The sequence below is a fragment of the Pseudarthrobacter adonitolis genome, assembly GCF_055412845.1.
Map to the genome: position 1 here is coordinate 230,687 of NZ_JBVAYW010000003.1, position 55,612 is coordinate 286,298.

57 protein-coding genes, 1 tRNA gene, 1 other RNA gene and 1 riboswitch (2 of these 60 cut by a window edge) are annotated in these 55,612 nt (G+C 64.2%); of the genes, 32 read left to right on the top strand and 27 right to left on the bottom strand.

Annotated elements, in window-relative coordinates; translation table 11 throughout:
• The 6 genes from ACZYZ4_RS05750 to ACZYZ4_RS05775 all read left to right on the top strand — a co-directional run.
• Positions 1–340 carry the 3' portion of an FMN-binding protein gene (locus tag ACZYZ4_RS05750; protein WP_463858976.1) on the top strand. 134 nt of this gene lie to the left of the window's left edge, so only the last 340 of its 474 coding nucleotides appear in the window; its start codon lies off the left edge, out of view; it ends in the stop codon at positions 338–340.
• Between the two features lie 3 nt (positions 341–343).
• Positions 344–1,210 (top strand): FAD:protein FMN transferase, encoded by an 867-nt coding sequence (locus tag ACZYZ4_RS05755; RefSeq protein WP_463858978.1) that lies wholly within the window; start codon positions 344–346, stop codon positions 1,208–1,210.
• Positions 1,207–2,769, top strand: a complete 1,563-nt coding sequence (locus tag ACZYZ4_RS05760) for a ferredoxin--NADP reductase (RefSeq protein ID WP_463858980.1) — start codon at positions 1,207–1,209, stop codon at positions 2,767–2,769. The genes ACZYZ4_RS05755 and ACZYZ4_RS05760 overlap by 4 nt, the downstream gene beginning before the upstream one ends.
• A gap of 78 nt (positions 2,770–2,847) precedes the next feature.
• Positions 2,848–2,920, top strand: a tRNA-Arg gene (locus ACZYZ4_RS05765).
• A 374-nt stretch (positions 2,921–3,294) separates the two neighbouring features.
• Positions 3,295–4,353, top strand: a complete 1,059-nt coding sequence (locus ACZYZ4_RS05770) for a M4 family metallopeptidase (protein WP_463858982.1) — start codon at positions 3,295–3,297, stop codon at positions 4,351–4,353.
• A 60-nt stretch (positions 4,354–4,413) separates the two neighbouring features.
• Positions 4,414–4,755 carry a protealysin inhibitor emfourin gene (locus ACZYZ4_RS05775; RefSeq protein WP_463858984.1) on the top strand — a complete coding sequence of 114 codons (342 nt, stop codon included), beginning with the start codon at positions 4,414–4,416 and terminating at the stop codon, positions 4,753–4,755.
• A 31-nt stretch (positions 4,756–4,786) separates the two neighbouring features.
• Here ACZYZ4_RS05775 and ACZYZ4_RS05780 read toward each other — a convergent pair whose 3' ends face one another.
• The gene (locus ACZYZ4_RS05780; protein WP_463858985.1) at positions 4,787–5,755 is read right to left on the bottom strand and encodes a GlxA family transcriptional regulator; all 969 of its coding nucleotides are present in this window, start codon (positions 5,753–5,755) and stop codon (positions 4,787–4,789) included.
• An 81-nt stretch (positions 5,756–5,836) separates the two neighbouring features.
• Between ACZYZ4_RS05780 and ACZYZ4_RS05785 the strand changes: the two genes are divergently transcribed.
• Both ACZYZ4_RS05785 and hrpA read left to right on the top strand, forming a co-directional pair.
• A complete protein-coding gene (locus tag ACZYZ4_RS05785; RefSeq protein WP_463858987.1) occupies positions 5,837–6,004 on the top strand; it encodes a hypothetical protein in 168 nt (55 codons plus the stop codon).
• A 182-nt stretch (positions 6,005–6,186) separates the two neighbouring features.
• Entirely contained in the window at positions 6,187–10,131 is a 3,945-nt protein-coding gene (hrpA, locus tag ACZYZ4_RS05790; protein WP_463858989.1) for an ATP-dependent RNA helicase HrpA, read from the top strand.
• 64 nt (positions 10,132–10,195) lie between these two features.
• Here hrpA and ACZYZ4_RS05795 read toward each other — a convergent pair whose 3' ends face one another.
• From ACZYZ4_RS05795 to ACZYZ4_RS05805, 3 genes are read right to left on the bottom strand one after another with little or no spacing between them, the layout of a single operon-like run.
• Positions 10,196–10,624 carry an HIT family protein gene (locus ACZYZ4_RS05795; RefSeq protein ID WP_463858990.1) on the bottom strand — a complete coding sequence of 143 codons (429 nt, stop codon included), beginning with the start codon at positions 10,622–10,624 and terminating at the stop codon, positions 10,196–10,198.
• A complete protein-coding gene (locus ACZYZ4_RS05800) occupies positions 10,621–11,823 on the bottom strand; it encodes an NAD(P)-dependent alcohol dehydrogenase (RefSeq protein WP_463858992.1) in 1,203 nt (400 codons plus the stop codon). The genes ACZYZ4_RS05795 and ACZYZ4_RS05800 overlap by 4 nt, the downstream gene beginning before the upstream one ends.
• Entirely contained in the window at positions 11,820–12,707 is an 888-nt protein-coding gene (locus tag ACZYZ4_RS05805) for a sulfurtransferase (RefSeq protein WP_463858994.1), read from the bottom strand. The genes ACZYZ4_RS05800 and ACZYZ4_RS05805 overlap by 4 nt, the downstream gene beginning before the upstream one ends.
• Positions 12,708–12,807: 100 nt before the next feature.
• Between ACZYZ4_RS05805 and ACZYZ4_RS05810 the strand changes: the two genes are divergently transcribed.
• Positions 12,808–13,887: a PLP-dependent cysteine synthase family protein gene (locus tag ACZYZ4_RS05810; RefSeq protein WP_463858996.1), complete on the top strand. Its 1,080-nt coding sequence runs from the start codon at positions 12,808–12,810 to the stop codon at positions 13,885–13,887.
• A 4-nt stretch (positions 13,888–13,891) separates the two neighbouring features.
• Here ACZYZ4_RS05810 and ACZYZ4_RS05815 read toward each other — a convergent pair whose 3' ends face one another.
• Positions 13,892–14,548, bottom strand: a complete 657-nt coding sequence (locus ACZYZ4_RS05815) for an MBL fold metallo-hydrolase (protein WP_463858998.1) — start codon at positions 14,546–14,548, stop codon at positions 13,892–13,894.
• Positions 14,549–14,658: 110 nt separating this feature from the next.
• Here ACZYZ4_RS05815 and ACZYZ4_RS05820 point away from each other — a divergent pair, with 110 nt between their 5' ends.
• The gene (locus ACZYZ4_RS05820) at positions 14,659–15,141 is read left to right on the top strand and encodes a Fur family transcriptional regulator (protein WP_463859099.1); all 483 of its coding nucleotides are present in this window, start codon (positions 14,659–14,661) and stop codon (positions 15,139–15,141) included.
• 41 nt (positions 15,142–15,182) lie between these two features.
• On the opposite strand, the gene ACZYZ4_RS05825 is transcribed toward ACZYZ4_RS05820, so the two are convergent.
• From ACZYZ4_RS05825 to ACZYZ4_RS05845, 5 genes are all read right to left on the bottom strand, one after another.
• Complete coding sequence (locus ACZYZ4_RS05825; protein WP_463859000.1) at positions 15,183–16,058, bottom strand: metal ABC transporter permease; 876 nt, start codon at positions 16,056–16,058, stop codon at positions 15,183–15,185.
• Positions 16,058–16,873 (bottom strand): metal ABC transporter ATP-binding protein, encoded by an 816-nt coding sequence (locus ACZYZ4_RS05830; protein ID WP_463859001.1) that lies wholly within the window; start codon positions 16,871–16,873, stop codon positions 16,058–16,060. The genes ACZYZ4_RS05825 and ACZYZ4_RS05830 overlap by 1 nt, the downstream gene beginning before the upstream one ends.
• Complete coding sequence (locus ACZYZ4_RS05835; protein ID WP_463859003.1) at positions 16,870–17,874, bottom strand: metal ABC transporter solute-binding protein, Zn/Mn family; 1,005 nt, start codon at positions 17,872–17,874, stop codon at positions 16,870–16,872. The genes ACZYZ4_RS05830 and ACZYZ4_RS05835 overlap by 4 nt, the downstream gene beginning before the upstream one ends.
• Before the next feature lie 90 nt (positions 17,875–17,964).
• Entirely contained in the window at positions 17,965–19,035 is a 1,071-nt protein-coding gene (locus tag ACZYZ4_RS05840) for a hemolysin family protein (RefSeq protein ID WP_463859005.1), read from the bottom strand.
• Positions 19,032–20,366: a hemolysin family protein gene (locus tag ACZYZ4_RS05845; RefSeq protein WP_463859007.1), complete on the bottom strand. Its 1,335-nt coding sequence runs from the start codon at positions 20,364–20,366 to the stop codon at positions 19,032–19,034. The genes ACZYZ4_RS05840 and ACZYZ4_RS05845 overlap by 4 nt, the downstream gene beginning before the upstream one ends.
• Before the next feature lie 531 nt (positions 20,367–20,897).
• Here ACZYZ4_RS05845 and ACZYZ4_RS05850 point away from each other — a divergent pair.
• From ACZYZ4_RS05850 to ACZYZ4_RS05870, 5 genes are all read left to right on the top strand, one after another.
• Positions 20,898–24,698, top strand: a complete 3,801-nt coding sequence (locus ACZYZ4_RS05850) for a multifunctional oxoglutarate decarboxylase/oxoglutarate dehydrogenase thiamine pyrophosphate-binding subunit/dihydrolipoyllysine-residue succinyltransferase subunit (protein ID WP_463859009.1) — start codon at positions 20,898–20,900, stop codon at positions 24,696–24,698.
• Positions 24,699–24,818: 120 nt separating this feature from the next.
• Positions 24,819–25,418, top strand: coding sequence for a GDSL-type esterase/lipase family protein (locus ACZYZ4_RS05855; protein WP_463859011.1), 600 nt, complete (start codon positions 24,819–24,821; stop codon positions 25,416–25,418).
• Positions 25,419–25,516: 98 nt separating this feature from the next.
• Entirely contained in the window at positions 25,517–26,359 is an 843-nt protein-coding gene (locus tag ACZYZ4_RS05860) for a DUF4097 family beta strand repeat-containing protein (RefSeq protein ID WP_463859013.1), read from the top strand.
• Positions 26,359–26,970 (top strand): PadR family transcriptional regulator, encoded by a 612-nt coding sequence (locus tag ACZYZ4_RS05865; protein WP_463859015.1) that lies wholly within the window; start codon positions 26,359–26,361, stop codon positions 26,968–26,970. Before ACZYZ4_RS05860 ends, ACZYZ4_RS05865 begins: the two co-directional genes overlap by 1 nt.
• Before the next feature lie 144 nt (positions 26,971–27,114).
• The gene (locus ACZYZ4_RS05870) at positions 27,115–27,189 is read left to right on the top strand and encodes a 50S ribosomal protein bL37 (protein ID WP_104061284.1); all 75 of its coding nucleotides are present in this window, start codon (positions 27,115–27,117) and stop codon (positions 27,187–27,189) included.
• Positions 27,190–27,353: 164 nt separating this feature from the next.
• Here the strand turns inward: ACZYZ4_RS05870 and rsrA are convergent, their stop codons facing one another.
• On the bottom strand, positions 27,354–27,614 hold the full coding sequence (gene rsrA, locus ACZYZ4_RS05875; protein ID WP_463859016.1) for a mycothiol system anti-sigma-R factor: 261 nt from the start codon (positions 27,612–27,614) through the stop codon (positions 27,354–27,356).
• On the bottom strand, positions 27,611–28,393 hold the full coding sequence (locus ACZYZ4_RS05880) for a sigma-70 family RNA polymerase sigma factor (protein WP_463859018.1): 783 nt from the start codon (positions 28,391–28,393) through the stop codon (positions 27,611–27,613). The genes rsrA and ACZYZ4_RS05880 overlap by 4 nt, the downstream gene beginning before the upstream one ends.
• A 316-nt stretch (positions 28,394–28,709) precedes the next feature.
• Here ACZYZ4_RS05880 and ACZYZ4_RS05885 point away from each other — a divergent pair, with 316 nt between their 5' ends.
• From ACZYZ4_RS05885 to ACZYZ4_RS05935, 11 genes are all read left to right on the top strand, one after another.
• Positions 28,710–29,246: a DoxX family protein gene (locus ACZYZ4_RS05885; protein ID WP_463859020.1), complete on the top strand. Its 537-nt coding sequence runs from the start codon at positions 28,710–28,712 to the stop codon at positions 29,244–29,246.
• A 6-nt stretch (positions 29,247–29,252) separates the two neighbouring features.
• A complete protein-coding gene (aroA, locus tag ACZYZ4_RS05890) occupies positions 29,253–30,653 on the top strand; it encodes a 3-phosphoshikimate 1-carboxyvinyltransferase (RefSeq protein ID WP_463859022.1) in 1,401 nt (466 codons plus the stop codon).
• Positions 30,637–31,752: a ribosome small subunit-dependent GTPase A gene (gene rsgA, locus ACZYZ4_RS05895; RefSeq protein WP_463859024.1), complete on the top strand. Its 1,116-nt coding sequence runs from the start codon at positions 30,637–30,639 to the stop codon at positions 31,750–31,752. Before aroA ends, rsgA begins: the two co-directional genes overlap by 17 nt.
• Before the next feature lie 54 nt (positions 31,753–31,806).
• On the top strand, positions 31,807–32,619 hold the full coding sequence (hisN, locus tag ACZYZ4_RS05900; RefSeq protein WP_463859026.1) for a histidinol-phosphatase: 813 nt from the start codon (positions 31,807–31,809) through the stop codon (positions 32,617–32,619).
• Positions 32,620–32,776: 157 nt separating this feature from the next.
• Positions 32,777–32,890, top strand: a riboswitch (SAM riboswitch).
• A 35-nt stretch (positions 32,891–32,925) separates the two neighbouring features.
• Positions 32,926–34,347: an aminotransferase class V-fold PLP-dependent enzyme gene (locus ACZYZ4_RS05905; protein ID WP_463859028.1), complete on the top strand. Its 1,422-nt coding sequence runs from the start codon at positions 32,926–32,928 to the stop codon at positions 34,345–34,347.
• Positions 34,348–34,464: 117 nt separating this feature from the next.
• Positions 34,465–35,223: a class I SAM-dependent methyltransferase gene (locus ACZYZ4_RS05910; RefSeq protein WP_463859030.1), complete on the top strand. Its 759-nt coding sequence runs from the start codon at positions 34,465–34,467 to the stop codon at positions 35,221–35,223.
• Positions 35,224–35,254: 31 nt separating this feature from the next.
• A complete protein-coding gene (locus ACZYZ4_RS05915) occupies positions 35,255–35,968 on the top strand; it encodes a metal-dependent transcriptional regulator (protein WP_463859032.1) in 714 nt (237 codons plus the stop codon).
• Entirely contained in the window at positions 35,968–36,384 is a 417-nt protein-coding gene (locus ACZYZ4_RS05920) for a fluoride efflux transporter FluC (protein WP_463859034.1), read from the top strand. The genes ACZYZ4_RS05915 and ACZYZ4_RS05920 overlap by 1 nt, the downstream gene beginning before the upstream one ends.
• Entirely contained in the window at positions 36,381–36,779 is a 399-nt protein-coding gene (locus ACZYZ4_RS05925) for a fluoride efflux transporter FluC (RefSeq protein WP_463859036.1), read from the top strand. The genes ACZYZ4_RS05920 and ACZYZ4_RS05925 overlap by 4 nt, the downstream gene beginning before the upstream one ends.
• Before the next feature lie 42 nt (positions 36,780–36,821).
• The gene (locus ACZYZ4_RS05930; protein ID WP_463859038.1) at positions 36,822–37,190 is read left to right on the top strand and encodes a hypothetical protein; all 369 of its coding nucleotides are present in this window, start codon (positions 36,822–36,824) and stop codon (positions 37,188–37,190) included.
• Positions 37,191–37,271: 81 nt separating this feature from the next.
• On the top strand, positions 37,272–37,409 hold the full coding sequence (locus ACZYZ4_RS05935; RefSeq protein ID WP_463859040.1) for a hypothetical protein: 138 nt from the start codon (positions 37,272–37,274) through the stop codon (positions 37,407–37,409).
• A 4-nt stretch (positions 37,410–37,413) separates the two neighbouring features.
• Here ACZYZ4_RS05935 and ACZYZ4_RS05940 read toward each other — a convergent pair whose 3' ends face one another.
• Positions 37,414–38,394: a S1C family serine protease gene (locus ACZYZ4_RS05940; RefSeq protein ID WP_463859042.1), complete on the bottom strand. Its 981-nt coding sequence runs from the start codon at positions 38,392–38,394 to the stop codon at positions 37,414–37,416.
• Positions 38,395–38,664: 270 nt separating this feature from the next.
• Between ACZYZ4_RS05940 and ACZYZ4_RS05945 the strand changes: the two genes are divergently transcribed.
• Both ACZYZ4_RS05945 and ACZYZ4_RS05950 read left to right on the top strand, forming a co-directional pair.
• The gene (locus ACZYZ4_RS05945) at positions 38,665–39,372 is read left to right on the top strand and encodes an acyltransferase family protein (protein ID WP_463859044.1); all 708 of its coding nucleotides are present in this window, start codon (positions 38,665–38,667) and stop codon (positions 39,370–39,372) included.
• A gap of 17 nt (positions 39,373–39,389) precedes the next feature.
• Positions 39,390–39,581, top strand: a complete 192-nt coding sequence (locus tag ACZYZ4_RS05950) for a hypothetical protein (protein ID WP_463859046.1) — start codon at positions 39,390–39,392, stop codon at positions 39,579–39,581.
• A gap of 280 nt (positions 39,582–39,861) precedes the next feature.
• Here ACZYZ4_RS05950 and ssrA read toward each other — a convergent pair.
• The 14 genes from ssrA to galE all read right to left on the bottom strand — a co-directional run bounded on the left by ssrA (position 39,862) and on the right by galE (position 51,273).
• Positions 39,862–40,230: a transfer-messenger RNA gene (gene ssrA, locus ACZYZ4_RS05955) on the bottom strand.
• A gap of 87 nt (positions 40,231–40,317) precedes the next feature.
• Positions 40,318–40,788: an SsrA-binding protein SmpB gene (gene smpB, locus ACZYZ4_RS05960; protein ID WP_056343258.1), complete on the bottom strand. Its 471-nt coding sequence runs from the start codon at positions 40,786–40,788 to the stop codon at positions 40,318–40,320.
• A gap of 87 nt (positions 40,789–40,875) precedes the next feature.
• Positions 40,876–42,303 (bottom strand): peptidoglycan DD-metalloendopeptidase family protein, encoded by a 1,428-nt coding sequence (locus tag ACZYZ4_RS05965; RefSeq protein WP_463859048.1) that lies wholly within the window; start codon positions 42,301–42,303, stop codon positions 40,876–40,878.
• A gap of 27 nt (positions 42,304–42,330) precedes the next feature.
• Positions 42,331–43,245, bottom strand: a complete 915-nt coding sequence (gene ftsX / locus ACZYZ4_RS05970) for a permease-like cell division protein FtsX (protein WP_463859050.1) — start codon at positions 43,243–43,245, stop codon at positions 42,331–42,333.
• Entirely contained in the window at positions 43,242–44,036 is a 795-nt protein-coding gene (ftsE, locus tag ACZYZ4_RS05975) for a cell division ATP-binding protein FtsE (protein WP_463859052.1), read from the bottom strand. Before ftsE ends, ftsX begins: the two co-directional genes overlap by 4 nt.
• A gap of 174 nt (positions 44,037–44,210) precedes the next feature.
• Complete coding sequence (gene prfB, locus ACZYZ4_RS05980; protein ID WP_252567204.1) at positions 44,211–45,326, bottom strand: peptide chain release factor 2; 1,116 nt, start codon at positions 45,324–45,326, stop codon at positions 44,211–44,213.
• Between the two features lie 53 nt (positions 45,327–45,379).
• A complete protein-coding gene (locus tag ACZYZ4_RS05985; RefSeq protein WP_463859054.1) occupies positions 45,380–45,835 on the bottom strand; it encodes a pilus assembly protein TadG-related protein in 456 nt (151 codons plus the stop codon).
• Positions 45,835–46,227 carry a hypothetical protein gene (locus ACZYZ4_RS05990; RefSeq protein ID WP_463859056.1) on the bottom strand — a complete coding sequence of 131 codons (393 nt, stop codon included), beginning with the start codon at positions 46,225–46,227 and terminating at the stop codon, positions 45,835–45,837. Before ACZYZ4_RS05990 ends, ACZYZ4_RS05985 begins: the two co-directional genes overlap by 1 nt.
• A gap of 73 nt (positions 46,228–46,300) precedes the next feature.
• Complete coding sequence (locus ACZYZ4_RS05995; RefSeq protein ID WP_463859057.1) at positions 46,301–46,744, bottom strand: TadE/TadG family type IV pilus assembly protein; 444 nt, start codon at positions 46,742–46,744, stop codon at positions 46,301–46,303.
• A gap of 3 nt (positions 46,745–46,747) precedes the next feature.
• The gene (locus tag ACZYZ4_RS06000) at positions 46,748–46,948 is read right to left on the bottom strand and encodes a hypothetical protein (protein WP_463859100.1); all 201 of its coding nucleotides are present in this window, start codon (positions 46,946–46,948) and stop codon (positions 46,748–46,750) included.
• 135 nt (positions 46,949–47,083) lie between these two features.
• Complete coding sequence (locus ACZYZ4_RS06005; RefSeq protein WP_463859059.1) at positions 47,084–48,025, bottom strand: type II secretion system F family protein; 942 nt, start codon at positions 48,023–48,025, stop codon at positions 47,084–47,086.
• The gene (locus ACZYZ4_RS06010; protein WP_463859061.1) at positions 48,022–48,876 is read right to left on the bottom strand and encodes a type II secretion system F family protein; all 855 of its coding nucleotides are present in this window, start codon (positions 48,874–48,876) and stop codon (positions 48,022–48,024) included. Before ACZYZ4_RS06010 ends, ACZYZ4_RS06005 begins: the two co-directional genes overlap by 4 nt.
• Positions 48,876–50,099 carry a TadA family conjugal transfer-associated ATPase gene (locus ACZYZ4_RS06015; protein WP_463859063.1) on the bottom strand — a complete coding sequence of 408 codons (1,224 nt, stop codon included), beginning with the start codon at positions 50,097–50,099 and terminating at the stop codon, positions 48,876–48,878. Before ACZYZ4_RS06015 ends, ACZYZ4_RS06010 begins: the two co-directional genes overlap by 1 nt.
• 154 nt (positions 50,100–50,253) lie before the next feature.
• Complete coding sequence (gene galE / locus ACZYZ4_RS06020; protein ID WP_463859102.1) at positions 50,254–51,273, bottom strand: UDP-glucose 4-epimerase GalE; 1,020 nt, start codon at positions 51,271–51,273, stop codon at positions 50,254–50,256.
• Positions 51,274–51,974: 701 nt separating this feature from the next.
• Between galE and ACZYZ4_RS06025 the strand changes: the two genes are divergently transcribed.
• The 4 genes in view from ACZYZ4_RS06025 to ACZYZ4_RS06040 are tightly spaced (at most 50 nt apart) and all read left to right on the top strand, a layout consistent with a single transcriptional unit that may run on beyond the window.
• Positions 51,975–53,312 (top strand): GH25 family lysozyme, encoded by a 1,338-nt coding sequence (locus ACZYZ4_RS06025; protein ID WP_463859065.1) that lies wholly within the window; start codon positions 51,975–51,977, stop codon positions 53,310–53,312.
• A gap of 50 nt (positions 53,313–53,362) precedes the next feature.
• Complete coding sequence (locus tag ACZYZ4_RS06030) at positions 53,363–54,595, top strand: lipopolysaccharide biosynthesis protein (RefSeq protein WP_463859067.1); 1,233 nt, start codon at positions 53,363–53,365, stop codon at positions 54,593–54,595.
• 25 nt (positions 54,596–54,620) lie between these two features.
• The gene (locus ACZYZ4_RS06035) at positions 54,621–55,286 is read left to right on the top strand and encodes a glycosyltransferase family 2 protein (RefSeq protein ID WP_463859069.1); all 666 of its coding nucleotides are present in this window, start codon (positions 54,621–54,623) and stop codon (positions 55,284–55,286) included.
• 3 nt (positions 55,287–55,289) lie between these two features.
• Positions 55,290–55,612 carry the 5' portion of a DUF2304 domain-containing protein gene (locus tag ACZYZ4_RS06040; protein WP_463859071.1) on the top strand. Its footprint extends 100 nt past the window's final position, so only the first 323 of its 423 coding nucleotides appear in the window; its start codon is at positions 55,290–55,292; its stop codon lies beyond the right edge, outside the window.

The following is a 55,612-nucleotide window of genomic DNA, read 5'->3' on the forward strand; positions in this document are numbered from 1 at the left end:
CACCGCCCCTTCCGGCACGGCATCGTCGCCGGCCAGCAGCGGCTCCCTCTATCAGGACGGCACCTACAGTGCTGACGGCACATATGTCTCCCCCAACGGGACCGAAACCGTCGGGGTTGAGCTGACGCTCGCCTCGGGCACGGCCACGGCCGTGAACATCACCCAGCACCCCTCGAACCCGAACACGCGGAAATTCCAGGGCGAATTCGCCGGCGGGATCGCGGCGCAGGTTGTGGGCAAAAGCATCGACGAGCTCAACGTCTCCAAGGTGGCCGGGTCCTCGCTCACCAGCGGCGGCTTCAACCAGGCCCTGGACAAGATCAAGGCCGAGGCCCAGTAGGCCGTGCCGGACCCGGAGGGCTTCCGCTTCGACGGGATCGGCACCCGTTGGGAAATCTCCACGCCCCGTCCGCTCGATGCCAGTGTCCGCGCCCGGCTGCTCGCCGTGGTGGAGCGGTACGACGGCGACTGGTCCCGGTTCCGGTCAGATTCGACAGTCGGTGCCATGGCCCACGAGCCCGGGCGGTATGAGCTGCCGGCGGAAGCCGCGGACCTTGGCCAGCTGTACCGCTCCTTGTACGACATCACCGGCGGAGCGATGACGCCCCTGATCGGCGGTAGCCTGGAGCGCCTCGGGTACGACGCCACATATTCCCTGCGGCCTGCAGGGTCCGCGCTTCCGGCACCGCCCTGGGAGGACGTCCTGACGTGGGACGGCAATGTGCTGACCACCTCCGCTCCCCTGGTCCTGGACATCGGTGCCGCCGGGAAAGGGCAGCTGGTGGACCTTCTCGCTATTGAGTTGCGCTCCTGTGGCGTGGACTCATACGTGATTGATGCCAGCGGCGACCTGCTTCACCGCGGTCCTGATCCGGTGTCCGTGGCATTGGAGCACCCCTACGATCCGGCGAGGGCCATCGGGACCGTGCCGCTAGCCAGCGGGGCCTTGTGCGCGTCAGCTTCCAACCGACGGGCGTGGGGCGACGGCCTGCACCATGTACTCGATGGCACCACCGGGCTGCCCGTCAGCACGGCGGTAGCCACGTGGACCATGGCGGAAAGCACTATGATTGCTGACGCTCTGGCCACGGCCCTGTTCTTTGTTCCCGGCAGCGAGCTGGAACGGAGCTTCGACTTTACCTGGCTGACGGTTTTTTCTGACGGAAGAGCTGCCTATTCAACCGGATTTGAAGGGACACTGTTCACATGAGCTCCGTTGGTGCCCCTAAGGCAGCCGCCGTTTCGCCCGCCGGCCGGCTGGACACGCTGTTGGGCAAGTACACGATGTACCGGCTAATCCTCCTGGTGCTGGCAGCCCTTGCCGCGTACAGCATTCTGCTGAATGCCCTTGGCTGGCTCACGTTCGGCATCCCGCAGATGCTGGTGCACCTGGTACTGTGCCTTGGCTTGACCTACGTGTCCAACCGCGGGCTGGCTGCGCTTTTCCACGTCCGTCCGCATTCCGAGTCGTCGCTGATCACGGGCCTGCTGCTGTATTTCCTGTTCTGGCCCTCCTTTGTGCCCATGGATGTGGCGGGCGTGGCCCTTGCCTGTGTGCTGGCTTCCGCCTCGAAATACGCGGTGGCCTGGCATGGCCGGCACATCTTCAACCCCGCCGCCGCCGGTGCGTTTGTGACCGGGCTGACTGGCCTGAACATCGCGACGTGGTGGGCCGCGACCCCTGCCATACTGTGGCTGCTGGTCCCTGGCGTCCTCCTGGTGCTCTACCGGACGCGGAAGATGCTCATGGCGGCCGTGTTCCTTGTGGTTGCCACGTCGACTGTGAGCGCTGAGCTGCTGCAGGCAGGGCTTACCCTGGGCAGCGCACTCTGGCAGGCCCTGGCCCAACGGCCGCTGCTGTTCTTTGTCGGCTTTATGCTGACGGAGCCACTCACCCTCGCGCCGCGCCGCTGGCAGCAGCTCGCGCTCGCTGCCGTCGTTGGTGCGGTCTTCGCGCTGCCGTACAACTTCGGCTTCATCGCCAACTCGCCGGAGCTGGCCCTGCTGGTCGGCAACCTGCTGGCGTTCCTCCTGGGCCAGCGCGGCGGGCTCAGGCTCCGGTTCACTGGCTCCCGTCCTCTGACACCGAGCACCACAGAGTTCGCCTTTGAACCGTCCCGGCCCGTCCGCTTTGTGCCAGGGCAGTACATGGAACTGGATCTGCCGCACGCCAAGTCTGATGGGAAAGGCCGACGCCGGGTGTTCAGTTTGACCAGTGCCCCCGGTTCGGAGACGGTGAAGTTTGGCGTCCGGACGGCGGAGCCCCTGTCCGCGGCGAAGAAGGTCCTGCTGGACCTGAAGCCTGGTGACGAAGTGGCAGCCACTTCCGTGGGCGGAGATTTTGTCCTGCCTCGCGATCCCCGGGCCCCCGTCCTCCTGATCGCCGCGGGCATCGGCATCACACCTTATCTCGCGCATCTGTCTTCCGGCGCGGCCCAGGACCGTGACGTGGTCCTCCTGCTCCTAGCGCGCAATCCTGCGGAAATTGCCTACGCGGCCGAACTGGAGGTGTCCGGGGCGCGCGTACTGGCACGCCTCGCGGACGGTTCCGTCCCGCCGTCGTTCATCACCGATGCCGGGAACGGAGAGTCCGGGGGCCCCGCCGCCGGCGCCCGGCTGGACGGAGATTCCCTGAAGGCACTCGTCCCCGACATAGCCGACCGCGCTGTCTATATCTCAGGGTCGCCTGCGAGCGTCGCTTCGCTGCGCCGTGCAGCCAGGAAGGCCGGCGCGCGACGGGTGCATGTCGACTCTTTTTCCGGGTACTGAAGCCGGCCGTTTTTCCTTGCAGGCACCTTCCTGCTAAGCTCTAGGACGTCCCGCTGGCAACGGCAGGATCCCTGAATTGCCCTCGTAGCTCAGGGGATAGAGCGTCTGCCTCCGGAGCAGAAGGTCGTTGGTTCGATTCCAATCGAGGGCACAGATGAAACCCCCGCCGCTTGCAAAAGCGGCGGGGGTTTCTGCGTTCGTCCCTCGGGCGCGAACGGACAGTTGAGGCCCTACCGAGCTTGCACGTCCGGATACGGACCGCATGTGTACAGCGGCGTGTCTGTCGCACGCTGACCCTTCAGGGCCGCGGCTGGGGCCGATGCCTCACCACGCAGCCCAGCTACGGCGGCGTGGTGCTCCATGCCCCTGTTGTTTGAAGCAGGCCTCAACTGTCCGCTCGCGCCAGATGCTTCACACGCGGTGACACAGGGCCGCAAGTGTCCCTTCGCACTGGATTGAGTGCGCCTTCACCAGATTGTCGGTGGCCCCTCGTAGGCTGATTCGACCAACTCGAGGGGGTAGATCATGCACATTCCAGCCACATTCTGTTCCATCATTCCGCCTTATTTGCTGCGGCGGTTGGCTCGCCTGGACGAACCGCAGTTCTCCGCGGCCGCGCGGGCGGCCAGGGAAGCGCTGAGCCACGTCCGGTCAGTCCAGTCGGCCCGTACCCTACCGGCTCCGGCCGTTCCGCCGGCACTGCGGGAGGTCCGCCCGGGCCCGCCCAACAGGAGCATCTACGATGCCGGCGGTTCCGAGAACCTTCCCGGAAAGCTCGTACGCAAGGAAGGCGAACCGGCTTCCGGCGATAAGTCGGCTGATGAGGCGTACGACGGCCTTGGGCACACGCATCGCCTGTTTGCCGACATCTTCGGCCGTAACTCCATCGACGGCCAAGGCCTGCCGCTGGATGCCACTGTGCACTTTGGCAAGCTCTACGACAATGCTTTCTGGGACGGCCGGCAGATGGTCTTCGGCGACGGCGACGGCGAAGTATTCGAACGTTTTACGCGGTCGCTGAGCGTCATCGGGCACGAACTCACGCACGGCGTTACCCACTACTCGGCGGGGCTGGCTTACCGCAACCAGGCAGGTGCAATCAACGAATCCATGTCCGACGTTTTCGGCGCGCTCGTGGAACAGTACCTGAACATCCAGTCCGTGACCGACGCCAGCTGGCTGATCGGCGAAGGACTTTTCACGCCTCAGGTTGAGGGTTCGGCTCTCCGCTCGCTGAAGGCCCCGGGCACAGCGTACGACGACGACGTGCTGGGTAAGGATCCCCAGCCAGATTCGATGGACTCGTACGTGCGGACCAGCGCCGACAACGGCGGCGTCCACATCAACTCCGGCATCCCCAACCGGGCCTTCTACCTCACAGCGGAGTCCCTCGGTGGCAACGCCTGGGAGGCACCGGGACGGATCTGGTACGACGCACTGACCGGCGGCTCGCTGCCTGCCACCGCCACCTTCCGTGTATTCGCGAGGTCGACGGCAGAATCCGCCGTCGCCCTGTTCGGCACCGGCTCTCCGGAACATGACGCCGTGCGGCAGGCGTGGGAAACTGTGAAGGTCAAGCTTTAGTTGGACGCCTGCCCGCCGCGAGCCGGCGGCCAGGCTGCAGGAAAGCCCAGGACCCAGGCCATGAAGATCAGTGTGGAGCGCAGCGGCGGCATCGCAGCCCTGACCCGCGTATGGACAGTGCACGCCCAGACCGCGAGCGCAAAAAGCCAGTGGCAACCCATTGTGGAAGCATGCCCTTGGGACGCGGTGCCCAAGACCGTCCGGGCCGCAGCCGCGGAGGTGCAAGGCAACCAGCCCGACCGATTCATCTATTCGATCCGGGCCGGCCAGCGCCGGGCGGCGCTGCCGGAGCAGGCTGTCACAGGACCATGGCGCGTTCTGGTTGACAGCACGCGGGCGGCCTCCGAGGACAGCCCCGGACGGCAAGATCATCCTGGACCGCAAGGGCCTGCCCCGGCATAATTGCCCCGCCAAACCTTAGCTGCGTCGCCAGTCACCCTGCCGTTACAAGTTGCCCCCGGAACGCCCGACGATAGGACTGCGGGCTGGTGTCCAGCACCTTGGCAAAGTGATGCCTGAGCAGGACGGGGTGGCCAAAGCCCGACTCCCGGGCAACTTCGTCGATGTTGAGGTCAGTGGATTCCAACAGCTCCTGCGCCCGGAGAACCCGCTGCGAGTTCAGCCAGGCAGCAGGTGTCGCCCCGGTTTCGGACCGGAAGCGGCGGGCGAAAGTCCTGGCCGACATGTGCACCCGGGACGCCAGCTCGCCGACCGTGTGCTCGCGGTCCAGGTTCTGCACCATCCAGCGCAGCAGCTCCTCCATCGGCGCGGAGCCGCACGTGGGCATGGGGCGGTCGATGAACTGCGCCTGGCCGCCGTCGCGGTGCGGCGGAACCACCATGTCCCGTGCAATCGTGGCTGCCACGTTCGCACCCAGCTCCACGCGCACCAGGTGGAGACAGGCGTCGATCCCCGCTGCCGTGCCTGCACTGGAAATGATGTTCCCGTCCTGGACGTAGAGCACGTTTTCATCCACCTGCACATCCGGATACCGGTTCGCGAGCTCATGCGAGTAGTGCCAGTGCGTTGTGCAGCGCCGGCCGTTAAGCAGACCGGCGCGGGCCAGCGCGAAAGCTCCCGAGCAAATGGACATTACCCAGGCTCCTCGGGCGTCCGCGGCGCGCAGCGCCTCCATCACAGACTCCGGAACGTCGTCGTCCCGCCTGTACGGCGCCATGATCACCAGGTCCGCATCCGCTGTGGCATCGAGCCCCAAGGGGACGTTCATTGACAGGCCAGATTTGAGCCTGACGTTTCCTGGATCGGGCGTGCAGACCCGGAAGTCGAACGCCGGGACATTGCCTCCGCGTACGGATCTGTCGATGCCAAACACCTCGCACGCGGTGGCGAATTCGAAGATCGAGAAGTTGGGAACCACGATGACTGCCACTGACTTGAGCATGCATCCATTGTGGCAGAAATTATAGCTTTTTGGGCATTTCTGCCACTGTTTGTTGAACGAGCATCGGAGCAGCATTGAGGCATGGAAATCCTCGGAATCGCCCTAGTGGTCCTGCTCCTCGTCGTTCTCGCCGCCACCGTCTCAGCGCTCCTGCGTGATGGCCGCGGCCACACCCCGCCCGTCACCTCCGACCAGCCCTGGTCCGCCCTGGACCTGCCCAGCGTCAACTACACCGTGCGCATTTTCTAACCCGCAGGCATGCCTCAGGCCGCCATTATTAACCCATCAGTATTAACACGAAAGGACCCGGCTCATAAGAGCCGGGTCCTTGCCTCATGTACTGATTAGGAGTCCGGGAGCCCGAGAGCAGCGCGGGGCTGACAGTGGCCAGGGCGGGAAACAGGCGCCGCCCCAGTAGACTGGCTGCAGCCATGACATTTCATATCTCCTACCCTGCTGAGCTGCCCGTTTCCGAGCGCCGCGAGGACCTGAAGGCTGCCATTGCAGCGAACCAGGTGACCATCATCGCCGGCGAGACCGGCTCCGGCAAGACCACCCAGATCCCCAAAATGTGCCTCGAGCTGGGACTTGGCGACAACGGCCTGATCGGGCACACCCAGCCGCGCCGGCTCGCAGCCCGCACGGTCGCTGAGCGCATCGCCGAGGAACTCGGTGTGGAGATCGGCCAGGAAGTCGGTTTCCAGGTGCGGTTCACCGGCGAAGTCAGCCGCGCCACCAAGGTTAAGCTTATGACCGACGGCATCCTGCTCGCAGAGATCCAGCGGGACAAGCTGCTGCGCAAATACAACGCCATCATCATTGACGAAGCGCACGAGCGCAGCCTCAACATCGACTTCATCCTGGGCTACCTCAAGCGCATCCTGCCGCAGCGGCCGGACCTGAAAATCATCATCACCTCGGCCACGATCGATCCGGAGCGCTTCGCCAAGCACTTCGGGTCCGACGACGAGCTCTCTCCCATCATCGAGGTGTCCGGGCGCACGTTCCCTGTGGAGGTCCGGTACCGGCCGCTTTCCCAGCCAGCCGGTGGCGCGGCCGACGACGAGGCCTCCGATGACGAACTCGAGGAGGACCGCGATCCGCTGGACGCCGTCTGCGATGCCGTGGACGAGCTCGCCAGCGAGGCACCAGGCGACATCCTGGTCTTTTTTTCCGGCGAGCGCGAGATCCGCGACGCGGCCGACGCACTGAACGCCAGGATCCAGTCCAACCGGCGCCTGGCAGGCACCGAGGTGCTCCCGCTGTTCGCCCGCCTGAGCCTGCAGGAACAGCACAAGGTGTTCCACCCCGGCCGAAACCGCCGGATTGTGCTGGCCACCAACGTGGCTGAGACGTCCCTGACTGTCCCGGGCATCAAGTACGTCATCGATACCGGCACGGCCCGCATCTCCCGTTACTCGCACCGTACCAAGGTCCAGCGGCTGCCCATCGAGCGTGTGTCCCAGGCTTCGGCGAACCAGCGCTCCGGCCGGTGCGGCCGTGTGTCGGACGGCATCGCCATCCGGCTCTATTCGGAAGAGGACTTCGAGTCCCGGCCGCTGTTCACGGATCCGGAAATCCTGCGCACCAACCTCGCCGCCGTTATCCTGCAGATGACCGCCATGGGCGTTGCCCGTGGGCCCAAGGACGTGGAAAACTTCCCGTTTGTCGAGCCGCCGGACTCGAGGGCAATCAACGACGGCGTTACTCTCCTGCGCGAGCTCGGCGCCTTGAATGCCGTCCGGCCAGGTGACGCCAAGAGCGGCGGGCTGACCGCCGTCGGACACCAGCTTGCCCAGCTGCCGGTGGATCCCCGCCTCGGCCGGATGATTGTGGAGGCCGGCAAACGCGGCTGCGTCCGCGAAGTAATGATCCTGGCCGCGGCACTGACCATCCAGGACCCGCGCGAGCGTCCAACGGACAAACAGCAGCTCGCCGCCGAGAAGCATGCCCGCTTCCGCGATGAAAACTCGGACTTCACCGGCTTCCTGAACCTGTGGAACTACCTGCAGGAGAAACAGCAGGAACTCTCGTCGACCCAGTTCCGCCGCCTGTGCCGGACCGAGTTCATCAACTACCTTCGGGTCAGGGAATGGCAGGATCTCTTCGCCCAGCTCCGCCAGATGGCCCGCCCGCTCGGGATCAGCCTGGACAACAAGCGCCTGGCCGATCCTGTGGGCAACCACGAGGGCATCCACATGAGCCTGCTGTCCGGCCTGCTGAGCCACATCGGCATCCTGGACGAGCGAAAGCGCGAATACGCGGGCGCCCGCGGCAGCCGCTTCGCAATCTTCCCCGGCTCGTCGCTCTTCAAAAAGTCCCCCACGTTTGTGATGGCGGCCGAACTCGTGGAGACGAGCCGCCTCTGGGCCAGGGTCGCTGCCAAATTCGATCCCGTCTGGGCAGAACAGGTGGCACCGGACCTCGTCAAACGCAGCTACAGCGAGCCGCACTGGTCCACAAAAATGGGCGCGGTCATGGCGTACGAGAAGGTCACCCTGTATGGCGTGCCCATCATCCCCCAGCGCCGGGTCAACTACAGCCGAGTGGATCCTGTGCTGGCCCGCGAGTTGTTCATCCGGCACGCCCTGGTGGAAGGCGACTGGAAAACACACCACAAGTTCTTCCACCGCAACCGCGCCCTTCTCCTTGAGGTCGAGGAGCTCGAAGCCAGGATGCGCCGCCGCGACCTGCTGGTGGACGACGAAGCGCTGTTTGAGTTCTACGACGCCAGGATCGGCCCCGAGGTTGTGTCCGAACGGCACTTCGACAAGTGGTGGAAGGAGGCCCGGCAACTGAATCCGGACCTCCTGGACTACGACAAATCACTGCTGCTCAACAACGACGCCGATGACCTGGACGAGGCCGCTTATCCGAAAACCCTGCTACACAAGGGCTTCGAGCTGCCGCTCAGCTACGAGTTCCACCCCGTGGCGCCCGGGTCACCCCCCAACCCGTCCGACGGCGTCACGGCTGAAGTCCCGGTGCTCTTCCTGAACCAGCTCGATGATGCCGCCTTCCGCTGGCTGATCCCTGGCCAGCGCGCGGAACTTGTGGCTGCGCTGATCAAGTCACTCCCCAAGCAGGTCCGCAAGAACTTTGTCCCAGCTCCGGATGTGGCCCGGCAAGCCGTTGCTGCCCTGGAATCGGACTTCGATCCGGCCCACGATGAGCTGGAAGCTTCACTGGAACTGGCCCTGCGCCGGATCCGCGGCCACGTCATCCCGCCCGGTTCCTGGAACTGGGACGCTGTGCCGTCCCATCTGCGGGTGAGCTTCAGGGTTGTCGATACCCAGGGCAAGGTGCTGGATGAGGGCAAGGACCTCGCAACCCTGCAGGAGCGGCTGGCCCCGGCAACACGCCGCGCCATCGCGGAATCCCTGGGGGCGACGCCCGGAACCACCGCGCCGCAGTCCATTGGAAATTCAAAGTCACCCGGAATGGCCGGCGGGACAGTACCCGCGTCATCGGCAGGCGGAAATTCGGCCGGCAGCGGCACAGGCTTCAAGGAACAGGCCGGCCTGACGGAGTGGACCTTCGGCACGGTGCAGCGGCAGGTCAGCAACACCGTCAAGGGCCACACTGTCACCGGCTATCCAGCATTGGTGGATGAAGGAACGTCCGTGGCGCTGCGCGTCTTCCAGACCTCGTCGGAGCAGCTCGAGGCCATGCGCGGCGGCGTAATCCGGCTTCTGGCCTTCAGGGTTCCGGCCCCGGACCGCTACGTGCTGGAGCACCTCAACAACACGGAAAAGCTGACGTTCAGCCAGAATCCGCACGGTTCAGTGTCAGCCCTCATTGCCGATTGCGCCCTGGCTGCCGTGGACAAACTGACCCCGGCGGAACTCCCGTGGGACCGAAGGTCCTTCGACGCCCTCTACGAGCAGGTCCGCGCGGAACTCATCGATACCGTCTTCAGTGTGACGGCCGTAGTGGAGCGTGTCCTGGCCAGCACCCGGCGCATTGAGAAACAGCTGAAGGGCACCACCAGCCTGGCGCTGATCAGCGCCCTGAACGATGTCAGGAGCCAGCTCGAGCAGCTCGTGTTCCCGGGATTTGTGGCCCGCACCGGCTACAAGCAACTGAGCCAGCTTCCCCGCTACCTTGCCGCCATCGAGAAACGCCTCGAAAAGCTCCCCGGCAACGTCCAGCGGGACGGCCTGAGCATGGCCGCGGTCCAGCGGCTGGAAGACGATTACGACGACGCCGTGTCGGCCCTGCTGCCCGGGCGCCGGGTGGGTGCCGAGCTGACCCAGGTCCGCTGGATGATCGAGGAGCTGCGGGTGAGCCTCTTCGCCGTCGAACTCGGAACGGCCTATTCCGTCTCCGAAAAGCGGATCAGGGCTGTCCTGAATAGGGCGCTCGCGCCGGCCTAGGCCTGCCAGCCCACGGCCGGCGGCGGCAAAGCCCCGCAAGGAAGCGGCGGCGCGAGCGTCAGGCTCAGCCTGCGGGAACGAACTCTGCGTAGCCGGCGGCCCGGAGCCCGGCGCGCAGCTTTTCGGCGTTCGCGTCCAGCACTGCGGGATCCGGGTTCTGGTCGGCCGAGGCGAAATCGAAATCAGCCATGGTCCTGGACGGCCACACGTGGACGTGCAGGTGGTTGATCTCGTACCCGGCCACAATCAGCCCCGCCCGCTCGGCGGGGAAGACGTCCAGCTGCACGGCACCGATACGCCGGGCCACTTCCATCACCTTCGCGAGGGTTTCCGGGGACGCATCGGTCCAGCGGTCCACCTCCCCGGTGGGGACCACCAGGGTGTGCCCGTCTGCCAGGGGACCCGTGGTCAGGAAGGCCGCAACGTCAGCCTCCCGCCAAACAAAGCGTGCGGGGATCTCGCCATTGATGATTTTGGTGAACAGGGTGCTCATGCGTCTGCCTTCTCGGCCGGAGCCTGCAGGGTGCTGGCGTCCAGCACAAACCGGTATTTGACGTCGCCTGCCACCATGCGGTCGTAGGCCTCATTCAGCTGGTCTGCGCGCACCAGTTCGATATCCGCCACCACTCCATGCTCGGCGCAGAAGTCGAGCATCTCCTGCGTTTCGGCAATGCCGCCGATCAGCGAGCCTGCGTACGCGATCCGCCGCCGGATTAGGGTCCCCGGATTCACCGGCGGCATGGCGTCGGAGGGCAGGCCCAGCTGGAACAGGGCACCATCCACGCGCAGCGTGCGGAAGAACGGATTCAGGTCGTGCGGAGCGGCCACGGTGTCGATGATGAGGTCAATGGTGCGGTCCGCGGCGGCCATGGCGTCCTTGTCCCGGGACCGGATCACTTCGTCGGCCCCGAGTTCCAGCGCGGCCGGCACCTTGCCTTCGGAAGTGGTGAAGACTTTCACCACCGCCCCCATAGCCTTGGCGAGCTTCACGGCCATGTGTCCGAGCCCGCCGAGCCCCACCACGCCCACCACGTCGCCTTCCTCCACGTCGAAGTGCCGCAAGGGAGAGAACGTGGTGACACCCGCGCACAGCAAGGGGGCGACGGCGGCCGGGTCCAGGTTGCCGGGCACACGGACCACGTAGCGCCGGTCCACCACCACGGCGGACGAGTAGCCGCCCTGGGTGATGGCATCGTCGTTACGCGAATCCTTGGCGCCGTAGGTCCCGGTCAGCCCGTTTTCGCAGTACTGTTCCAGGCCGTCCAGGCAGCTTTCGCATTCGCGGCAGGAATCAACTATGCACCCGACGCCCACGCGGTCCCCCGGGGTGAAGTCAGTCACGGCCGAGCCGACGCGACTGACGGTTCCGACGATTTCGTGGCCGGGGACCAACGGATATTTCTGGCTGCCCCATTCGCCACGCGTGGCGTGCACGTCCGAGTGGCACAGGCCGCAGAATTCGATAGCAATCTCGACGTCGTCCGCCTTCGGGGCACGCCGGGCAAGCGTCAGGGGTGCCAGGCCGCTGTCAGGGGAAACCGCGCCATAGGCGGCTGCCAGCAGGCCGGTGCCCGGATCGGTGTCCAAGTCCGTAGCAGGATGAGCAGCAGGATGAGCAGCAGGATCGGCAACAGCATCATTCGGCAATACGGGGCGGGCAAGGGGCGGCGGTACGGGGCGTCCTGGGGTCATCCTTCGACGCTACCCCCGCTGGCCGCCGGATCGCCACTCGGCCGGCTGCCCGTCGCCACCGGCAGCGCGGGATTGTTCGACCATTCCGAGAAGGATCCCGGATAGAGGGCGGCCCGGAACCCCGCGATTTCGAGGGCGGCCACCTCATGGGCGGCGGTCACGCCCGAGCCGCAGTACACGGCCACCGGGACGTCGTCGCGGACGCCCAGGTCCTCGAACCGGCGCCTCAGCTCGTCCGCCGGCAGGAAATGCCCGGCCCGATCGATGTTCTCCGTTGTGGGTGCGCTCCGGGCGCCCGGAATGTGGCCGGCGCGGGGGTCAACGGGTTCAAATTCGCCCCGGTATCTTTCGCCGGCCCGGGCATCCAGGAGGACGCCCGCTGCCGGCCAGTCTGCCGCTCCGGCCGCGTCGGTGCTGGGCATCCCGCCTCCAGCAGGGGAAACGTCAAAGGAAACATGCCCGACGGCGGCCTCCACCGGTCCGGTGTCCAGCGGCAGTCCGGCGTCCCGCCAGGCGGCCAGACCGCCGTCGAGCAGGTACACGTCCTGGAACCCGGTGTTGCGGAGCATCCACCAGAGCCGGGCGGCAGCCATGTTGCCGCTGTTGTCATAGGCCACCACCACGTCGCCGTTGTTGAGCCCCCATCGCCTGGCAGTTTCCTGGAATTCCGCGCCGGTGGGCAGCGGGTGCCTGCCGCGGGCCGGGGTGGCCGGCGTCGCCAACTCGGTGGCAAGGTCCACAAAAACTGCCCCTTGGAGGTGGCCCTCAAGGTAGTGTTCCCGGCCGTGCGGGTCCCCCAGCGCCCAGCGGACGTCCAACACCACGGTTCGCTGGCCGGCGTCGAATCTCGCCGCCAAAGCCGGGACAGCCATCAGTGGACCCATCGTTCTCCTTGGCAATTGTGCTTTTGAGGTGTGCAGTCGCTGATCCAACTCTAGCTGCGGCAGAGCGCATGGCTGGGAGGGCAGCCGGTAGGCTGGGCCCGTGAAGAATGCGAGCGCGGACCGGGCCTGGGCTGACGAGGCCATCAGAAAAGTCAACGCAGAAAACAATCGGTCCGCCGATACCCATCTCTACTCGGTACCTCTCCCCCAGCACTGGGGCGTCCAGCTTTACCTCAAGGACGAATCCACGCACCGTTCGGGGAGCCTCAAGCACCGGCTGGCCCGCTCGCTTTTCCTCTTTGGCCTGGTCAACGGCTGGATCCGCGAAAGTACCACCATCGTGGAGGCTTCCAGCGGCAGCACCGCGGTCTCGGAGGCATATTTCGCGCAGCTCCTGGGGCTGCCGTTCGTAGCGGTCATGACCCGCACGACGAGCCCGGAGAAGATCGCGCTGATCGAACAGTTCGGCGGCTCGTGCCTGTTGGTTGACCATGCCTCAGAGGTTTACGCCGCGGCGGCGGAAGTCGCTGTCACGTCCAACGGGCACTACATGGACCAGTTCACCTACGCGGAGCGTGCCACGGACTGGCGCGGCAACAACAACATCGCGGAGTCCATCTTCGAGCAGCTGGCGCTGGAGGAACACCCCGTTCCCCGCTGGATCGTGGTGGGAGCGGGGACCGGTGGCACCAGCGCGACCATTGGCCGCTACCTGCGCTACCGCGGCCACGAAACGCGCCTTGCGGTGGTAGACCCGGAGAATTCCGCGTTCTACCCCGGCTGGGTGAACGGTGCGGGTGGGACCAGCACCGGCCTGCCGTCACGGATCGAAGGCATCGGCCGCCCGCGGATGGAACCGAGCTTTGTGCCCGCCGTCATCGACCACATGATCCAGGTTCCCGATGCCGCCTCCGTCGCAGCCATGCGGCACCTGCACACCGTCGCCGACCTGCACGCCGGACCGTCCACCGGCACGAACCTGTGGGGTGTCTGGCAACTCGTGGCGGAAATGGTCGCGGCGGGCCAGCGCGGCAGCATTGTGTCGTTGATGTGCGACAGCGGGGACCGCTATGCGGGCAACTACTACAATCCGGCGTGGCTGTCAGGCCAAGGCCTGGACCCCGAGCCGCATGAGGAAGTCATCCGCCGGTTTTTCGAGACCGGCGTCTGGAACGCGTAGCTGATCAGACCTCCACCGATTCCCGCGGGGCAAGGCGGGTGTACTCGGTGCCGTATTTCCGGCCCAGCCGAGCCACATGGGATTCTGCGACCTTCAGGCCCGTTTCGTTCAGCAGCCCGTCATGGATCTGGAACGCACGCGGGGCCCGGACGGCGATGACAAAATCCACCACCTCACTGACCTTGCTCCACGGCGCGTGGATCGGAACCAGCAGCGTCTGCACGCTGAGGCCGTCCGGGACGATGAACGAGTCCCCCGGGTGGTACACGTTGCCGTCCACCAGGTAGCCGATGTTGGCGACGATGGGAACCTGCGGGTGGATCAGTGCATGCTGTCCGCCGAAGCTGCGGACGTTGAAGCCGGCCGCGTCAAAAGTTGAGCCGGGTTCAACCGTGTGGATCCGGCCAGCCGCCTGCGGTGCCTCCTCCCGCAGGTGGGCGGCCACGCCGGCCGGCGCGAACACCGCCAGGCCGTCCGAACCGCGCAGCGCGTTGACCATGGCCGGCACATCCACATGGTCGCCGTGCTCGTGGGTGATGAGCACGACCTGCGCCCCGTCAAGCGCTTCCTCCGTTTCGGAGAATGTTCCCGGATCCAGCACCAGCACCCGGCCGTCCTGCTCAAGCCGGACGCACGCATGGGTGTATTTTGTCAGCTTCATAGCGCCAGCCTAGGGTCCGGCCCCAAGCCTGTCCAAGGCACGCCTGGCGGCGCGCTCCCGGCTGGTAATCTGGATGATTGCCACCGTCCCTCAGGGAAGCGAGTACCTTCATGCCGTTCGGCACCAAAGCTGACGCGACGCCGTCGAACGCTGCATCCGGCGCAGGCACCGGAAGTGTGCCCGGCAAGGAGCAGCGCGTCACCAAACAGCGCGTGGCCGTCAGCGCTGCACTGGACGAGCTGGATGACTTCGTCAGCACGCAGGAGCTCTACCGCATCCTGCAGAACAAGGGCGTCTCAGTATCCTTGGCGACGGCGTACCGGATCCTGCAGTCCCTCGCCGACGACGGCCTCGTGGACGTGTTGCGCAACGGCGAGGGCGAAGCCGTATACCGGCGCTGCGCCGTTACCGGGCACCACCACCATCTGCTGTGCCGCAACTGCGGGAAGGCCGTGGAAGTCGAGGCCCCGGCGGTGGAAACCTGGGCCGCCCGGATCGCCACCGAACATGGCTACACCGAGGTGGCCCACACCGTGGAGATCTTCGGCCTGTGCCCGGACTGCACAGCCCTCAGGGCCGCCGGCAAGCTCTGACGGCCTGCGCCGCCGCAACCTAGTGCATCCCGTTGACCGTGTCAGCGGGCGTGCAGCAGCCGGCCGTTGATGCCCTTCTTGGCCCGGACACCGCCGACGATGCGGCACACCACGTAGATCAGGAATGACAGCGTGGTGACATAGGGGCTGATGGGGATCCGCCCGCCCAGGGCCAGCAGGATTCCGCCCACCGTGGCCGTGACGGCGAAAACAACGCTGAGCGCCACCACCGCCACGGGAGCGGACGTCACGCGGAGTGCGGCCGCTGCCGGGGTTATCAGCAATGCGAGCACCAGGAGCGCCCCCACCACCTGGATCGACAGCGCTACGCTGACTCCCAGCAGGACCATAAAGATCAGCGCGAGCGTCCGGACGGGCACCCCGCGGGCTTCGGCCAGTTCGGGATCAACGCTGGCAAAGTTCAGCGGGCGCCAGATGGCCGCCAGGGCCGCAATCACCAGCACGGCGGCTCCGGCGAGGACCTGAAGCTGGACGGTGTCCACGGAGACGATCTGCCCGGTGAGCAGACCGAATTTGTTGGCGGCACGGCCCTCGTACAGCGACAGGAACAGGATGCCGAGCCCCAGTCCGAACGGCATGATCACCCCGATGATGGAGTTTTTGTCCCGGGCCCGGACCCCCATCAGACCCAGGAGCAGCGCCGCCGCCACCGAGCCGATCAGCGAGCCGAACACAATGTCCGCGCCGATCAGGAGCGCAAACGCCGCCCCGGCGAAAGAGAGTTCGGAGATGCCGTGGACGGCGAAAGCCAGGTCCCGTTTCATCACGAATGTGCCCACCAGCCCGCCGAGCAGGCCCAACACGGCCCCGGCCCAGATCGAGTTCTGGACCAGCACCAGCAACTCGCCGTAGTTCTCGAAGCTGAAGATCGCTCCGATGATGCTGTCCGCATCCATCAGACCACCTCCCCCGCGGTTGCGTGGACATCGGCATGGTGGTGCGTGGTTGCGTCGGGCAGGCCGACGACGACAATGCGCCCGTTCGCGTGGATAACTTCCACGTGGCTGCCATAAAGCTCGGACAGGACCTCAGTGGTCATGACCTCTTCCGGGGTCCCTACCCGGAACCGCCCGCCGGCCAGATACAGCACCCGGTCAACGTAATCGATAACGGGGTTGATTTCGTGGGTGACAAAAACCACCGCGCTGTTCTGTGCGTGGCACTGCTTGTTGATCAGCGCGCTGACGGCCTGCTGGTGATGCAGGTCCAAGGACAGCAGCGGTTCGTCGCAGAGGAGGACCTTGGGGTCCGTGGCCAGCGCCTGGGCCACCCGGAGGCGCTGCTGCTCGCCGCCGGAGAGCTGGCCCACCGGGACTTTGGCGTAGTCAGTGGCGCCCACCAGGTCCAGAAGCTCATCGATCCTGCGGTTTGCCCGGGACATGCCCAGCCGGAGCCCCCAGCGGTGGCCGTCCACGCCGAGCCCCACCAGGTCCCGGGCACGCATGGGGGTGTCCGGAGCGAAGGATTTCTGCTGCGGAATGTAGCCGATCAGATTGCTGCCCCGCTCCACGGGACGGTCGCCCAAAGTGGCCCGGCCGGACTGCAGGTCCTGAAGGCCTAGGAGAACCTTGAGGAAACTGGTCTTTCCGCTGCCATTGGGACCCAGGACGGCGAAGAATTCACCGGGCCTGATATCCAGGTCTAGATCCTCCCAGAGCAAGCGTTTGCCGAACTGCAGGGACGCACCGCGGAGGCTGACCACCGGTTTCAACTATTTTTCTCCAAAACTTTGCTGACGTTGTCAACATTGTCCGTCATCCACTGCAGGTACGTCTTGCCTTCGGGCAGGGTTTCGCTGAAGTCAATGACGGGAACGCCGGCTGATTCGGCGGCCTTTTTCAGCGCCTGCGTCTGGGGTCCCTCTGTCTGCGCGTTGTAGGCGAGGAATCTGATGTCCTCGGATCCGGCCAGGTCCGTAGCGGCCTTCAGCACGGCTGGCGGCACGTCCGAGCCTTCCTCGATCGCGGCTGTGTAGTCGGCCGGAGTCCTGTTCTCCAGCCCTGCCGCCTCGAGCAGGTACAGCGGGACGGGTTCGGTCACAGCCACGGCTGCGCCTGCTCCGTTGGCCTTTAGTGCGACGAGTTTGCCGGCCAAGCCGTCCACCCCGGCTTTGAACGTTGCGGCATTGGAGGCGAACAGGGCCGCCGAGTCCGGCTCGAGTTCGCCCAGTTTGGCCGCCAGCGAATCGGCGAGCTTGCCCATGGCATCCAGGCTGTACCAGGCGTGTTCGTTAAACTCACCGTGCTCGTGCGCGTGACCGTCAGCTGACTCGCTCGCCGACGACGACGACGACGAATCAGTGTGGGCTTCCTCCGGAGCCAGGCCAGCCACCTCGACGGCAGTGACGATATTGCTGTGCGGGATGTTGCTGTCATCGGCCATCTTGTGGAGGAAGGCGTCGTAGCCGCCGCCGTTCTCGATCACCAGTTCCGCTTTGGACACCAGCAACCGGTCCTGCGAGGTGGCTTCGTATGAATGCGGGTCCTGGCTGGTCTTGGTGATGATGGAGGTGACGTTGACTTTGTCCCCGCCGATGATCGCGGCGATGTCCCCATACACGTTGGTGGACGCCACTACGTCGACGACGCCGGCGGATGAGTCCGTGCCGGACGTCGCCGACGGCGCACTGCCTCCGGAACCGCAGGCAGTGAGCAGCAGGCTCACCCCCGCGAGGGCTGCGAGGGACGTTCGGATGGCGGCGGGGTGGCGCACGGAAACCTCAGTTCAGTACAGGTATGGACTTTTGCGTCTCCAAAAAGCTTACCCCTAAATGTGAATGATTCCTATTTAGGATAGTCCTGCCTAGTCTCCGTTCGGCTGGCCCAGCCTCCTGATGCCGGTGGCCTGGGTGGCGTCCCGGATCTCTCCCACCAACTGCTCGATCACGTCTTCCAGGAACAGGACGCCGTGGGTCTGCCCGTCCGCGCCGATCACGCGGGCCAGGTGTGAGCCTGTGCGCTGCATGACGGACATGGCCGTTTCAACTTCGTCGTCCAGCGCGAGGTTGGCGAGCGAGCGGATCCTGCTCTCGGCGATGGGGTGCTGGTAGTCCGACTCGGGAATGGACAGCACATCCTTTACGTGGAGGTATCCGGACAGCATGCCGTCATCGTCCAGCATCGGGAACCTCGAGAACCCGGTCCTGCTGACCGCCTTTTCAAACTCCACGGGTGTGGTGGCCGCCTTCAGCATGACCAGATCGTCCAGCGGAACCATGATGTTCGAAGCCGTATACTCGGAGAATTCCAGGGCGCCAGTGATCAGGCCTGCGTCATCATCCACCAGCCCGTGGCGGGTGGATTCCTGCACGATCGACTGGACTTCTTCGAGCGTGAAGGAGGAGTTCACCTCGTCCTTGGGCTCAATCCGCAGGAGTTTGAGGATGTGGTTGGCGGACCAGTTAAGCGCGACGATGGCCGGGTTGACCAGCTTCGCAACAAACATCAGCGGCGGCGCCAGCAGCAAGGCAGCCTTGTCCGCCACCGATACCGAGATGTTCTTCGGCACCATCTCGCCGAACGTCACGTGGAGGAAGGTCACCACCATCAGGGCAAAGGCGAAGGCTGCGACGTCGGCAACCTCCACCGGCAGCCCAACAGCTTCCAGGGGAGCCGCCATCAGGTGGTGGATGGCCGGTTCGGCTACCTGCAGGATCAGCAGCGAGCACACGGTGATGCCCAACTGCGCACAGGCCAGCATCAATGACACGTTCTCCATGGCGCGCAATGTGGTCTGCGCCCGTTTGGAACCGGCCTCGGCGAGGGGTTCGATCTGGCTGCGCCTGGCAGACATCACGGCGAACTCGGCGCCGACAAAAAACGCGTTACCCATCAGGAGGACAACCAGCCAGGCAATTCCAGCCCAGTCACTCATCGTTCGCTCCCGTTTTCCGGAGCGGGCGCTGCTTCAGGCGCCGCCGGATGGAAGGAGATCCGCTCGATCCTTCGGCCGTCCATCCTGGTCACGCTCAGGGTGCCGCCGCCTACCTCAACGGCGTCCCCCACTGTGGCGATCCGGCCCAGTTCGCTCATGACGTACCCGCCCACGGTTTCGTAGGCGGCTTCGTCCGGAACAGTCAGCCCCGGGATCTGTTCGGAAAGCTCGTCGGGGCGCAGCAGCCCGGGGAAGTACCAGTCCCCGGAGGCGCTCTGGAGCAGTCCCGGGCGTACCTTGTCGTGCTCGTCGGACACTTCGCCGACGATTTCCTCCACCAGGTCCTCAAGGGTGGCGATGCCGGCGGTTCCGCCGTATTCATCCAGGACTATCGCAAGTTGGAGGTTTCCCTCGCGCAGCTCGGCCAGGAGGGCATCCAGGTGGATGGTCTCCGGCACGCGGAGGACATCGGTCATGATGGCTCCGGCCTCCAGGTTGGCCCGCCGGTCCCACGGCACGGCAATGGCCTTCTTGACGTGGACCAGCCCCTTGATGTCGTCGGAGGACTCCCCGATGACGGGGAAGCGGGAGTACCCGGTGCGCCGGGCTGCGTCCAGGATGTCCGAGACAGGCTGGTCGGCGTCGATGGTTTCCATCCGGATCCGGGGCGTCATAACGTCGGCGGCCGTCCGGGCCGAGAAGTTCAGTGTGCGCGCCACAAAGTTGGCCGTCCCGGCGTCGAGCGTTCCCATGGCGGCGGAGCGCCGCACCAGGGAGGCAAGCTCGGCCGGCGTCCGGGCACCGGAAATCTCTTCCTTGGCCTCCAGGCCAAAGACGTTCAGTACCTTGTTGGAAAAGCCGTTGAGCACCACGATGGCGGGCTTGAAGATGGCAGTAAAGACCAACTGCGGCCGCGCCAGCGCCTTGCCCACCTGGAATGACAGCGCAATGGCCATGTTCTTGGGCACCAGTTCGCCAAGCAGCATGGACAGCAGCGTAGCCAGCACCATGGCTATGACCAGGGAAACGGACGCCGCCGCCACTTCGGGAATTCCGACCGCGGCCAACGGGCCCTCGAGGAGGCGCCCTACCGACGGTTCCATCACGTAACCGGTCAGAAGGGTGGTGAGGGTGATGCCGAGCTGACAGCTGGAGAGCTGGGTTGAGAGGGATTTCAGGCACTTGAGCAGCGGGACGGCACCGGTGTCACCGCTATCGATGGCACGTTGGACCGTGGCCTGGTCAAGGGCAATCAGGGAAAATTCGACGGCGACGAAAAAGCCGGTGCCGGCGATCAGCAGGAGGCCCGCCGCGAGGAGCAACCACTCCATTCAGCATCCCGCCCGAATGGACAGAGTCCTGAAATACGCAGTCCGGGACTGGGACCGGGAATGAGGGTATATCCGGGGGCAACTGCCCGGCGGAGGATGATCGGCGGAAGCCGATGCTGGTTCCATAGGGGCTCCGTCGGGGTGGACTGACGGAGAGTGATGGGCACGTGTTCGGGGTTTGCCGGCTCTGCGGGTGGACTGCGCGGTGCTGTACTTGATGCTCCGCTGACAGCCCCCAGGCCGGCACCTAGATTTACTGTCCATAAGAATTTCAGTCTACAGGAGCGGATTGCGCCTTCCGGATGGCCGCCCGGAGGTCCTGGCACACCCGTGCACGGAGCTTTCGGACGCCACAATCCGAGATCTCCGCGTCATTGCCATGATTTGGGTCACCGTTATTGGCGGTTAACACAGAATGCTCATTAGACTGGCATCGGTCCGGGTTCAGGACGCAGAGACTGGTTCGAATGTTGTGCTGCGGCACCGTGGCGGCCAGAGAGAAATCAAACTCATGGAAGAGGCGTATTTCAAGTGCCAGAGCAGCCTAGCCACCGTCTACCAGAGGAATTTGGCGGAAATGAGTGGCTCGTTGACGAACTGTACGAGCAGTATCAGAAAGACAAGAACACGGTGGATACCAAATGGTGGCCCCTGTTCGAGTCCTTCGATGCAGGCAGCGGTTCTTCTTCCAACGGAAGCACGGCGGTAGCCGTGGCCCACCCAGCAACCCGCGAAATGCCAGCTGTACCGCCGGCACCTCCGGCTTCTGCAACTGCTGCACCGGCAACGTCGCCGGCCACACCGCCCGCAGCGCCGGCCGCCGCCCCCGCAGCGGCAAAGAAAGCTCCCGCTACGGTCGCCCGCGATGGCGCAAAGAAGACCGAGCCCGGAAGCGCGGCCCAGCCGATTCCCGCCCAGCTTCCCAAAAACGTCAAGGCACCCACGGCTCCGGAAGAGGACGTGGTCTCCGTTCTTCGCGGCCCGGCCAAGGCCATCGCCACCAACATGGTCACCAGCCTTGAGATCCCCACGGCCACCAGCGTCCGGGCTATTCCAGCCAAACTGCTGATCGACAACCGCGTGGTCATCAACTCCAACCTGGCCCGTGCTCGCGGCGGCAAGATTTCCTTCACGCACCTCATCGGCTACGCCGTGATCCGCGCACTCGCCCAGTTCCCGTCGATGAACGTTTACTACGACGAAATCGACGGCAAGCCCAGTGCGGTCCAGCCGGCCCACGTCAACTTCGGCATCGCCATTGACATGCCCAAGCCGGACGGCACCCGCCTGCTTATGGTGCCCAACATCAAGAAAGCGGAGACCCTTAACTTCTCCGAGTTCTGGCACACCTATGAAGACCTGATCAAGCGTGCCCGCAGCGGCAAGCTGACCGCTGATGACCACTCCGGCACCACGGTGTCCCTGACCAACCCCGGCGGCATCGGCACCGTTCACTCCGTGCCGCGTCTGTCCAAGGGGCAGGCTGCCATCATCGGCGTCGGCGCGCTGGACTACCCGGCCGAGTTCCAGGGTGCCAGCGAAAAGATCATCGCGCAGAACGCCATCAGCAAGGTCCTCACGCTGACGTCCACCTATGACCACCGCGTCATCCAGGGAGCCGGCAGCGGCGAGTTCCTGAAGCTTGTGCACCAGCTGCTGCTCGGTGCCCAGAACTTCTACGACGAAATCTTCGAGTCGCTGCGCATTCCGTACGAGCCCGTGCGCTGGAGCCCGGACCTGCAGGTGGACCCTGCCGACCAGATCAACAAGGTTGCCCGGATCCAGCAGCTGATCCACTCCTACCGTGTCCGCGGCCACCTGATGGCAGACACCGATCCCCTGGAGTACGTCCAGCGGAAGCACCCGGACCTTGACGTCCTCACCTATGGGCTCACCCTGTGGGACCTGGACCGCGAGTGGCCCACCGGCGGTTTCGGCGGCGCGCCCATGCTCAAGTTCCGCGACATCCTCGGTGTCCTCCGTGACGCCTACTGCCGCACCACAGGCATCGAGTACATGCACATCCAGGAGCCCGAGGAACGCAAGTGGTTCCAGGACCAGCTGGAGCACCCCTACTCGAAGCCGAGCCGCGAAGAGCAGCTGCGCATCGTGTCCCGGCTCAACGCGGCCGAAGCGTTTGAAACCTTCCTGCAGACCAAGTTCGTCGGCCAGAAGCGTTTCTCCCTGGAAGGCGGCGAATCCCTGATTCCGCTGCTCGACGCCATCATTTCCGATGCCGCTGACGACGGACTGGACGAGGTTGCGATCGGCATGGCCCACCGTGGCCGCCTGAACGTCCTCACCAACATCGCCGGCAAGACCTACGCCCAGGTGTTCCGCGAATTCGAAGGCACCCAGGATCCCCGCTCCGTGCAGGGCTCCGGCGACGTGAAGTACCACCTCGGTACCGAAGGCACGTTCACCTCGGAAAACGGCAACGAGACCAAGGTCTACCTCGCCGCGAACCCGTCTCACCTCGAGGCTGTCGACTCGGTGCTCGAAGGCATCGTCCGCGCCAAGCAGGACCGACTGGACCAGGGCGAGGCCTTCCCGGTCCTGCCTCTCATGGTCCACGGCGATGCTGCGTTCGCAGGCCAGGGTGTGGTTGCCGAGACGCTGAACCTGTCCCAACTCCGCGGCTACCGGACCGGCGGCACCATCCACGTGGTGGTCAACAACCAGGTGGGATTCACCACTGCGCCGTCGTCGTCGCGCTCGTCCACGTACTCCACGGACGTCGCCAAGATGATCCAGGCGCCGGTGTTCCACGTGAACGGTGACGATCCCGAGGCAGTGGTGCGCATCGCCCAGCTCGCCTACGAGTTCCGTCAGCGGTTCCACAAGGACGTTGTGATCGACATGGTGTGCTACCGCCGCCGTGGCCACAACGAGGGTGACGACCCCTCGATGACCCAGCCCATGATGTACAACCTGATCGAAGCCAAGCGCTCCGTCCGCAAGCTGTATACCGAGGCGCTGATCGGCCGTGGCGACATCACCGAGGAAGAAGCCGAGCAGCTGCTCCGCGACTACCAGGAACGGCTGGAACGGGTCTTCGCCGAGACTCACGCGGCCCAGACCTCGCCCATCCCGATCATCACCGCGGACTCCGCCGCCGTCTCCGACATTGAGCGTCCCATCGCCCAACAGGCTGACTCCGGCACCAACGCCCCGGCGTCCACTGCCATTTCGCCGGAGACCCTGGCGCACATCGGCAAGGCCCACGTCCAGATCCCCGAGGGCTTCACCGTCCATGCCAAGCTTAAGCAGCTCCTCGAAAAGCGCGAGCAGATGTCCCGCGAAGGCGGCATCGACTGGGGCTTTGGCGAGATCGCAGCCTTTGGCTCGCTGATCATGGAAGGCGTTCCCGTCCGGCTCGCCGGCCAGGATTCGCGCCGCGGCACGTTTGTACAGCGCCACGCAGTGTTCCACGACCGCGCCAACGGCAACGAGTGGCTGCCTCTGGGCCACCTCTCGGACAACCAGGCCAAGCTGTGGATCTATGACTCGCTGCTGTCCGAATACGCAGCCATGGGCTTCGAGTACGGCTACTCTGTGGAACGCCCGGACGCCCTAGTGCTGTGGGAAGCGCAGTTCGGTGACTTCGTCAACGGCGCGCAGACCATCATCGATGAGTTCATCTCCTCGGCCGAACAGAAGTGGGGCCAGCGCTCCTCCCTGGTCCTGATGCTGCCACACGGCTACGAAGGCCAGGGCCCGGACCACTCCTCGGCCCGGATCGAACGCTTCCTGCTGATGTGCGCCGAAGAGAACATGATCGTCGCCAACCCCACCACGGCGGCATCCCACTTCCACCTGCTGCGCCGCCAGGCCTACAGCCGGCCGCGCAAGCCGCTGATCATCTTCACGCCGAAGCAGCTGCTGCGCCTCAAGGCAGCCGCATCGTCCGTCGAGGACTTCACCACCGGCGCCTTCCGCCCCGTCATCGGCGACCACGAGCAGCTGGCGGGAGACGCCGTCGAACGCGTACTGCTGGTCTCCGGCCGCCTGTACTACGATCTCCTGTCCACCCGGCAGAAGACCGACGACAAGACCACCGCGATCGTCCGCGTGGAGCAGCTCTACCCGCTGCCGCACGAAGAAATCGCAGCGGAATTGGCCAAGTACCCGAACGCCGAGGTTGTCTGGGCACAGGACGAGCCCGCCAACCAGGGACCGTGGCCGTTTATGGGCCTGAACCTCCCGGAGGCGCTGGACCGGCGCGTCCGCCTGGTGTCGCGTCCCGCATCTGCCTCCACGGCGGCCGGCTCCATGAAGCGGCACGCAGCTGAGCAGGATTCACTCCTGAAGCAGGCATTTGCACGGAAGTAGTCCCAGTGGCTGCCCGGCCGGACGTCGAAATCCAGACTCCGGCCGGGCAGTTCTGTTTAATGAAGATGGATCATAGCCACGCCGATTGGCCTGAATCGGCACGGACGTAAAGAGGGACTTGTGGAAGACAGGAAGCTGCGGATCGCAGCTGTTGGAGATGAACTGCTGGCCGGGCTGGGAGATCCCAGGGCCCTCGGCTGGCTGGGCCGCGTGTTGGCCCGTACTCCGCAGGACGGCATGGTCATGGAAGCGTATGCCCTCCCCTGTCCCCAGGAAGGAACGGAAGGGCTGGCTGCCCGCTGGCAGGAGGAGGCCGGGCGGCGGTTCGGCGACCGGCACGAGAACCGCCTGGTGATCGGCCTCTCTGGCCGGGACATCGAGTTCGGCCTTTCCACCGCCCGGAGCCGCCTGAACCTGGCCAACATCCTGGATACCGCCACGCAGAACCGGATCGAGGTGTTTGTGGTGGGCCCGCCGCCCACGCTGGACCCGGTGCAGAACCGCCGGCTCGCGGATCTCAACATCGCTTTCGCTGACGTCACCACCAGGCGCAAGCACCTCTACGTGGACACGTTCTCCCCGCTACTGAACCACGAACAGTGGCGCCAGGACCTTGCGGCCAACACCGGCACGCCCGGGCAGGCGGGCTATGGCCTGATGGCCTGGCTGGTCCTCCACCGTGGCTGGTTCCAGTGGCTGGGCATGGACGCCCCCGAATAGGCTTCCCCAACCCTCCAGTCGCGATATATCTTGACGGGTTCAGCGGTCCGATATACCTTGGGGTATCAGTCACGATATATCGCGGTTTTGGAGGATTCATGACAGAGGACAGCTGGACCGTCACAGGTCCGCAAACCATCGATGTTGACCACGTCAGGTCGCTGAAGCTGGGCATGGTCCGCGGCAGGTTCGACGTCGTGACCCACTCCGACGCCGTTGCCCGCGTGGAGATCAACGAGGTCCAGGGCGATCCCGTGTCGGTGACGCTAACGGACGGCAGGCTCGAGGTCCGCCATCAATTGCACGGACCCCAGGGCTGGTTCAAGAACCTGATGGGCTCGGTCAATCACAACAGCAACAACTCAGCGGTCATCAGCATTGCTCTGCCGGCCGGCGTGGAGGTGGAGGCCGGCACGGTCAGCGGCGATGGCCTCGTCTCCGGAATCAGCGGGCACACCCGGCTCAATACCGTCTCGGGTTCGGTGATGGCAGACGGAACGTCCGGGGAACTTCACGTCAACACCGTCAGCGGCGAGGTCATCGCGCGAAACCACGACGGCGTCCTGACCGCCAAGAGTGTCTCAGGCGAGGTCACCGCATCCGGCCGATTCAGCAACATCCGGGCCCACACGGTCAGCGGTGACATGAGTTTTGACCTGCTCGGCTTTACGCACGACTTCGGTGCCAATTCAGTTTCCGGCGACCTCACCATCAGGCTGCCCCACGACGTCGGGGTGGACATCGTGGCGAAGTCCGCCAGCGGTGTTGTGGTGATTGATGACCAGCAGTACTCGCAGCCCGGCGGCAAGGTGGAAACCATTGCCGGACCGGACGGCCAGCTGATGCTGGTCCGGACCAACTCGGTGTCCGGCAACACGTCCATCTTCCATGGCCAGCCGGCCCGCAACGACGACGCAAGAAGCCCGGAAACGGGACGCTGATGCCTCCTGTGTTCGCCCACGGTGCGCTCCGGCTGTACCTGCTCGCACTGCTGGAGCCGGGGCCCAAACACGGCTATGAACTGATCAAGGCCCTCAGCGAACGGTTCGGCGGCACCTACTCCCCCAGCGCGGGAACCATCTATCCGCGGCTGGGGAAACTGGAAGAAGAGGGGCTGGTCGCCACCGAATCAGAAGGCCGCCGCACCAATTACCGCATCACAGCCGCGGGGCTTGCCGAACTCAACAAGCGCCGGGAGGAACTCGCCGGCGTCGAGAACGACATTTCCGCCTCCGTCCGCCGCCTGGCGGACAACCTGCGGGCGGATATCCGCGCCAACCTGCGCGGGTTGCGGGCAGACCTGGCGGCCACGGCAGAGACGGCCCGTTCCACGGCGCGGGCCGCCGATTTCAGGAAAGTCGGCCGCCAGTCTTCGGAGGGGATCCGGGAGCTGAAGGAAGCGGAGATGCTGCTGCAGGCGTTCCGGGACGATCTGCGTGTGGAACTTCGACTGCAGGCCACGCGGCAGCCGCTCAGCGCCGTCACGCTGGAAACCGTCCGGACCGTCCTGGACCAGGCACGTATCTCCATCCGCAACTCACTGCCCGGCTGAGCCGCGGGGCAGAGCAAGCCGCCGGACTGCGCCGCCGGTCGGTGTTGCCCCCGGTCACAGCCCGTTTCGGTTTCGCGGCGTGTCCCATGGTGTGGGAGACTTGAGGGCAGCTCTTTTGAGTACCAACATTTAAGGAGGCCAGCTATGAGCAAGCGTGCACGTAAACGTCGTGACCGTAAGCGTGGCGGCGCGAACCACGGGAAGCGCCCCAACGCCTAAGCTAAAGCTTGGAAAACGGTTTAAGCGAAGGACCCCGGAAGCCATACGGCTTCCGGGGTCCTTCGTCTTTGCGCGGCTTCGTGCGCCTGCAGTACTGCTGACTGGCATCCCCGCAGTCAGGCATCCACGCGGTCACGTGTCCCTGCAGACCGGTACCGCTTGTGTCAGGCGTCTACCGGGCGGATGGAGTGGATCCGGTCCAAGATGGCGTTCTTCAGGTTTTCCGGAGCAGCCTCGGTGCACGAGCGCTTCACCATGGTGCGGATCACGCACTCAAGGTCGTACTCCTCGGTGCACTCAGGGCACTCATCAAGGTGATGCTTGATTTCCGTGATGTCCTCGCGGGTCAAAGCCCCGTCGAGGTATTCGTAGATGCGTTGCATCCGGGCGTCATCGCAGTCGCCCAATCCCTGGCAGTCGCTCATTTCCTGTTCTCCTGTTTTGTGCTCGCGGCCGTGTCCTGTGATTCGACGGCGCCTTTGAATCCTCGTTCGGCGGCATAGTCCGCCAGCATGTCCCGCAACATTTTCCGGCCGCGGTGAAGCCGGGACATCACTGTCCCGATGGGCGTGTTCATGATGTCCGAGATTTCCTTGTACGCGAACCCCTCGACGTCGGCGAAGTACACGGCCAGCCGGAACTCCTCGGGGATCGCCTGGAGCGCCCGCTTGACGTCCGAGTCCGGCAAGTGGTCCAGCGCCTCAGCCTCGGCCGAGCGCAGGCCGCGGGACGTGTGCGACTCCGCCCTGGCCAGCTGCCAGTCCTCGATGGTGTCCGAGTTCGACTGCAGCGGTTCGCGCTGCCGCTTCCGGTAGAGGTTGATGTACGTGTTGGTCAGGATCCGGTACAGCCATGCCTTGAGGTTGGTACCGGGCTTGTACTGGTGGAACGCTGAGAACGCCTTCGTGTAGGCCTCCTGGACCAGATCTTCCGCATCGGCGGGGTTCCTGGCCATGCGCATGGCAGCGGAGTACAGCTGATCCACGTACTGCATGGCATCACGCTCAAAACGGACCCGGCGTTCTTCCGCTGATTCGGTGGCCACATCGACGGGCTGCTCAGCGGGCACAGGGACGTCCGCTTCAGGCCGCGCGTCACTCCCTGCGGGCGCATCGCTGCTGCTGGCATTGGCTTCGCTGCTTGTTTTGGCTTCGCGTTCGGAGGCCTCGTACATGGCCTCGAAGGCCGGATCCAGGGTGCTCATTACGTTCAAGTCTACTGTGACGGCCTTGGCACGCGGCGTTCCGTACTCCGGAGGATCGGATTCCAGCGTCTGCAGTGCTACGGGTCCAGCGGGCTCCGTCCCATCCTTTAGTAACCTCAAGGGCAACTCCACTCTGTGTCAGGCCATGGTGTTCCAGGCAAAGACCTGCCCGGCAATCCGTGATGGGTCAATTCGTCCGGTGTTCGGCGGACCCGCAATCCATAACCGCTGGCGGCAGGCAAATATTCCTCAAAAGTGCAAGACTAGAACGGACTCCGCCGCATTCGGTGCGGTTCGTCCAGCCAGGAGGAAATTCATGTCCTTTGTCCGTACTCTCGCCCGCCCCATGCTGGCTTCCAGTTTCGTCGTCGCCGGACTGGACAAACTGAAGAACGCCGATGACACCGCCACCCAGCTCTCGCCGGTCCTGCAGAAGGCGGCCGCGTCGCTGCCGTTCCAAGCCGACGAGAAGATGCTGGCACGGGTGATCGGCGGAACGCAGGTGGGTGCCGGCGTACTGTTCGGCCTGGGCAAGTTCAGCCGCCTCTCGGCAACACTGCTGACCATCATTTCGCTCCTGAACACCTTTGTGGAGTGGCGCAGCGCGGACATCAGCACCAAGGAAGGCCGCGAGGCCCGCCGGAACCAGCTGCTCAAGAACATTTCCCTCAGCGGCGGCGCCCTGCTCGCCTCCGTGGACACCGCTGGCAAGCCGGGCCTGGCCTGGCGTGCCGAGCACCTCGCTGCGGACGCCCGGAAGACTGCTGCGGGTGCCCGGAAGACCACCGGCCTAAAGCTCCACAAGGCGGACAAGGCCGTGCGCCGCGCCGTGGATCACGCAACGGGGGCCTAAGGACGGATGACCGGTTCCACCCCGCCCGCAGCCACGGACTCACACATCTCCACCGACACCGTTCCGCACTGGCCGGCCCCCTTCGCCAGCAGGCCGATCAACGCCACCGTAACGGTGCCTGGTTCAAAGTCCCTGACCAACAGGTTCCTGGTCCTGGCCGCGCTGGCTGACGGGCCATCCCGCCTCCGCGCCCCTCTGCATTCCCGGGACTCCGCCCTGATGATCGAGGCCCTCCGCCAACTGGGGGCCACCATCACGGAGGTGCCCGGCGACGGCGCCTTCGGGCCGGACCTTAAGGTCACGCCCCTGAGCCAGGAGGCGCCGTCGTCGACGACGCACATCGATTGCGGCCTCGCCGGAACAGTGATGCGCTTTGTTCCGCCGCTAGCGGCGCTGCGCAACGGCGTGAGCGTGTTCGACGGCGACCCCCACGCCCGGAAGCGCCCCATGGGCGCCACCATCGAGGCCCTGAAAGCTCTCGGGGTGGCCCTGACCGCGGACGACGGCGGGACCCCCTCATCGCTGCCGTTCACCGTTGAAGGCACCGGGGAAGTCCGGGGCGGCCACCTGGTGATCGATGCCAGTGCATCATCCCAGTTCGTCTCGGCCCTCCTGCTGGTCGGCGCCAGGTTTACCGACGGACTCCACCTGGAGCACGTTGGCAAACCGGTGCCGAGCCTGGACCACATCAACATGACCGTTGCTGTGCTCCGCGGCGTCGGTGTATCAGTGGACGATTCCGTGCCCAACCACTGGGTGGTGGCACCGGGCCTTATCCGCGCCTTTGATCAGCGCATTGAGCAGGACCTCTCAAACGCCGGCCCGTTCCTGGCCGCAGCATTGGCCTCCGGCGGCACCGTCCGCATCCCGGAATGGCCCACCGGCACCACTCAGGTGGGAGATCTCTGGCGCAGCATCCTGACGGACATGGGCGCGGACGTCAGCCTGGCTGACGGCGTCCTGACCGTCACCGGCGGACCAGAGATCAAGGGTGCGGATTTTGACGAAACCAGCGAACTCGCCCCTACCGTGGCGGCCCTCTGCGCCCTGGCCAGCGGACCTTCACGGCTGACCGGCATCGCGCACCTTCGCGGCCACGAAACGGACCGGTTGGCCGCGCTCGTCACCGAAATCAACCGACTCGGCGGCGACGCGGAAGAGACCAGCGACGGCCTGGTGATCCGCCCGGCAAAGCTGCATGCCGGCGTCGTCCACAGCTACGCGGACCACCGGATGGCTACCGCCGGTGCCATCCTCGGCCTCGCAGTTCCGGGCATCGAGGTCCAGGACATCGCCACCACCGCCAAGACCATGCCCCAATTCCAGCAGATGTGGGCGGACATGCTCGCCCAGGGTGCGGCTGCCAATGACGGCACGGAAGGGCCTACTGGTGGCACGCAGCACTGACTCCTGGGACGAGTCCGATGCCCGGATCCGGCCCAGCAAAAAGGGCTCCCGACCGCGCACGAAGGACCGCCCCAGCCACGACGACGCCGTCACGGGCCGCATTATCACCGTGGACCGCGGCCGGTACACAGCCGTCGTCGGTGAGGACTCGGGCGACGAGCGGATCATCATCGCCGCGAGGGCCCGCGAACTGCGCCGCTCCCCCGTCGTGGCCGGTGACTTCGTGTCCCTTGTAGGCGATGTGTCCGGGGAGCCGGACACCCTGGCCCGCCTGGTTCGGATCCAGGACCGCAGGACCCTGCTGCGTCGCAGCGCCGATGACACTGATCCGATCGAGCGTGCGGTGGTTGCCAACGCCGATCAGCTTGTGGTGGTGGTGGCCGCCGCAAACCCGGAGCCGCGCACCGGCTTCATTGACCGCGCCCTGGTGGCCGCTTACGACGCCGGCATTGAGCCGCTGCTGCTCGTCACCAAGGCAGATGTCAAGGATCCCGCAGAACTGTTGTCCAATTATGAACACCTGGACTTCCCCGTGATCATCAGCCGCACGTCGGACTCCGAGGCCTCGGGTATCGATGCCCGCTCCGATGACGGCCTCTCGGCTCGCTTGGACAGTGATGCAGTTTCGCAGCTCCGCGCGTACCTCCAGGGCAAGGTCTCGGTGATGCTGGGTCATTCCGGCGTGGGCAAGTCCACCATGGTCAATGCGCTCACCGGGGCCGAACGGGCTACCGGTGGTGTGAACGCGGTGACCGGCCGCGGCCGCCACACGTCGTCGTCGGCCCTTGCCTTGAAACTGACCGGAGCTCCCGCCGGAAGCTGGATCATCGACACCCCTGGCATCCGCTCGTTCGGACTGGCCCACGTGGACCCGGACCGGATCCTGCGGTCCTTCCCGGACCTGGAGCCGGGCACGGATGCCTGCGAGCGTGGCTGCAAACACAACACCGCGGCCGTCAACTGCGGAGTGGATGCCTGGGTGTCCGCCGGCCAGGCGGGCCCCACCGGCCCGGCCCGGCTGGCGTCGCTGCGGCGGCTGCTGGGCACGGATCCTCGGCTGGTTGGCCAGGAAACCAAGGAACTGGGCAGCATCGGCTAGCGGCGGAACGCCGACGTCCCCAAACCCGCGGCCCTGAGACGGTAGTTTGGAACCATGATCCAACCCGCTTCGAGCTACAACGATGACCTGCGCCTTGCCCATGTGCTGGCCGACTCCGTGGATGACCAGACCATGAGCCGCTTCAAGGCACTGGACCTCCACATCGAAACCAAGCCGGACCTGACGCCGGTCACGGACGCGGACAAGGCCGCGGAAGAAGCCATCCGCGGCCAGCTCTCCCGTTCGCGTCCCCGCGACGCCGTGCTGGGCGAGGAATTCGGCAGCTCCGGCCACGGCTCCCGCCGCTGGATCATTGATCCCATCGACGGCACCAAAAACTTTGTCCGCGGCGTCCCGGTCTGGGCCACCCTGATCGCCCTCGTGGACGAAGGCGAACCCGTGGTGGGAGTGGTCAGCGCGCCGGCACTGGGCAAGCGCTGGTGGGCCGCCAAGGGTTCCGGCGCCTACATGGGGAAGTCCCTAGCCGCCGCAACGCGGCTCCGGGTCTCGGACGTCTCCGAACTTTCGGACGCCTCCCTGTCGTATTCCAGCCTGGGCGGCTGGAAGGAACGCGGCAACCTGGATGAGTTCCTGGGCCTGACCGAGGACGTGTGGCGCACGCGTGCCTACGGCGATTTCTGGTCCTACTGCATGGTGGCCGAAGGTTCCGTGGACATCGCCTGCGAGCCGGAACTGAACCTGTACGACATGGCCGCCCTGGTGCCCATTGTGGTGGAAGCCGGCGGCCGCTTCACCTCTCTCGAGGGCCAGGACGGGCCGTTCGGCGGCAACGCCTTGGCCACAAACTCCATCCTGCACTCAGAGGTCCTCAAACGTCTGAACCCGGATCTGGACGATCTCCTTTAGGCACTTCCATCGAATTATCGACGGCGGGCGCCTCCTGAAGGGAGCGCCCGCCGTCGTATCTTCGACAAATAGTCCGCTACTCAAACGCGCGTAACAAAGCCCTTAACATTGGCCCGGGCTTCTTTCCTGCCGTTGCCCATGTTCTACGCTCTTAACAGGTCACGAGTGCCAGCGCTAAACCCCGGTTTGCTGGCCGGCAACCCTCCATTCGCGGTGGGGTGCCCCGGGTGACGACCAGGCCGGTCCGGAACGGATACGGCAAGCGCGGATTCCTGGTACCGGGAGTCCTTTTAGAGTGAGGTCTCCGTGACAACTGCCACCGTCTCCCCCGACACTGCCCCCGCCATCGCCGCTGAGCTGTTCAACGCGGCTGCCGCCATCGCCGGCCGCCCCCTCTCCGCCGTTACCGGCGCGGAAATCCAGGCTCCGCTGATCCAGGGCGGCCATGTCCGCTACGCAAATCTGGACTACGGCGCATCCGCTCCCGCCCTCTCCGTGGTGTCCGCCTACCTCAACGAGATCCTGCCGTTCTACGCCAGCGTCCACCGCGGCGCCGGCTTTGCGTCGCAGATCAGCACCTCCGTTTACGAGAACGCCCGGAACATCGTGCGCGACTTTGTGGGCGGGCGCCCGGACGACTCCGTCATCTTCACCCGGAACACCACCGACTCGCTGAACCTGCTGGCGGGTTGCCTGCCGGCCACGGAGGGGTGTCCCAATGGCGATGTCCTCTACCTGGACATTGAGCACCACGCCAACCTCTTGCCCTGGCAGGGCGTCCCGCACCGCAGCGTCGTCGCCGCGGACACCATCGTGGGGACCATCGAGGTCCTCCGTGCCGAACTTGAGCAGGGCAACGTCAGCCTGCTCGCGGTCACGGGCGCTTCCAACGTCACCGGCGAAATCCTCCCGGTCAAGGCCCTGGCCGCCCTCGCCCATGAGTACGGCGCGCGGATCGTGGTGGACGCCGCGCAGCTCGCACCCCACCGGCGCATCAGTATCAGCGCCGACGACGTTGACTACCTCGCCTTCTCCGGCCACAAGCTCTATGCGCCCTTCGGCTCCGGGGTCCTGGTGGGCCGCACCGACTGGCTCGACGCCGGAACTCCCCACCTGGCCGGCGGCGGCGCCGTCCGCGAGGCAAAACTCGACGGCGTCAGCTGGGCCACGGGGCCGGCCCGGCACGAGGGCGGCTCCCCCAACGTCCTAGGTGCGGCCACCCTGGCCCGCGCCACCCAGGTCATCGCGTCCCTGGACCACGACCGCTGGCACGCCCACGAGTCGGCCATCAGGTCATTCCTGGTGGACGGGCTTGGGAAGATCGACGGCGTCACTGTGCACCAGATCTTCTCGGACACGGAGGCTGAAACCGGCACCATCGGCGTGGTGAACTTCTCCGTGGCAGGGTACGACGCCGGGCTCGTGGCCGCCTACCTGTCGGCCGAGCACGGCGTTGGCCTCCGGGACGGCCGCTTCTGCGCACACCCGCTGCTGAAGCGCCTCGGCCTTCCCTCCGGCTCGCTGCGGGCCAGCTTCGGCGTGGGCTCCCGGCTGGAGGACGCCCAGCGGCTCCTTGCGGGCCTGGAACAGCTGCGCCGGACCGGCCTGGGGTGGGACTACGTGGTGGACGCAGGTCGCTGGGTTCCGGCCAACGACACCCGCACCTACCCGCACTGGGCTCCCAACACCCCGGGCACCGCCGGTGCGGCTCCGTGCCTTGACGACTGACTGACGCTGGACGGCTGACTGGCGCCTACCTAAAGAGGCGACGGCCCCGACCTGGCGGCTGCGGCCCATACGGTAAATTCGAAGGATACCGATGGGCGCAGTTGAAGGAGGCCGCACGTGGCACGGGGTGGCCCCAGGCTTGAGCACGGACGCCGTCTGGAACTCGGACAGAGTTTCCTGGACGGCGGCGAACATTACCAGCGTGTACGGCCTGGTTACCCTGCCGAATCAGCGGACTGGCTGATCCCTGCCGGGGCCAGGGACGCTGTGGATGTGGGCGCCGGGACTGGCAAGTTCACCGCCCTGCTGCTTGAACGCGGCTTGGCGGTTTCCGCCGTGGACCCGTCGCCGGACATGCTTGAACAGCTGCAGGCCCACTACCCGGCGGCCGCAGCGACCCAAGGGACTGCAGAGGCCACCGGCCTCGCCGACTCCTCCTTCGACGTCGTCAGCGTTGCGCAGGCCTGGCATTGGTGCGATCCGCTGCCCGCCAGCATCGAACTGGCGCGGATCCTGCGGCCCGGCGGAACGCTGGGGCTGATCTGGAACCAGCTGGACACGTCCGTTCCGTGGGTCCACCGGTTGTCCCGCATCATGCACGCGGGCGACGTCTACAAGCCCGGCTTCTGCCCGGTGGTCGGGCCGGAGTTTGAAGGCCTCGAAAGCCATGTGACGCATTGGGAAGACAGCCTCAGCACGGCGGACATCATGGAACTGACGAAATCCCGCAGCTACTACCTGCGCGCCGGCGAAGTCACCCGCTGCAAGGTCCTGGCCAACCTGGACTGGTACCTGCACGAGCATCTGGGGCACGCCATGGAAGAGGACATCAGCCTGCCGTACCTCACCTTGACGTGGCAGGCCACGAAGGCGTGACGGGCGCGGACCACCGGGTAGGCTTGGAGGCGTGAAGACCAGCGCGCCCTCCTCCTCGATCGAGGACTACGTCAAGGTCATCTACGGTTTCACGGAGTGGCAGAACAAACCCATCACGTCCTCACAGCTCGCGCAGCGCCTGGGGGTGGCCAATTCCTCGGTCTCGGAGATGGTCCGCAAGCTCAAGGACCAGGGCCTGGTGGACCACAAGCCGTACAGCGCCATCACCCTCACGGATTCCGGGGTCCGGCTGGCATTGTCAATGGTGCGCCGGCACCGCCTCATTGAGACCTACCTCGTGCAGGAGCTCGGCTACAGCTGGGACGAAGTCCACGACGAAGCCGAACTGCTGGAGCATGCAGTGTCGGACACGTTCATAGAGCGCATGGCGGCGAAACTCGGCAACCCGCTACGTGACCCGCACGGTGACCCGATCCCCGCGGCGGACGGCACGGTGCTGCTGCCAGAGGCCCATCTCCTCGGCGAACTTGATCCCGGGCACACCGGCCGGATCACCCGCATCAGCGACGAGAATCCGGATCTGCTGCGGTATCTTGCCGCCGAGGAAATCGATCTCGACGCCGAGGTGGAGGTCGTGGGCCGCAAGCCGTTCGGCGGCGCACTGGTGGTGCGGATCAGCAACGCCGGCAGGAAGCGGGAGTACGATCTCGCGGATGAAGTCACCGCTGCGCTCTGGGTCCACAGCGACCACTCCCACACCGGCTGCACCCTCAGCGCCAGCTGATGAACGCCCGCGTGCCGCACTGGCGGGCCTGGTTGGCCGTGGCGGTGGGCGGCCTGGCCGGAACGGAACTCCGGTACGGCCTGGGACTCGCGTTTCCGGAAACAGCGGGGGTAATGCCCTGGACCACCCTGGGAATCAACGTGGCTGGCAGCTTTGTGCTGGCCGCCCTCACCACGGTCTGGATGGCCCGGCCGCAGACGGCATTCTGGCTCCGCGCCGGCCTCGGGCCAGGACTTCTGGGCTCGTTCACCACGTTCTCAGCGACGGTTTTCTCGATTGACCAGCTGGCCAGGACCGGCGAACATCCCGTGTGGATTGCCTATCTGGGGCTGTCACTGCTGCTGGGTCTGGGCGCCGCGGCCGGTGGCTGGCGGACCGGCCGGCTGCTCACTGACCGGCTGGGGGCAGCGTCATGATGGGCGCGGTCCTGGTGGGCGTGTTCGGTATGGCGGGCGCCCTGCTGCGCTTCGCCGTCGACAGCTGGTTCGCCCACCATTCGGGGCACCGTGGCACCGTCAGCCACAGCGGAACGCCGCGGCACTGGCCGTGGGCCACGCTCACAGTTAACGTCACCGGGTGCCTGATCATCGGACTGTCCATCGGCATCACCGGACGGCTCGGCCTTGCACCCGAGTGGCAGACCGCCGTCGCCACCGGCCTTGCCGGCGGCCTCACTACGTTCAGCTCCTGGACCACCGCCACGGTGCGGCTCCTGAGCGAGTCGCGGTTCGGGGCGGCAGCCCTGAACATCGGCGCCAACCTGGCCGCCGGATTTGCCGCGGCGGCCGGGGGCATCGCCCTGGCGTCGTAGGACGCTCTTCGGGTTTGGCCCGGTCCCGTATCGTTGACTCTGATGATTAGCAGACGCGACGCGGCAATTGCCCTTGATGTACCGATGGAAATGGCCCAGCGCCATGGCATCCCGAAACGACTGACCGAGGCGGAGCTGGGCGAAATCCTGGACAACCCGCCGGCATGGCTCATCCAGTCGCGGGCAAACCGGACCGGCAAGCGTCCAGTCTGGGTGCACCTGGAATGCGCCGTCTGCGGTTACGAGGAAGCGGCCCGGCCCAAAAAATGGTGGCCGGAATTCACGTATGTGGTGTGCGAGCACCATGCCCCGAATGAGGTGCCGCCGCTGCGGCCGGGCCTCATCAGGAGCGAGTTCGACGGCGTCGGGACCCGTTTTGTGGGCATCGCCGACGTTGCAGTTCCCGACTGATTCTGGGCATTACATTCGGGGCTGAACAGGCGTATTTTACGAAGTGGGACGCAGCCCGTCCCCCGTTGTAAGGAGCACGCCATGCCGGACAAGTCACCACATCAGCAGCTGCACAAAAAACCGGTCAAAACCATCAAGGAAAAACGCGCCGAGAAGAAGGCCAAGAGCCCGATTGAAGGCCCACAGGACCCGGTCGCGCACCTGAAGAAGCGCACGTAGCGGGTTACCCGTTCCCGGCCATCTCATCGGGCACTGCCACAATGTCCACTTCCTGGCCGTCCCTCAGCACTCGAATCGGCAGCGGCTGCCCGATCGCATCGGCGAACAGCAGCTTCTGCAGGCTCTCGGCGTTGTTGACGGGGCGACTTCCGGCTGTCAGGATGACGTCGCCCGCCCGCAGTCCCCCTCGGTCTGCGGGCGAACCGACCAGCACCTCCACCACGCGCAGCCCGTCCCGTTGTCCCGTCCTGATCACCGCGCTGGCATTGAGCCGGAAGGGTGTGCTGACAACGCCGAGATAGGCCCGCCTGACGCGGCCGTCCTTCAGCAGCGCTGAGATGATGCGCCGTGTGGTGGCGTTGATGGGCACGGCGAGGCCGAGCCCGGCGCCGGCCACTGCGGTGTTGATTCCCACGATTCGGCCGTGCGTATCGGCCAAGGCACCACCGGAACTTCCTGCATTGAGTGCCGCGTCGGTCTGGATGACGTCCTCGATCACGCGCCGGTTGCCGCTGGACCACACTGGAATGGCGCGGCCCAGGCCGCTTACTACACCTGCCGTGACTGATCCGGCCAGACCCAGCGGATTTCCCACCGCAATGACCAGCTGGCCCACCCGGAGCGTCTCGGCATCGCCGAACTGCGTCGGGGCCACCTTCGGTGCCCTGCCGTGGACCACCGCGAGGTCGGACAGAGGATCAGCCCCTACCAGTTCGATCTCGGTCCTGCTGCCGTCCGCAAAAGCGGCATGTCCTTGGTGTGTGCCGGCGACGACGTGTGAATTCGTGAGCAGGTAGCCGTCTTCCGTGAAGAGCACCGCCGAGCCGGCACCCATGCGGAAACGGCCGTTGCGGCGGTTGCCGGTCATTTCAATGGCCGCAACATGAGGGGTGACCGTCTCAGCCACGCGCATGACGGTCTCCGAATAAGAGTCCAGCGGACCGTCGTCGGCCGCTGCAAAGCTGGGTTCCCTCGCCGGGTCCATGAGGCACCTCCTGGTATTCCCGGACCCGGCAGGTGCGCGCGGGTCCTACGGGATACAACGATGGAGCGCGGGTTACTAGTCCCGGCCTTGCTACGCCGTGGGTGAACGAAGGTGGCCATCACCCTAAACGGATTCGGTCGCCGGCACATGCCCGTCCGGAGTATCCCCCAAAAGCATGACCCCCTCATCATTAGGCTAGGGGGTACCTAGCCTCCCCTAAGTGCTCGTCCAGCAGACGAAACCCGGGGTCCCCGCTGCGAAATTTGAGCCATGATCTTGGGGCCTGCAGCCGCAACGCATTCCACGCCGCCAGTTGGGGTCCGGATCGACTGGATCGACGCAGCACGAGGGCTTTGTGTCATCGCCGTCGTCCTTTTTCACGTCGGCCTCTGGCACTTTCTCAAATTCGAGCACCCCGGCAGCGTTGCTTTCGCCCTGTGGGAAATGGTGGCAACGGCACTGGGTACCGTCCGGATGCCTCTTCTCCTTGCAGTATCGGGAATGCTTGCTGCTTCCAGGATCCGGAACGGTTTCAGCAACGGAAAGGTGTGGAACACCAGCCTGACCAACTATTACCTGTACGCCGTGTGGCTGCTCGTTTACGCGTTGCTAAGTATCCCGATGGCAGGCAACGGACTGCCCCACCGCGTCGGCTCTGTCGGCGACTTCTTCGCCATCTATGTGCCTGTGCTGACCATTTGCAGAAAGCTGCCGCCGGCAGTCGTGCTGGCCCCATTGGCGGCCCTTCGGATTCTCACGGTTCTGCTTGTTGGCAGTGATGCTGGCCAGGTGAGGAAGGTCCCGGAGCTCGCGCTCTTTTTTGCCGTCGGCGTCTACGGAAAGAGCCTGTTCCTCTACATTGCCGAGCCCGCACGTTGCTCTATGCAGCGGTCGCGATCCCGGCTTTCCTTGGCCTTTCGGGTTTATCGCTCGCATTGGCTCTGCACCTTGCTATCGATCAGGCCGTCTTCATACTGAGGGGACTGGCGGCCGTCGTGGCCCTCGTCGCGGTCATCAGCGCCCTAACCAGGAACCAGGCGATAGCAGCAGCGGGTTCATGGGTCGGCAAGCGAACGCTGGGAGTTTACGTACTGCACGTTCCAGTTATTGACGGCATCGTGCTCGCCTTCCAGGGCCCACTGGCTCCGGCCGCCCCGGTCATCGCAAACTCACTGCGGCTGTCTTAACGGCATGCACAGGGTTGGAGTACCTCTTGAAGAAATGCGGGCTGGGATTCCTCTTTCGCCGCCCGCAGGCAGAAACGGCCTCGCGCCACCGGCAGCCGGTCTAACTGCCTGCCCCAGTGCTTCGAGTTGGTGGACCAATTCGGGAAACGGACGCTGCGCCGCTCAAGAATCCACCCCGCCCGGGACTACCAGCCCGGACAAAGAAAAACACCCCGGTCCGAAGACCGGGGTGTATCCGATGACTCAACTCATCCATTAAGGATGTCTCGACTCATCACAAATGTGGAGATGGGGGGAATTGAACCCCCGTCCGATGTCGTGTTAACAGGTCTTCTCCGGGCGCAGTTTGCGTCGGATTTTCTCGGCCCCAGCCCTCCTGCAAACAGGTGGCTGATCCGGGCCCAGTCATCTAAGTGTCCCGCTTGCCCCGATGACGGAGGCAAGCAGCAGTGGCTATCTAAATGACGCCAGGATCCGGGGCAATAGCAACCTCGGGCTGACGGACTGTCTTACTGCTTAGGCAGCGAGAGCGAAGTCAGTGCGGTTTGATTTGGCACTTATTGGTTTGCAGACAGCGTTTACGAGATAATTCTGCATCCTCGGCCCGCTTCACCTGTCGCGACTAACATCGTCGAAACCGATCATCCCCGTATTTTGTTTTCAAACCGGCCGGGCTGTGCACGCACAAATCCCTGCCGGACTATCTATCATAACGCATGCCCGGCGGAAATCATTCCTACCGGCGGTTGCGTTCCCGGACCTCGCGAAGGGCTTCGCGGTTGTCCTGCTGCTCACGCAGGGTCTGGCGCTTGTCGTACTCCCGCTTACCGCGTGCGACGCCGATCTCCACCTTGGCCCGGCCATCGAGGAAGTACAGCTGCAACGGAACCACTGTGAAGCCGGACTCGCGGATCTTCACGGAGATCTTGTTGAGCTCCTCACGGTGCAGCAACAGCTTCCGACGGCGGCGTGCGGAGTGGTTGGTCCAGCTCCCTTGGTTGTACTCGGGGATATGGATGCCCTCCATCCACAGCTCGTCATTGTAGAACGTGCAGAAGCCGTCCACCATGGAGGCGTGGCCTTCGCGCAGGGACTTGACCTCGGTCCCCATCAGGGCGATGCCGGCCTCGTAGGTATCCAGCACGTGGTAGTCATGCCGGGCCTTGCGGTTGGTGGCCACAACTTTACGGCCACTTTCTTTGGGCACGGTGGAACTCCTCAGTTCGTGGATCCTCGTTGGCTCCGGCCGTTCCGGCGCGGAGTCATACCAGTGTACGGCAGGCGCGGACCGGCGTTACAGCAGGCGCATGGGGTCAACTGCGGCCCCGTTGAGCCAGGTTTCGAAGTGTGCGTGGCAGCCCGTTGAGTTGCCGGTACTGCCCGAGTAGGCGATGAGCTGCCCCTGGGATACCTGCTGGCCGTTGGAGACCACGACGCTGGCGTTGTGGTAGACAATCGTGGTCAGGGAGTTGCCCTGCACCACGCCGTGGGACAGCTTCACCCGCCAGCCACCGCCGTCGGCAGAGCTCCAGCCTGAGGAGAATACCTCTCCGGCCGCCGCCGCGTATACGGGGGTGCCGCAGGCTGCTCCGAAGTCGATGCCGGTGTGGAGGTAACCGCCGGTGCCGTAGAAGTCGATGGTTCCCGGCGGGGTTGAGCGCCAGCCGAAGCCGGAGGTGATGGGCACGTCGCCCGAGAAGGGGTGCCGCAAGCCAAAGGCCGACGGCGATCCGGTCACCGGGGCGTACGGCGCTCGCACCGGCGGGGCCTGGCCCTGTGCGGCTGCCTGGGCGGCCGCAGCCGCAGCGGCAGCCTCCGCCAGCCGGCGTTGTTCGGCCTCCCAGGCCTCCCGGAGTCTGCGGTCGCGTTCGACGATTTCGTTGGCAACGGAGTTCTGGCTTGCTGCAACCGCGGCCATCTGGCTCTGGATCCCCGGCTTCGCCGCCTGGAGTTCAGCGTCAAGTCTTGTTGTGTCGGCGATCAGCTGGTCAACCTGGGCCTTCTTGGCAGCGGCCTCGTCACGGGCAGCCTTTTCCCGCTCCAACGCGGCGTCTGCCTTGGCTTTGAGGTCCCTGATTTCTGCCTCAACGGCTTCGAGCCGGGCCTGGGAGTTCACGTTGGTGGCACTTTGCTGGGACAGCTTGTCCATGGCGGCGTTCTGGCTGCGCATGGCCTGGTCCGCGAGGTCCATGGTGTCGGTCAGGCTGCCGCCGTTGTTGGCCCCGAAGAACAGCGTCAGGTTCGACGGGACGCCGCCGGACTTGTAGGCCTGGGTGGCGATCTGGCCGATCAGCTTCTTGGTGTCCGCGATTTTCTGTTTGTCAGCTTCAAGCTGCTGGGTGATTTTGGCCTTGTTCTGCTGCGCAAGGTCAACGCGCGCCGTCAGCGCTTCGACTTCCTTGACCGCACTGGCCACGCGCCCCTGGGCTTCGAGAAGGGCCTGCTGGGCGCCGGGCAGTTGGCCCTGGTAGATCACCAGGTCGCCGGCGGCCTTCGCGATGCGTGAGTCCACGAATTCCAGGGACTGCTGAACCCGGGCCGCCTCTGCTTCAAGGGCGGCACGCTTGTCATCGAGCTCATCGGCGTGCGCCACCGGGGCTGAGGCGCCCATGCTGGCGGCGAGGAGCAGTGCCAGGACGCCGCTGATCAGGCCGGCGCGGCGGCCTGCAGGTCGCGTGCGTTCCGCCCGGTGCCGGGGCGCGGTTCGGTGCAATTCGTTCATCAGGATTCCTTGTTCGGTTTGCACAGCCTAAACCTTCAAATATCTGCGTAAGGTCAAGAGAGACGACATTCCTGCCAAAGATCCGCCTAGGATCAGCAAGGCTGGCGCAAGAATGAGCGTCTGGCCCGGCGAAATAAACGCCGTGTCCGGATACTGCTTGGACAGGTATTCGCCCAGGAAGAAGTGCGCCACCGCCCACAGCGTGCCGGATGCCAGCGCGGCGCCGATCACCGCCGCAATCACGCCTTCAAGGATGAACGGCAGCTGGATAACAAGCTTGGACGCGCCCACCAGGCGCATGATCCCGGTCTCGCGGCGGCGACTGAAGGCCGAGAGCCGGATGGTGGTGGCGATCAGGAGGATGGCGCAGATAATCATCACGCCGGCGATGCTGACGGCCACTAGGGAAGCGGCGTTCATGGCGGAGAAGAGCCGCTCCAGCAGCTGGCGCTGGTCAATGACCGTCTCGACGCCCGGCTGCGAGGAGAACGTCTCGCTGATGATCTGGTACTTTTCCGGATCCTTCATGTTGATCCGGAACGAGGAAGGCAGCTGGTCCGGCGTGACGGAGTCAACGATCGGAGAATTGGAGAACTGGTCCTTGAAGTGCTTGTACGCCTCTTCCTTGGACTCGAACTGGAAATCGTTGACGTACTGCGCCACGGCGGGTGATTCGAGCAGGGTCTTCAGGTTCTCCTGCTGTTCCGGGGTGACCGGACCTGTGGCGCAACCGGCCGCCGTCGAACCGTCACTGCAGAGGAAGATGGCAACCTGGACTTTGTCGTACCAGTAGCCCTTCATCTGGTTGATCTGAAGCTGCAGCATGCCCGCGGCACCCACGAACGTCAGTGAGACAAAGGTGACCAGGATGACCGAGACCACCATGGAGACATTGCGGCGCAGGCCGCTGCCGATCTCACCGAGGACAAAAGCCAACCTCATCGCTTGTCCTCCCCTGCGCTGGGATTGCGTTCCCCTGCTGCGGGCGGCTGGGATTCGTCCCGGCCGCTGGCGTCCCTCAGGCGGCGCGACTGGCCCACCACGGGGATCATGGAGGTGTACAAGGCCTTGGCCTCGTCGCGGATCACGATGCCGTTCCTGAGCTCTACGACGCGCTTGCGCATCTCGTTGACGATGTCGTCGTCGTGCGTGGCCATGACCACCGTGGTGCCGTTCTGGTTGATCTTGTCCAGCACGCCCATGATGCCCATGGAGGTGGTGGGGTCCAGGTTGCCGGTGGGCTCGTCGGCGAGGAGGATGCCGGGGCGGTTGACTACCGCGCGGGCGATGGCCACACGCTGCTGCTCGCCGCCGGAAAGCTCATGGGGAAGGCGGTTTTCCTTGCCTTCCAGGCCCACGGTCTTGAGGACTTCGGGGACAGTGTCGCGGATGACGCTGCGGCTCTTGCCGATGACCTGCATCGCGAAGGCAACATTCGCAAACACGCTCTTCTGCGGAAGTAGCCGGAAGTCCTGGAAGACCACGCCGATGCCACGGCGGAGCCTGGGCACGCGCCAGCTGGAGATCTTGGCGACGTTCTGCCCGGCCACGTACACGGCGCCCGAGGAGGCCCGGTCTTCCTTCAGCACCAGCCGCAGGAACGTGGACTTTCCGGAGCCGGAAGCGCCGACGAGGAAGGCAAATTCACCACGGTCAATCTCAAGGCTGACATCGTCCAGCGCAGGCCGGGCCGTCTGGTCGTACACCTTGGTGACATTTTCGAATCGGATCATGGCCCTAATTACCCTGCAGGGCACGGCTGATGCAGCCCAGATCTGCAGCCGGTGCACGGGCATTCGTTTGGGGGAAGTAGAGCTCCGGCCCCTCGACTATACGCAGCCTTTTGGCCGGATTTCGGGGGCTTCGGGGGTGTGTCGCGCGATCACGCGTACCGGTAGACACTCAAGCTACTTCGCGGCGTTGCGGTTGTCAGTGCGCCAGCGGATCCCGGCGTCGATGAAGTCGTCAATTTCGCCGTCGAACACTGCAGAGGTGTTGCCCACCTCGTGTTCGGTCCGGAGGTCCTTGACCATCTGATAGGGGTTCAGGACGTAGGAGCGCATCTGGTCGCCCCAGGACGCCTTGACATCGCCGGCGAACGCCTTCTTCTCGGCGTCCTCCTGCTCCTTCTTCAGGAGAAGAAGCCGCGACTGCAGGACCCGCAGGGCTGCTGCCCGGTTCTGGAGCTGCGACTTTTCGTTCTGCATGGACACTACCGTGCCGGTGGGGATGTGGGTGAGGCGGACGGCGGAGTCCGTGGTGTTAACCGACTGCCCGCCCGGGCCGGAGGACCTGAACACGTCCACACGGATCTCATTGTCAGGAATGTCGATGGAGTCCGTCGATTCGATGAGCGGAATGACCTCCACCGCCGCGAAGGATGTCTGGCGGCGGCCCTGGTTGTCAAAGGGGCTGATCCGCACCAGGCGGTGGGTTCCGGCTTCGACGCTCAGCGTACCGAACGCATACGGTGCTTTGACTTCGAACGTTGCGGACTTCAGGCCTGCCTCTTCGGCGTACGACGTGTCCATCACGGTCGTGGGGTACCCGTGGCGTTCCGCCCAGCGGAGGTACATACGCATCAGCATTTCGGCGAAGTCTGCGGCATCAACGCCGCCTGCCCCTGCCCGGATGGACACCACGGCTTCACGTTCGTCGTACTCCCCGGAAAGAAGGGTCACCACTTCCAGGTCTTTCAGGGATTTCCGGATGGATTCCAGTTCGGCGGCGGCTTCGCCCATGGAGTCGGCGTCGTCCTCGTCCTGGCCGAGCTCGACGAGCACTTCGAGGTCATCGATCCGCGATACCAGCTTGTTGAGCCGCTCCAGTTCAGACTGGCGGTGCGAGAGGCGGGAGGTAATCTTCTGGGCCGCGGCGGGGTCATCCCACAGGTCCGGCTCGCCGGCTCGTTCGCTCAACTCGGCGATGTCTTCCTTCAGAGCCTCAACATCGCTGACTTGCTCGATGGAGGTGTAGGTGGCGCGAAGAGCGCGGATTTCTGCGGAAAAATCAATATTGGCCATGGTTGTTTAAGCCTACGCTATCCGGCCGGAGTGCCGGACTTCGGTATTTTCGCTCATCGGGTGAGCCGGGAACGGGCCGTGGAGGCAGCCTCGATTCTGATGCCATCGGGCACCAGGAAGTTCACCATCGGCGGGTGGACAACGGCGCTGAGAATCACGACGGCGGTGGACCCGTCAGGGCTGCCGGTCGCCGCTGAAACGGCTAACCCGTCGAACCGGTCCGACGACGGGCTCCTGGCGATGAAGTCGGCCGCAACGCTGCGGACGCGCCCGGACCCCAGCACTGCTGAGGGGCTCCCGCCCTCTCCCCTGACCTCGCCCAACGTGTAGCTGTCGGCGGCCGCGAGCGAGGCGCCGTCGGCCAGGGACAGCAGCCGCTTGTGTTCGAGGTAGACGCTGGAGATGCCGATGACCACGGTGACTACCAGCAGGCCCAGCAGGACGTAGCCGATGATCATCACAATCATCTGGCCGTCCTCACCAGGCTGGTCAGACTTCACCTTTGGCATCACCGGAACCTGCCCACCAGTTGAGTGGATGAGGCTTCAACTTCGCTGGCCTTGAGCCTGAAGTCGTCGTTAAACGGAGTGAAGGGCAGCGGCACGGTGAGGTTGACGGTAACGGTGACAGCCGTGCCCGCAGCTTGGCAGTCAGCAGGATTGCAACGGGTGGAGACACGCGCTTCCCCGGCATCGTGGCCAAAGTCAGCCAGGGCGATGAGGGCCGCCTGCTCGGCGGCGGCCTGGGCCGACGGTGCATCCGGCTGTGCCACGAAGACCTTCGCGGCCTGGTCAGCGGCACCGACAACGGCAAAGGACCCGCCCTGGATCTGGCCCACGGTGATGATGAAGTACACCAGCGGGACCATCAGGAGCAGTGCGAGGAACGTGAATTCGACCACCGCGCTCCCCTCCTCCCTCGAGCCCTCGCCAAGTGCCTGCCGGAACCTCAGGTGGAGACGGGAAAGCAGGCTGTCAGGGTTGGATGGCCGCATGGCCCTTCACCTCCAGCAGGTCCCTGGGTCCGATCAGCCCGATGACGGGCATGGGGGCTTTGATGGTCACTTCAAGGGTCCGCAGGCCTTGGAACGTCACTTCGGCAGTGCTGATGTCCTGCGCGAAGTCAGCGTTCAGCGCGGTCCCAATCAGCATCGCCGCCCGTTCTTCCGCATCTGACGCTCCTCGGTCTGCGAGCGTTCCATAGCGTGCCCCGGAGGCGGCGGCGTCGATCAGTGTGTTGCGGACGTGCAGAACCAGGGTCAGCTGGATGATCGCCAGGAAAAACATGGTGAGCAGCCCACCCACCAGGACGAAGTCCACTACGGCGGAGCCGCGTTCATCTGTGCGCCAGCCCGGCTCGGCGCCGTCTCTGGACCGGCGCAGTACCCGGCTGGACGTACACTGGCCGGCGCCCTGCATGTCTTACTTTCCGACCTTGTCCATGGCCTGGTTGAACATCGTTTCGAGCGCCGGGCCGGCGAGAGCCAGCAAGGCCGCCACCAGGACCGCGGACATTAAAGTGATCATCACCCAACCAGGCACGTCGCCACGCTCCGGGTGGTCTTGGACAGACGCGTCGGAGCCGTTCCGGGCGCAACTCCGAACCGGCTTGGTACCACTCACCCACGACCATAGGCCAGCCAGCAACGCAAGGAGCCAGACGCTGCTCGAGATTCCCAATGTTTTTCATTTCGGTCCCAATCGTTGTTGAAGTGATGTGGTGGTTTAGGGATGTGTCGGCTGTGGTGATGGTCTTGGCTACAGGCCGAGGCTGATGGCCGCGATGCCGGGGAACACCGCGAACACCACTGTTAGGGGGAGGACACCAAAGACCAAAGGAACCATCATGGTGATTTCTTTCTTGCCGGCCGATTCCATGAGGTCCCGTTTTGCGGTGTCCCGGACGTCTTGGGCTTGAGCCCTCAGCACATCTGCCAAGGGTGTGCCCCGCTCGACCGCGACGATGATGCCGTCAACAAATCTGACGAGCGGCCCCATATCTGTACGGGCGGAAAACTCCTGGAGCGCTTCCACCAGCGGTTTTCCCGCTCTGGTCTCAGCAAGAATCTTGGAGAACTCCTTTGCTAGTTCTCCACTCGCACTGCGACAGACCCTGTCCAGTGCGCCTGTGGCACTTTCACCGGCACCAACAGCCAGGGCCATGAGCTCGGCGAGACTGGGAAACTCCGCCATCATCCGGGATTCCCGCCTGTTGATCTGGACACCCAACCAGAAGTCACGGAACAGAAACCCTCCAAGCGCGCTTCCGAGGACGGCCACAACCGCGAGGAAGGGACTGAACCGGCCGGATACCGCGCCCAGCACCACCGCCGCCAGGGCGGCAGCGAATCCCGCGGCGGCCCAAAGAAGCTGCTCGGCACGGAAATCAACGGGTGATTTGCTGTTTCCTGCTTGGGCCAGCCTTCGGGTCAATGCTTTGGACCCGAGGTTCAGCTTCCCCAGGGCGGCGAGTCCGTCGTGAAGCAGGGGACGCACGATCCGTTCCAACGGTCCGAATGGCGTGGCGTTCTGCCCGCTGGCCCGCAGCAGCCGCGACTCAAGATTCTGGGACTTCAGTTGCGGCTCAATGCGCTCCACGAAGGTGAGCGGCCGCATAAAGGGCAACCGGACGAAGAGCAGCCACAGGCCCGTCCCGAGAACGATGCCGCACACAATCGCAGCCGCAGAGATCCCGTTCATCGCAGCACCCGTTCGTCCTGCGGAAGGGCGCCAATGCGCAGCATGATGGAGTAGCAGACCAGCGACACAACGAGCCCGCCGAGGAGGACGCCTGCTCCCATGGGTGTGTTGTAAGCGTTCACGGCCTCAGGCCGGGTGGCCAGGAGGAGCATAACGATCCAGGGAGCGGCAACTGCCAGCCTGGCGGCGTTGACAGTCCAGGACTGCCGGGCCTCGAGCTCGCTGCGGGTCCGCGCATTTTCCCGGAGAAATTCCGCGAGGGTGCCCAGCAGTTTCCCCAGGTCCGAACCGCCCACTTCACGGGTCAGTCTGAGTGCCTCGACGATCCGGTCCGCCACTGGGTCCGCCAGCCGGTCCTTGAGTTTGTTAAGAGATGCATCGAACTGCCCGCCGGCACGGTAGTCGGCCCCGAAGTCCCGGAAAACATGCCGAAGCTCCTCGGGGCCCTTTTCCCCCAGCTGGATCAGTGCCTCCGGCAGTGAAAGCCCCGCGCGGATGGCTGAGCGCAGGTGGTCCACCACGTCCGGCCACAGTTGGCGAAGCACAGCGGCTCTCCTGTTCGCCCGCCACCGGACAATGCTGACGGGCAGCCAGGCGCCGAACAGTCCGAAGCAGACGGATATCGGCCATGACCGGCTGACCACAAAGAAGATGAGAGCGACAAAAATGCCCAATCCCAGGCATGAGGCAACAAGGCCCGTCCCGGTGACCTTTTCGATTCCGGCAGAGGCCAGCAGGTCCTCGAGGCGGCTGACCCTCGGGCTGCGCTTCAGCGCTGCCGGCTTTTCCCAGAACGACCACCAGATCAGGAAGAGCCCGGCGCCCGCAAGCACCCCTAACAGAGGCGCCATCAGCGCGGCTCCAGCAGCGCCGCGACGTCGTACCCTGCCCTAGAAAACTTCTCAGCTGCGGGCATGGAGTTAGCCCGCGGCTGCAGCTGGCCATCCTCCATGGCGAAAACCATGGAGGACTCAATGATGCCGTTTTCCACCCTCCGGCCGAGGGAAAGGATCTCGGTTACTTGGCGTCGGCCGTTGGCGTGGCGGCTGCAGTGAACGACGAGGTCGATGCACGATGCCACAGTGGGAACCACGAAGGCAGACGAGATGTTTTCGCCGGCGAGTAACGGAAGCGTGCAGATCTTAGTTACGGCGTCGTGGGCTGAATTTGCATGGACGGTGCACATCCCCGGAAGACCACTATTTAAAGCGATCAGCATGTCCAGGCTTTCCGCTTCCCGTACCTCTCCCACGACCAGGCGGTCCGGGCGCATCCGGAGAGCTTCCTTGACAAGCCTGCGCAGCGGGATCTCGCCTTCGCCTTCAAGGTTGGGCTGCCTGCACTGGAGGCCCACCACATCCCGGAGCGGGAACTGGAGTTCAAAGATTTCCTCAACCGTAACGACCCGCTCACGGCTGCCGATGCTCGCAGCCAGGCAGTTGAGCATGGTGGTCTTGCCCGCCTGGGTAGAGCCCGACACCAGGATGTTGAGTCCGCTGGATACGGCTGCACCGAGGAACCGGGCCGACTGCGGTGTCAGCGTGCCCAGCTCGACCAGGTGCTCAAGGCGGCTGGCCTTCACCACGAACTTACGGATGTTCACAGCCCAGTGCCTGCGGGTGATATCCGGAATGACTACGTGGAGCCTGGAGCCATCGGGGAGGGCGGCGTCCACAAAGGGCGATGACATGTCCAGACGGCGGCCGGAACTCTTGAGCATGCGTTCCACGAGATCGCGAACCTGCTGGTCCGTGAGGCTGAGTGAGGTCAGTTCCGACTTGCCGTCTTTGGCGATATAGATTTCGTTGGGCGCATTGATCCAGACTTCCTCGATGGTCGGATCGTCCAGCAGCGGCTGAAGGACACCGAAGCCGGCAACGGCGTCGAAGACAAACCTGCGCGCGGCCTCGAGCGGACCAATCGGAGGCAGCGGCCCCATCAGGGCGCGTTCGTCGTAGTCGCTGACAGCCGCTTCGACCAGGCGGCGGACCTCGCCCGCCTCCCGCAGCGGATCAAGACCCCGACGGCGAATCAGCTCGCGGACTTCGTCTTCCACGATTCGCACAGCGTCCATGTAGTTCCCCAATACAACTGCCGCCCCCCGGCGGAGGCAGTTCAACTGGCTACAGCCTAGGGACGCTACACCACGCCGCCAAGTCATATTGAGCGGGCTGTGGATAACAGTTGCCGCAGGGCCCGCAGGACTGCGTCTTCGAGCGGAGAGGGCCTCAGCCTGCCTGGGTGTAACCCCTGGGGTTGGATTCCTGCCAATGCCAGTGGTCTTTGCACATTTGCCGCAAGTCACGCCTGGCAGACCAACTCAGGTCGGCCAACGCCGCGGATGGATCAGCGTAGCTTACCGCAGCATCGCCCGGGCGCCGATCTGTAATCTCGTAGGGAATCGGCCGGCCGGCAACGGCGCCGAACGCCTTTATGACCTCCAGAACGGACGACCCCTTTCCGGTGCCTAGATTCCAGCGGAAGACGCCCTTCTTCCGCGCCAAGTACCCGAGGGCTGCGAGGTGGCCTGCTGCCAAGTCCATCACATGTATGTAGTCGCGTACCCCGGTCCCGTCGGGCGTGGTGTAGTCGTCCCCAAACACCATGACCTTTTCCCTTCGGCCCACTGCGACCTGTGCAACGAACGGCAGCAAGTTGTTAGGGATGCCGCTGGGATCTTCGCCGATCAAGCCAGACTCATGCGCCCCCACCGGATTGAAGTAACGGAGCAATGCGATGCTCCAACTCGGGTCAGCAGCCCCCAAGTCAGAGAGGATATCCTCGATCTGTTCCTTGGTACGGCCATAGGGGTTGGTGGCGTCCAGGGGCGCCTTCTCGGTGAGCGGTACTTCCTCAGACGCGCCATACACGGTGGCCGAGGAGCTAAACACCAGCTGACGGACACCGTGCGCGTCCATGCTGTGGAGCAAGTTCAGGGTGCCCACAATGTTGTTCTGGTAGTACCAGAGCGGCTTTTCCACCGATTCGCCCACCGCCTTTAAACCGGCGAAGTGGATGACAGCTTCGAAGCCGCCCTCCGAAAAAAGGTCGTCGATGGCTGCGGCATCCAGTAGATCCATTCGCCTGAATTCGATTTTCTTTCCGGTGAGCTGCTCAACCCTGCGAAGGGATTCAGGGTTGGAGTTCATCAAATTGTCGAGGACGACGACTTCATGCCCTTCTTCCAGGAGACAAAGCGTTGTGTGCGATCCGATGTAGCCGGCTCCGCCGGTGACCAGTACTTTCATGCGTAACAGCTTAGGAGAAATGAAGTTCAAGACGAAAGCTGCAAGGGCTCGCTGGTACCTTCACGACATTGGGACTCGTAACACTCGCCACATGAGCAACTCTGGTTTCATGTGTTTCGTAATGCTACTGTAAGCGCGGCATGTCAGATTTTCCTTCGGTCGGCGGCTCCTCAAGGGCTCATCCATTGGAGGCCTACTTCCCGCGCTGCTAAGGCGCACAACCTCCCGGAGCAGAAATGAAGCGGTTCCTCTTTCCCCCCCATATTCACCTCAACGGACGTGCCGTTGGGACCGCAGTTTTGCTTATCTCGTTACTAGCAGGCCCAGGACTAGCAACTCCGAGCGCAGCCGTGGAACCTTCGCCTGCAGGTGCGCCAACCCAGTCTTCGACACCTCCCACGAACCCGGCGACACAACCTTCGGCGCCCACCCCCGCAACTCCGCTGACTCAAACGGCGCCGTCCACGGGCATCGAGCCCTCCCCGAGCGTGGATCAACTGGCCAATGCTTCGCCTACCGCTGACACGTCGGCGGACAGGGCCCCGAACCCAGCTTCACCCGATGATCGCGCGGCGATGGCAGCTGCAGTCGGTAATGGAGGCGCTGAAATGGGGCAGCGATCTGCCCGTGTGACAGCGTCTTCATCGTCTCTCAGCCTGAAGAAGCTATCCACGGAGACTTTAGCCACCGAAGGTACTTGGATGCCGTCCTTTGGCGTTCAGGGACTCGATGTCAGCAGTCACCAGACTGCTGTGGACTGGCAACACCAGTGGAACATGGGTGCCCGATTTGCCTACGTCAAGGCAACGGAGGGAAACTATTACACCAACCCGTCCTATAGCTCCCAATATCAGGGCTCACGGAACGTCGGCATGATTCGTGGGGCATACCACTTTGCTATCCCCAATTGGTCTTCAGGATCGGACCAAGCGCGCTACTTTGTTCAGAACGGTGGGGGCTGGACCGCGGACGGATACACCATGCCTCCAGTACTCGACTTCGAGTTCAACCCGTACGAGAACCGAACTATTAACGGATTCTACTTCGGCAACACCTGCTATGGCATGTCTCCGGCTCAGCTGACATCCTGGGTCCGCGACTTCGGCAACACCGTGCTGACGATGACCGGACGCCTGCCAATGATCTACACGAACACCAGCTGGTGGAATCAGTGCCTCGGTAATCCCTCGGTATTTGGTGACTATCCGTTGTGGGTTGCCGCCTACCCGAGTTCTCCCACCAACAACGCTGGCGCAGTTCCCACTGGGAGCTGGAGCTCCTACAGCATTTGGCAGTACAGCAGCACAGGCCCGTTCGCCGGTGACTCAAATGTCTGGAACGGAGACTTGGGCTCCCTCCAGCGATTCGCCGGTAACTTCACCGTCTACGCCAACGGAGCAATTGGCGCTGCTTGGGCTGCGGCAGGTGGCGGCGAGGGTCTTTTCGGGTACCCGACTAGCAATGAAAGTTGCACTCCTTCCTACTGCGTGCAGTCATTCCAACGCCGGGTCGCATATTGGACAGCGGCCAATGGGATCCGCACCATATTCATTTCAGGCGCCATCGGGCAAGCATGGGCAGCAGCCGGCGGAACAGGGAGTTCTTGGGGGCTTGCCACAGGAAATGAGGCTTGTATAGCAAACTACTGCTATCAGACGTTCCAAAAGCGAACTGCCTATTGGACCGCCTCTAACGGTGTCCGCACTGTCTACACACCAGGGGCCGTCGGCCAAGCATGGCTCGGCGCAGGTGGAACAAACAGCGACTGGGGCATGGCGACGACTGATGAACGGTGCGTGTCGAACTACTGCTATCAGGAATTTGAGCGTCGCACCGCGTATTGGACAGCCGAACGATGGGTTTTGACGATTTACACGCCTGGTGCGATCGGTTCAGTCTGGCGCTCCCAAGGCGGCACGGGGAGCTCGTGGGGAATGCCTACCACAAATGAAACGTGCAGTTCAGCCACACTCTGCACTCAGAAGTTCGAAAACAGAACGGCAACGTGGACTCCGACGGCTGGAGTTAGAGTTAGTTAGTTAGTTGACTACGTCGCCGCCGGTGCCAGGCATCAGTGTAGGCTGTCGAAGTGAAAAGTCGCCTGATCAAGAACACCATTATTGCCACATCCGGTGTTTTGGCCCAAGGGGCGGCCCGCTTCGCGGTAACCATGTTGATAGGTCGCTATTTTCCTGAACGCCTCGGGGAGACCTCCTCAATACTGTCTTTGTCGCAGTACATCACCTTGTTCTGGCCAGCGCCAGCGGGACTGGCGGCCACGCGATTCCTAGGGCAATACACTTCGTCAGACGACAGACACGCAGGGATTATCAGTCTTCTCAGCCGGACCGTCTGGCTCTTCACCGCCGGGGCGACCTTGATAACCGTCCCAGTCGCCTTCTTTTTCAGTCACGACTTAGCCACTGCTATTTTTAGCGGCCTATTCGTCGCGGCATTTGGGGCTTACCTCTTCACGAGAGGTGCGTTAGTAGGCAAGGGCCAGGTACCGAAGTCGACCCTCCTCGACGTCATAAGTTCGGTCGCTACTCTTCTGCTCTTATTGACCGTTCTTCAGGCAGGACTCAGTAGCCTTCTCCTGATGCCCCTGGCCCTGGGGTTCGGACTCTACGCGTTGCTCGCGTGGCCTCGACATCGTTCAGTCGTGCTGCCTCGGGCGACACGAGTAGAAGTCTTGTCCTTCACCCGCCACAACATCTATGGCATGATCGCTGCCGGAGGCCTCTTACCAGCGACGATGATTCTCGTGCAGCTATTTGCCCGCGACTCATCAGATCTGTTTGCAGCTGCACTGACACTTGCAACTCCTGCAAATCTTCTTGCCCAGTCCATCACCCAAGTGCTCATCCCACACTTTGCATCGGTGCCTGCCACGCTGTCTCACGAGCGGCGGAGATCAATGTGGCAGCTATTCCTAATTTCAGTGGCCGCATTCGTCGCTATTTTTCTCACTCTCATCGTGCTCGGCCCCTGGCTACTAGAAGTCGTTTTTCCGGGTAAGTTTGCGGAAGGCGCGTCCACACTAGGCTGGCTATTGGCCATCGTTGGCGCCCAATCCTGTGCCGCAGTTCCAACGGCTATTTTGCTGGCGTCGGGCCGGCAAAAGACATACGCGGGTATCTGCTTCGTTGCGACGGTGTCCGGCACAGCCACCATGGCGCTAGGCATCCCCCTGTTTGGATTGGCTGGAGCGCTCACTGGTTTCGCTGTGGGGGCCGTCGGCTCATCCGCCGCCATCTGCTTCACAGGGCTACGCCCCAGCGTCCCAGACGCAACGCACGTGCACCCTGCGGGACAACTTTGATTCGCAGATGTGGAATACTATTTCGGTGACTCAGACGTGGATAGTGATACCGATGTACAACGAGGCTGCCGTCGTGGGCCAAGTCGTTACAAATCTCCTGACCACTTTCTCGAACGTGGTTTGCGTGGACGACGGAAGTACAGACGGATCCCAGGAAGCCGCTCGTCAGGCGGGCGCCGTCGTGGTGCAGCACCCTATCAATCTGGGCCAAGGCGCTGCTCTCCAGACTGGAATCGAGTATGCGCTACAGGACCCCGACTTGGGCTGCATCGTAACGTTTGACGCCGACGGTCAGCATCGCGTCGAAGACGCAGCAGCAATGGCTCAGCGGATCCTTACCGGAGAAGCGGAAATCGTCTTGGGATCCCGTTTTCTGGATGACCGGACGAACCTCAGCAGAGCCAAGCGTGTTGTGCTAAAGACAGCAGCCGTGCAATCTCGGATGTCTACCGGGCTGAATCTCACGGACGCGCATAACGGACTGCGCGCGATAAATGCGTCCGTGGGCGCCCGAATCAATCTCACTCAGAATCGCATGGCGCACGCCTCTGAACTAGTAAATCAGATAGCTGCCATGAAAGTCCGGTGGGTCGAGCACCCTGTTGAAATAATATACACAGACTATTCCAAAGCCAAGGGCCAGTCGCTTCTTAATGCCGTTAATATCGTGGCAGAACTATTCTTTAGGTGACCCATGCTGATTATCGTTCAAGTTTTCTTGGTTCTAGCTGTTATTCTCGTATCTGTTGCGTTGATGCGAGGCGGCAGTAACGCTCGCCACTTGGCAATCAGAAGAATCATGTTGTTGATTTTTGCCTTCGCGGCAGTTATGTCAATCTTCTTCCCCGAACTTCTGTCCCGCCTTGCTAACGCGCTCGGCGTAGGACGTGGGACCGATCTCGTCCTGTACGCCACGATCGTAAGCTTCTTTGTTTTCATGGCGACGACCTACCAGCGGTTCCGACATGCCGAAACGTCTCTGACGAAGTTGTCGCGGCGAATTGCCATCGATGAAGC

Bases quoted from the DNA above. Each gene is read 5' to 3' on its own strand.
- ACZYZ4_RS05760 (WP_463858980.1), top strand. From the start codon at position 1,207: ATGAGCTCCGTTGGTGCCCCTAAGGCAGCCGCCGTTTCGCCCGCCGGC.
- ACZYZ4_RS05770 (WP_463858982.1), top strand. From the start codon at position 3,295: ATGCACATTCCAGCCACATTCTGTTCCATCATTCCGCCTTATTTGCTG.
- ACZYZ4_RS05775 (WP_463858984.1), top strand. From the start codon at position 4,414: ATGAAGATCAGTGTGGAGCGCAGCGGCGGCATCGCAGCCCTGACCCGC.
- ACZYZ4_RS05780 (WP_463858985.1), bottom strand. From the start codon at position 5,755: ATGCTCAAGTCAGTGGCAGTCATCGTGGTTCCCAACTTCTCGATCTTC.
- ACZYZ4_RS05785 (WP_463858987.1), top strand. From the start codon at position 5,837: ATGGAAATCCTCGGAATCGCCCTAGTGGTCCTGCTCCTCGTCGTTCTC.
- hrpA (WP_463858989.1), top strand. From the start codon at position 6,187: ATGACATTTCATATCTCCTACCCTGCTGAGCTGCCCGTTTCCGAGCGC.
- ACZYZ4_RS05795 (WP_463858990.1), bottom strand. From the start codon at position 10,624: ATGAGCACCCTGTTCACCAAAATCATCAATGGCGAGATCCCCGCACGC.
- ACZYZ4_RS05800 (WP_463858992.1), bottom strand. From the start codon at position 11,823: ATGACCCCAGGACGCCCCGTACCGCCGCCCCTTGCCCGCCCCGTATTG.
- ACZYZ4_RS05805 (WP_463858994.1), bottom strand. From the start codon at position 12,707: ATGGGTCCACTGATGGCTGTCCCGGCTTTGGCGGCGAGATTCGACGCC.
- ACZYZ4_RS05815 (WP_463858998.1), bottom strand. From the start codon at position 14,548: ATGAAGCTGACAAAATACACCCATGCGTGCGTCCGGCTTGAGCAGGAC.
- ACZYZ4_RS05820 (WP_463859099.1), top strand. From the start codon at position 14,659: ATGCCGTTCGGCACCAAAGCTGACGCGACGCCGTCGAACGCTGCATCC.
- ACZYZ4_RS05825 (WP_463859000.1), bottom strand. From the start codon at position 16,058: ATGGATGCGGACAGCATCATCGGAGCGATCTTCAGCTTCGAGAACTAC.
- ACZYZ4_RS05840 (WP_463859005.1), bottom strand. From the start codon at position 19,035: ATGAGTGACTGGGCTGGAATTGCCTGGCTGGTTGTCCTCCTGATGGGT.
- ACZYZ4_RS05845 (WP_463859007.1), bottom strand. From the start codon at position 20,366: ATGGAGTGGTTGCTCCTCGCGGCGGGCCTCCTGCTGATCGCCGGCACC.
- ACZYZ4_RS05860 (WP_463859013.1), top strand. From the start codon at position 25,517: ATGACAGAGGACAGCTGGACCGTCACAGGTCCGCAAACCATCGATGTT.
- ACZYZ4_RS05865 (WP_463859015.1), top strand. From the start codon at position 26,359: ATGCCTCCTGTGTTCGCCCACGGTGCGCTCCGGCTGTACCTGCTCGCA.
- rsrA (WP_463859016.1), bottom strand. From the start codon at position 27,614: ATGAGCGACTGCCAGGGATTGGGCGACTGCGATGACGCCCGGATGCAA.
- ACZYZ4_RS05880 (WP_463859018.1), bottom strand. From the start codon at position 28,393: ATGAGCACCCTGGATCCGGCCTTCGAGGCCATGTACGAGGCCTCCGAA.
- ACZYZ4_RS05885 (WP_463859020.1), top strand. From the start codon at position 28,710: ATGTCCTTTGTCCGTACTCTCGCCCGCCCCATGCTGGCTTCCAGTTTC.
- aroA (WP_463859022.1), top strand. From the start codon at position 29,253: ATGACCGGTTCCACCCCGCCCGCAGCCACGGACTCACACATCTCCACC.
- hisN (WP_463859026.1), top strand. From the start codon at position 31,807: ATGATCCAACCCGCTTCGAGCTACAACGATGACCTGCGCCTTGCCCAT.
- ACZYZ4_RS05920 (WP_463859034.1), top strand. From the start codon at position 35,968: ATGAACGCCCGCGTGCCGCACTGGCGGGCCTGGTTGGCCGTGGCGGTG.
- ACZYZ4_RS05925 (WP_463859036.1), top strand. From the start codon at position 36,381: ATGATGGGCGCGGTCCTGGTGGGCGTGTTCGGTATGGCGGGCGCCCTG.
- ACZYZ4_RS05930 (WP_463859038.1), top strand. From the start codon at position 36,822: ATGATTAGCAGACGCGACGCGGCAATTGCCCTTGATGTACCGATGGAA.
- ACZYZ4_RS05935 (WP_463859040.1), top strand. From the start codon at position 37,272: ATGCCGGACAAGTCACCACATCAGCAGCTGCACAAAAAACCGGTCAAA.
- ACZYZ4_RS05940 (WP_463859042.1), bottom strand. From the start codon at position 38,394: ATGGACCCGGCGAGGGAACCCAGCTTTGCAGCGGCCGACGACGGTCCG.
- ACZYZ4_RS05945 (WP_463859044.1), top strand. From the start codon at position 38,665: ATGATCTTGGGGCCTGCAGCCGCAACGCATTCCACGCCGCCAGTTGGG.
- ACZYZ4_RS05965 (WP_463859048.1), bottom strand. From the start codon at position 42,303: ATGAACGAATTGCACCGAACCGCGCCCCGGCACCGGGCGGAACGCACG.
- ftsX (WP_463859050.1), bottom strand. From the start codon at position 43,245: ATGAGGTTGGCTTTTGTCCTCGGTGAGATCGGCAGCGGCCTGCGCCGC.
- ftsE (WP_463859052.1), bottom strand. From the start codon at position 44,036: ATGATCCGATTCGAAAATGTCACCAAGGTGTACGACCAGACGGCCCGG.
- prfB (WP_252567204.1), bottom strand. From the start codon at position 45,326: ATGGCCAATATTGATTTTTCCGCAGAAATCCGCGCTCTTCGCGCCACC.
- ACZYZ4_RS05985 (WP_463859054.1), bottom strand. From the start codon at position 45,835: ATGCCAAAGGTGAAGTCTGACCAGCCTGGTGAGGACGGCCAGATGATT.
- ACZYZ4_RS05995 (WP_463859057.1), bottom strand. From the start codon at position 46,744: ATGCAGGGCGCCGGCCAGTGTACGTCCAGCCGGGTACTGCGCCGGTCC.
- ACZYZ4_RS06005 (WP_463859059.1), bottom strand. From the start codon at position 48,025: ATGAACGGGATCTCTGCGGCTGCGATTGTGTGCGGCATCGTTCTCGGG.
- ACZYZ4_RS06010 (WP_463859061.1), bottom strand. From the start codon at position 48,876: ATGGCGCCTCTGTTAGGGGTGCTTGCGGGCGCCGGGCTCTTCCTGATC.
- ACZYZ4_RS06015 (WP_463859063.1), bottom strand. From the start codon at position 50,099: ATGGACGCTGTGCGAATCGTGGAAGACGAAGTCCGCGAGCTGATTCGC.
- galE (WP_463859102.1), bottom strand. From the start codon at position 51,273: ATGAAAGTACTGGTCACCGGCGGAGCCGGCTACATCGGATCGCACACA.
- ACZYZ4_RS06025 (WP_463859065.1), top strand. From the start codon at position 51,975: ATGCCGTCCTTTGGCGTTCAGGGACTCGATGTCAGCAGTCACCAGACT.